We start from the raw sequence: 41,513 nt of genomic DNA on the forward strand, positions 1-41,513 counted from the left end.
TCCCCAGTAGCTCAGTTGGTTAGAGCGGTGGACTGTTAATCCATGTGTCGTTGGTTCGAATCCAACCTGGGGAGCCACTTGCTTAACACCCTCAAAATAAACGCTTTATCGCCTCAAGCGCAGCAGCGTAAAACGATTCCCCAGTAGCTCAGTTGGTTAGAGCGGTGGACTGTTAATCCATGTGTCGTTGGTTCGAATCCAACCTGGGGAGCCATCTTTTCGGCTCCATCTCCCATTTTTTCGTGCCCAACGCACCGCGTTGGTGTCAGCCCTAGGTGCTCTAATCAAACTCCAACCAACGCTATGCGCCGGCTACGGATGCCTCGCGTACGAACTTTAGGTTTGTGGGATAAAGGAAGTTCGCTTCCAACGCGCTGCGGTGGCTACAGGATCGCGACCACCAGAGCGGCGATGGCGGTGCCGAGAATGGCGCCTGCTATCACATCACTCGGATAATGAACCCCTAACGCAACACGAGAAATGGCCACGAGCGCAGCCCAACCGTAAAACAAAGGAGCCCACACAGGGAAACTGGCAATCACTAACGCTGCAAACAAGAATGCGGCAGTCGCATGACCAGAAGGAAAGGAAAATCGATCAGCAGGTTTTATGACGGGTTTAACTTTGCGACGCAACCAGGGACGATCTCGCCGCAATAAGTTTTTCAATCCCATAAACAGCGGAATTTCGATAGCAAAAGCAAGCAATGCGCGCTGAATAAACAGCAGACTACCCTCCACCGCGGCAATCGCAGCAAAGAGTGCAAACAAGGCATAATAAGGGCCATCACCACTGCGGGATAACCAAAATGCCAAGCGGCTTTTGCGAAGGCTGCGAGTCGATCGAAACAACCAATCAAAGGTTAATTCATCAAGCGCGCGCAACCGCGAAAAAAACTGAGTCACACAAACATCCTCGTAACTAAACTAACGCTCCCGCTAGCGCGTGAACCCATCAGTTTACTTGAAACCGCCCCACCTGCCTATGGATTCTCGGTTTTTCCAGAAAAAACCTACGTTCTGTAAGTTGTTTCCGAGCGCCTAAAAACGGATAATAGCTAAAATTTCTTAGAATTCTCCTAACTATCGGTGCAGCACTGACATGACCGAAATCGTATTACTCCTGGTCGCGACCGTACTAGTGAACAACTTTGTGTTGGTCCAGTTCCTCGGCCTGTGCCCATTTATGGGGGTTTCCAATAAACTGGAAACCGCCATTGGTATGTCGTTGGCAACCACATTTGTGCTCACATTGGCCTCAGTGAGCAGCTACCTCGTGAATCAATATATCTTGCAGCCACTGGACTTAATGTCACTACGCACCTTAAGTTTTATCTTAGTGATTGCGGTGGTTGTGCAATTCACTGAAATGGTCGTGCATAAAACCAGCCCCACCCTGTACCGATTACTTGGCATATTCTTACCGCTAATAACGTCGAACTGTGCCGTACTTGGGGTAGCCCTATTAAATGTGAACGAACAACACAACTTTATCGAATCTATTGTGTACGGTTTTGGAGCCGCGGTTGGTTTCTCTCTGGTACTCATTCTTTTCTCTGCCCTACGCGAACGTATTGCTGCCGCCGACGTGCCCCTGCCCTTTAAGGGTGCTGCCATTGGCATGATTACCGCAGGCTTAATGTCGCTTGCCTTTATGGGCTTCGCCGGTCTGGTGAGCTTCTCATGAGTTGGGTTCTTGGCATCATTGCCTTATCCGTGCTCGCTCTGGTGGCAGGCCTGATCTTAGGGTTTGCCGCCATCCGTTTTCGGGTAGAAGGGGATCCCATTGTCGAACAGATCGACCAGATTCTGCCGCAAACTCAATGCGGCCAATGCGGATACCCAGGTTGTCGTCCATACGCTCAAGCGATTGCCGATGGCGATGAAATCAATAAGTGCCCACCCGGCGGACAAGCCACTATTGATCGCCTAGCGGATTTACTCGGCCGCGAGGCCAAGCCTCTCGATGCTGCCCACGGCGCGGAAGACGTGAAAAAGGTCGCGGTTATTCGTGAAGATGAATGTATCGGTTGCACCAAATGTATTCAGGCATGTCCGGTGGATGCCATTATTGGCGCCACCCGACAAATGCATACCGTGATTGCCGATGAATGCACCGGCTGTGATTTATGCGTAGAACCCTGCCCGGTCGATTGTATTGATATGCTGCCGTTGCCGACTAAACCCGAGCGCTGGACGTGGAATTTAGAACAAATTCCGGTACAAAATATCACCGATGCAGCTGCCACAACCGAAACCTCTGAGCGAGGTCCAGCATGAGTCAGGTGCAAAAATACAACGGCCAAGATGCAGACATCCAACTGTGGACCTTCCCAGGGGGAATTCATCCACCGGAACGCAAAGCCCCTGCTAACCAGGAGCCCATTCGCCGCTTTCCCTTGGCAGATGAATTTATAATTCCTTTGCGCCAGCATATTGGCGCCCTTAGCGAAGTGCAGGTCTCTGTAGGCGATCACGTTCGTAAAGGCGATTTATTAAGCGCACCGGGTATTGAACACGGGCTCCCCGTGCACGCACCTACCTCCGGAGAGATTATCGAGATTGGCGAGTTTCCGCTAAATCATCCGTCTGGGCTATCCGGCCCTGGCATTCGCTTACGCAGCGATCATGAGGACACTTGGGGTCAACGGCATCCTCTTCCTGATTACCGTAATCAGAGTCATCTCACCGTACTCGAACATTTGCAGCGCATGGGTATTGCCGGGCTCGGCGGCGCTGGATTCCCCACCGCACGGAAAGTCGCCGGCGCTCGCGGTATTGATTGTTTAATTATTAATGGCGCAGAGTGCGAGCCTTATATTGCTGCCGATGACCGCCTCATGCGCGAACACGCCGCCGAAATTGTTCGTGGCAGCCTGATATTGCAATGGATGACGCACGCGAGTTCCATTCTTATTGCCATTGAAGACAATAAACCGGAAGCCATTGCCGCCATGCGTGAGGCCGTGGCCCAAACACGTGAGCAACTTTCGGCAGAGCAACAGTCTGATTTTGTACTGAAAGTGGTGGTGATTCCGACGAAATACCCCTCTGGTGGCGAACGCCAGCTCATTCAAATTCTGACTGGAAAACAAGTGCCCGCCCATGGTCTACCCGCGGATATCGGCATTTTAATGCATAACACGGGCACCGCTTGGGCCATTTGCCGCGCGATCGAACATGGCGAGCCGCTGCTAGAGCGTGTTGTGACTCTGACCGGCGAATCAATTGGCAGCCCCTGCACCGCGTGGGTTCCCTTAGGCACCCCAGTGCAACATGTGCTCGCACACGTTGACTTCACACCCGAAGCACAGCAACGGGTGATTATCGGTGGTCCGATGATGGGCTTTACCCTGCCCCATTTACAGGTGCCGGTGATCAAAACGACTAACTGTATCCTTGCCCCAACCCGCAAAGAGCTCCCACCCGCAGGCCAGGAAATGCCCTGCATTCGGTGTGGCGCCTGTGCGGATGTATGCCCTGCAAGCTTATTACCTCAGCAACTGTATTGGCTTGCCAACGCCCAAGACTACGACGGATTGAAAGCACATCACCTTGCCGATTGCATTGAATGCGGTGCCTGTGCTTACGTATGCCCAAGCGAAATTCCATTGGTTCAATATTACCGCCAAGCCAAAGCCGAAATGCGCGAACAAGCCATTGAACATCATAAAGCAGAGATTGCACGGCAGCGCTTTGAGGCACGCCAGGCACGGCTTGAGCGGGAGAAAGAAGAGCGCTTAGAACGCCACGCACAAGCGGCAAAAGCCCGCGAAGAAGCATTGGCCGCGCGCAAACAACAAGCCGAACAGCGCTCGGCAAGTGGCACAACTGACGATGCCATGCCAGACGCCAACTCGGACCCTGTCGCTTCAGCAGTCGCCCGCGCCAAGGCACGCAAAGCCGAGCGTGAGGCCGCCCGTAACGAAGAAAGTTCGGCGGTGACAGGCACTGATACTGTTCAAGCTCAGGATCCGAAGAAGGCTGCCGTCGCTGCGGCAGTCGCGAGAGCGAAAGCTCGCAAAGAAGCGCAAGCTGCAGCTCAGAAAGATACAGAAACAAACACCGAGGCGTCTACCCCCGAAGATAAGAAAAAAGCCGCCGTAGCCGCCGCTGTTGCTCGGGCCAAAGCTCGCAAAGCAGCGAAACAGAAGGACGAGGATTCATGAGTTTCTTTATCGCCTCATCACCACACCATCACATGCGCCGCAATACGGCTGACTTAATGCGCTTGGTACTGCTTGCGATGGTCCCCGGTGTACTCGCCCAATGGTATTTTTTTGGTTGGGGCGTCATTCTCCAGATCGCGCTCGCCATTAGTGTTGCCCTTGCCGCCGAAGCGTTGTGTTTGCTTGCCCGTAATCGCGAGGCCAGTAGCGGCCTGCGCGACTATACCGCAGTGGTCACAGCTGCCCTATTAGCGATCAGTATTCCGCCACTCGCGCCATGGTGGGTGATTGTCATAGGTACCCTATTCTCCATCGTGATCGTCAAACACCTCTTTGGTGGCGTAGGCCATAATATTTTTAACCCCGCTATGGCGGGTTATGTGTTGCTGCTAATATCGTTTCCAGCACAAATGACCAGTTGGCTTCCCCCAGTGACCATTGCCCATGAATTACCGGGGTTTTGGGATAGTGTGCGTTTACTGTTGTTTGGATTCACCGGTGATGGTTACAGTTTAGAGCAGATTCGACACGTGGATACGGGCGCAATGCTTGATGCGGTTGTCATGGCCACACCTCTTGACCACATCAAAACCGAATTGGCACAAGGTTTTACTTTGTCGGAAGCCAAGGGCGCCGTTATTTTCCAAGGCGTCGCAGGTTCCGGCTGGCAATGGGTGAACCTTGCTTACCTCGCGGGTGGTTTATATCTGTTGAAACAGCGTGTGATTAGCTGGCACATTCCCGGGGCGTTATTGGGCACCTTAGCGGTGTTTGCCCTCTTAGGTGCCGTATTTGCCCCAGATCAACTGCCTAACGTGGATATTCATCTGTTTAGTGGCGCCACCATGCTGGCTGCTTTCTTTATCGCGACCGATCCCGTATCAGCGGCAACCTCCACGCGGGGGAAGTTGATATACGCAGCGCTCATCGGCCTTCTCATTTATGTGATTCGGACGTGGGGCGGTTACCCAGACGCTGTTGCCTTTGCGGTGCTGTTAGCTAATCTCTGCGTGCCGGTCATTGACCAGTACACTAAACCCACCGCCTACGGTCACCACGAGGAGCGCAGCTGATGCTAAAAACCATGCAGAAAAACGGCGTTATTCTCGGTACCTTTGCGGTGCTCGCCACCACCTTAATTATCATTGCCCAATTGCTTACAGCAGATCGCATCGAAGCCCAACAACGTCAGGAACTGATGCGTACGTTAAATACGTTAATTCCTGCAACACTGCACGATAACGATTTATACAGCGATTGCGTGTTACTTCAGCGACCCGACATTTTAGGGCTCGCAGAGCAACCCGTATATCGTGCACGCATCGAGGGTGTGCCTAGCGCATTGGCAATTCGAACCACAGCCCCCGATGGCTACAGCGGTCAAATTCATATGTTAGTGGCCCTCACGCCACAAGGTGTGGTGAAAGGCGTTCGCGTACTCCAGCACCGTGAGACTCCGGGCCTAGGCGATAAAATTGAAGTGGAACGACATCCTTGGATTCTTAGTTTCGACGGTCAGCGTATGCGCAGCGAGAACGATGCGCGTTGGACAGTCCGCCGCGACGGAGGGATGTTCGATCAGTTTACTGGGGCCACCATTACGCCGCGGGCAGTGGTCAATGCCGTGGCTCGCACGACCTGGTTTGCACAATCGGAAATGGATGCGTTATTTTCTGCGCCATCAAACTGTTTGGGCGACCCAGAACAATGGTTTGAGGATCAATCATGAGTAGCGAATACCAAACCTTAACCAAAAACGGCTTATGGGAAAATAACCCCGCATTGGTGCAATTGCTTGGATTGTGCCCATTGCTCGCCGTCACCGGTACCGTGACCAATGCGTTAGGCTTGGGCATCGCCACCATGTTGGTCTTAATCGGTTCCAATGTAACCGTCTCTTTGGTGCGCAATTTTGTCCCAAAAGAAATCCGAATTCCGGTGTTCGTGATTGTGATTGCCACTTTTGTTACCTTGGTAGAGCTACTGATGAACGCCTTCACCTATGGCCTCTATATGGCCTTAGGTATTTTTATCCCACTGATTGTAACCAACTGTGCCATTATCGGTCGCGCGGAAGCTTATGCGTCTAAAAATCCATGGCCTCAAGCCGCTTTCGATGGCTTTATGATGGGATTAGGCTTTGCTTGCGTGCTCGTCGCCCTTGGCGCGATGCGCGAGCTGCTCGGTCAAGGAACGCTCTTTGATGGTGCGGAGATGCTTTTAGGGGAATGGGCACGGGAACTGCGCATTCAGATTGTCCAGTTTGATTATCCGCTATTACTGGCCATTCTTCCGCCCGGGGCCTTTATTGGCATGGGCTTTTTAATTGCAGGTAAAAACTGGCTCGACGGACGACGCCTCCAGAAAGCGCAACAATCGCCGGTCGTGAAAGCGCAACGCGCGCGGGTCACCACCGTAAACTAATAAAAAGACGCTATTTGAATCGCTTATGAATCAACAAAAACGGATTGAAATACTCACGCGGCTGCGCGATGCCAATCCCAATCCCACAACGGAACTGAATTTTAGTAATCCCTTTGAGCTGTTGATCGCCGTATTGCTCTCGGCGCAAGCCACCGATGTTGGGGTCAACAAAGCCACGGGCCCTTTGTTTCAGGTCGCCAACAACCCTGCAGATATGCTTGCACTTGGGGTGGCCGGGGTAAAAGACTATATAAAAACCATCGGTTTGTTTAATACCAAAGCCGAAAATGTGATTAAAACCTGTCGCATCTTAGTGGAGCAACATCAAGGTGTGGTGCCTGAAGATAGAGCCGCCCTCGAAGCTTTACCCGGGGTCGGCCGTAAAACCGCCAACGTTGTGCTGAATACGGCCTTTGGCTGGCCCACAATCGCAGTGGATACGCATATCTACCGCGTGAGTAACCGCACCAAATTTGCTCCCGGTAAAACCGTAGAGGCCGTGGAGCAGAAATTATTAAAAGTGGTGCCTGCTGAATTTAAAGTGGATGTACACCACTGGCTTATTTTACATGGCCGCTATACCTGTATTGCACGCAAACCTCGCTGCGGATCATGTATCATCGAAGATCTGTGTGAATTTAAAGACAAAATTGATATTTAAGGATAGAAATGACGACCACAAAACCGCTGATCAAAGATCGCTTTCGCGGCTATCTCCCCGTCGTCATTGACGTAGAAACCGCCGGCTTTCATGCCAGCACCGATGCGCTATTAGAAATCGCGGCCGTGATTGTCGATTTTAACGACGACGGCGATCTCGTGCCTGTCGCTACCCACCATGCCCATGTGGAGCCTTTCGAGGGTGCCAATATTGAGCAAGCTGCAATAGAGTTTAACGGCATCGACCCGTTTAATCCGCTCCGTGGCGCAGTGCCCGAGCGAGATGCCTTACATGGGATGTTTAAGGCCATTCGCAAAGCCCAGAAAGACGCAGGGTGTCAACGGTGTGTGTTGGTAGGTCACAATGCCACCTTCGATTTAGGCTTTGTGATGGCAGCCGCAGAGCGTGCAGGATTAAAGCGCAATCCGTTCCATCCCTTTGTTACCTTCGATACCTCAGCAATGGCGGCCCTCACCCTCGGGCAAACCGTTCTTGTGAAAGCGTGTCAGGCCGCAGGCATTCCATTCGATGGAAAAGCCGCACATAGCGCGCTGTACGACACCGAGCGCACCGCTGAGCTATTCTGCTGGATGGTGAACCGTTATCGCGCATTGGGTGGCTGGCCGGTGCATACAGAGACAGATGCCGACACGGACGATGACTCGGATCGCGACCGCTGATGGCAATGGCCCCGTGCCGGTACCTAACACCTGTCTTGGCAACAGCTCGAATCTTGCCCAGTATTCAACGCATCGCGTTATCTACTTAGCGAGCCACATAAAAAAAACCGCGCCGAAAGCGCGGTTTTTTATTCGGTAGTCAACGCATCGCGTTGGCCACAATCATCGGTTCAAGGCTTACAGCTTGCCGCTGTTTTTGCTCAGGTATGCAGCAACGCCTTCTGCGTCTGCTTTCATACCTTCGTCGCCTTTGTTCCAACCGGCAGGGCACACTTCACCGTGCTCTTGGTGGAAGGCCAACGCATCAACCATACGCAGCATTTCGTCTACGTTACGGCCAAGTGGCAGATCGTTGATCACTTGATGACGCACCATACCGTCTTCGTCGATTAAGAACGAACCACGGAAGGCAACGCCCGCTTCTGGATGCTCTACATCGTACGCTTTACAGATTTCATGCTTCACGTCAGCAACAAGTGGGTATTTCACTTCACCGATACCACCCTTGTCTACTGGCGTGTTACGCCATGCGTGATGCGAGAATTGTGAGTCGATAGACACACCAATCACCTGCACGCCACGGCTTTCAAACTCAGCCAAACGCTTGTCGAATGCGATAAGCTCAGAAGGACATACGAAAGTGAAGTCCAACGGATAGAAGAAAAGCACTGCTTTTTTACCGCGGATATGGTCGCTTAAAGTGAAGTTATCAACAATTTCACCGGTACCCAATACTGCAGCAGCAGTAAAGTCAGGGGCCTGGCGGCCAACTAATACAGCCATGTAGATCTCCGTTTTTTAATGAAAAAATAGTTATAAAGCTACGCTTTCGATCATCGAAAGCAACGAGTTACTTAAATACTTATTCAGCCGACGGTTCATCATCAACGGCCGGCGCCGCTTCTTCAATGAGCGGTTGTAGTTCGTTTTGCTGGAACATTTCTAAAATAATGTCGCAGCCACCAATAAGCTCACCCTTTACCCACAATTGTGGGAACGTAGGCCAATTGGCAATGCGCGGTAATTCCGCACGGATGTCAGGATTCTGCAAGATATCCACATACGCGAACGGCTTACCACAGGCCATTAACGCCTGCGAGGCCTGAGCGGAGAAACCACAGCTCGGAAGCTTTGGTGAGCCTTTCATATACAGCAGCACGGGGTTTTCTTCGATTTGCTGACGAATACGAGCTTCGGTATCTTGCGCTTGTTCTGGTTGCATATCTTGCATAATGACTCCTTCACGCAGTCTAATTGAATGTGACACATCGAACACAAATTGCCCGAGATTGTCACTCAAAACCTCTCAAAATCGGCGCCGAATTATAACACAAATCCACCCCAAGGATGAAGTCGCCGACACCACGGAAAACAAAATTATTACCCTTGAAAACCATCGGAGGTAACTCCATGTATATAGAATGGTGAGGGAAAGTGTTTCTTTTAAGAAGCGCTCCGCTATACTTACATCATTCACCGACATCGGTATTCTTTTTGTCCCGAACCCGATGTCAGCTTTTTGCACACAGAAATGGAGAAGCACATCATGGCTTTCGAATTACCCGCGTTGCCTTATGAGAAAAACGCATTGGAACCGCATATCTCTGCAGAGACCCTTGAGTATCATTACGGCAAGCACCACCAAACCTACGTCGACAAACTAAATGGTCTGGTTAAAGATTCAGAGTTTGCGGGTAAATCTCTTGAAGAGATCGTGAAAACCTCCAGCGGCGGTGTTTTTAATAACGCAGCGCAAGTATGGAATCACACCTTCTACTGGCATTGCCTGAGCCCAAATGGTGGCGGCAAACCTACTGGTGCCTTAGCTGATGCCATTAACGCCAAATGGGGATCATTTGAGAAGTTCCAAGAAGCCTTTAACAACAGCGCAGTGAACAACTTTGGTTCAAGCTGGACATGGTTAGTAAAAACCGCTGATGGCGGCTTGGATATCGTCAACACCAGCAATGCAGCGACCCCGTTAACCGATGATAACCTTACCCCAGTACTCACTGTAGACTTGTGGGAACATGCGTATTACATCGATTACCGTAACGCACGTCCAAAATATTTGGATGGTTTCTGGGCGTTGGTCAACTGGGAATTCGCCAGCAAGAACTTTGGTTAAGCCAAACTATTCTTCGGCAAATAGCCAACAAAAAACCGCAGCACCTGCTGCGGTTTTTTTATTATTCGAATCGCAAGCTCACAACGTGCACCAGAGCACGTCACGATATCGGATTATTCCACCAAGTTCTCTGGAATTGTATCCCGCAACTCTTTCCAAATCGCTGCCGAATCGTAACCATACTGACGCACTAAATTCGTTGATCCGTTGTAATCTTTTGCCTCAACCAATTTAGTTAATTCTTTATAGTATTGGCGGGCCAGTTCGCGACCTTTAGCATTGGAGAAATAAAACTGACCAATACGTGCATACAAACCTTTAAAGCCGTTCAGTACCAATACATAAATGGGGTTACCTGAAGCATGAGCAAGCTCATGATTCAGGTGATAATCAAATTCTGCAAAAGCTTTCGCGGTATCTTCAAGAGTCTCAGAGTCCTTCAATACCCCTAAGGCTTTTTCGCTGTCGTTACGAATAGCCTGACGGATATAAATGGCACTGATATTGGTTCGCGCAGATAACAAATGATCGACGAGATCCGGCATCCCTTCTTCGTCTAAGCGCGCTAGGGTCTCGAGAATATTCAGGCCCGAGGTTTCCCAAAAATTATTCACCCGTGTCGGTTTACCATGCTGAATGGTCAACCAACCATCACGTGCCAAGCGCTGGAGAACTTCTCGCAGAGTTGTACGTGTCACACCGATTAGTTCCGACAGCTCACGTTCCGCTGGGAGAATAGAACCAGGCGCAAAATCGCCCTTCCAAATCGATTTTACAATGAACTCTTCCGCAAACCCCGCAGGGCTCTTCGCTTTGATAAACATAAATGCCTTTTTTCCATCTAATGGAGTCACGCTAGCGTATTCCAATACGAGTTATTTCCGCTTATGATGCGCTAAGTATCAGCAACGTCATTACCTTGCTATGTCTGCCCGCTCACGTCTTAGACGGATTTGGCAGTAGCATCGTAGAGCAGATGCGTTAAGATGCAGACAGAAAATGATTGTAACGTGCCGGTAATGGTCGGACAAGTTTTATCACACTTCTTCCTACACTTAGAGCACAGTAACTAAACATAGAGACAATTGTGAGTTTATTGAACCTTCATTCCGTGGCCCATTGGCCTGCACAACGCACCCCTTGGTTGATCTTGGCGACATCAGCGACTCTTCTGGTTTTCGCTGCGCTATGGTTTCAACATGTTCAAGGCTTGGTGCCCTGTGTGCAATGCGTGTATCAGCGCACAGCGATGATGGGAGTTGCGCTTTTGGGCTGGATTGGTTTTACCGCTCCCCACCTCCTAGGCGTGCGCTTGATCGCGCTCCTTGGCTGGATAGGCAGCGCTGGTGCAGGACTTTATTCTGCGCACCATCATATTTATCTGCAAACCCGTGCCAATCCGCTGTTTACCAGCTGTAGTCCATTCCCTGATTTCCCGCAGTGGGCACCACTGCACGAGTGGTTTCCGAGCTTATTTGCCGCCGGTGGATTGTGTACCGACATCGATTGGTCATTTTTGGGCCTAAGTATGCCCGGCTGGCTGCGAATTATTTTTGCGGTGTATCTGGTAATCGCAGTGAGCGTGGTCACGATTCGGTTACTGCGTTTGCGCCGTCTGTAACAAGTTCCACGCCTGTCTCCTCAAACGAAATAATCCATTAAGGCACAAGTTTGAGGGGCCAGCGCACGATCACGCCGTCTTCCGGATCCATTTCCGTATCATGCACTAAGGTATGACCCACAATAGACATCCCCGCCCGCTGCATAGGTTCCTGACTGCCGTTGTGGCGCAAAGGGTGCCAACTTGGCAAATCATGCCCTTCATAGAGTCGCCGATAAGCGCATGAAGGCGGCATAAAGTGAATAGACTCTAAGTTATCCGGGGTGAGTACGACACAATCAGGCACGGTGTTTAAACGATCCGGATAATCACTGCAACGCCCAGTTTGATGATCCAATAATTGACAGGTTACTTGGGTGAAGTGCGCAATCTCATCGGCGCTCATGGGCCTTTCCTGATCCCCATCATCAGCATCAATTAACTTATGCAAACAGCATTTGCCGCAGCCATCGCACAAGGATTCCCATTCTGCGCGGGTCATCTGCGCTAATGGGATCCGCTGCCAAAATGGCACTGATGTATCACTCATACGTTTGCCGCTGCCACACGAACATGCCATTGCAGACATTGCTTACTGCCCGTCACCAACTCCAGAGTAAGCTCATCCCCTGGTTGCAGCGGACCCACCCCTGCTGGCGTGCCGGTAAGCACCACGTCACCGGGTTGTAGAGAGAACACTTGAGCTATCTCACGCAGCAAGGCCGCCAAGGAGAATATCATTTGCGTGGCGTCGCCTTCTTGTTGCACATTCCCATTACGTAACAAGCGCAACCGCATTGCATCGAGCGGCCCCATGTCAGCCACAGGTACAAAATCTGTCAGTGGGCAGCTGCCATGAAATGCTTTCGCGCGTTCCCATGGATGCCCCGCTTGTTTGAGCTGATCTTGCACATCACGCAACGTCAGGTCTAAGGCTAAACCCACTCCGCTAATGGTCGCAAGGATGGCCGCATCGCTTTGTTCAGGGAGGTGAGCAAGCAGCTCCGCAGTTACCGGCTTTCCGATCAACAATGCGATTTCAAGCTCATGGTGACACGCCCCCTGTCCAGTCGGTATGACAATAGTTGATGGCTGACCATAGCGCACCGCTTGTACCGCACCCGCAGGCTTGCTAAACAATAAAGGGGCCTCAGGCACGGCATTCCCTAGCTCTGCCGCATGCTCGGCGTAATTGCGGCCCACACAGAAAATACTGCCTAAAGAAAACGGCGCCACAGCACCGTTTGTAAACACGAGAGTACGGTTCACTGCTTAGCGCCCCATTTGGATGCGATCAGCAAGATGTCCAACCGCAACAACGAAGTAATTCGAGCGGTTCCAGCGCATCAGCACATCCCAGTTATGATAAGCCAAGAAAATTCGCCCAGTTTTGTCATCAGGAATAATCAAAGATGCCTCAATGTCACGGATTGGTAGATCGCTGCCATCATAGCGACGTACACCTAGTGCTTGCCATTCTGAGAGTTTCTTCTTGGTAGTTAAGCCTGCAACGCTGGTATCAAAATCGGCGGGTAAACGCACCTGGCGTCCCCAGGTTTTGCTGTCATCCCATCCCACTTGAGACAGGTAGTTCGCTGCGGAAGCAAATACATCAGGAAAACTGTTCCAAATATCAATTTTGCCGTCACCATCGTAGTCAATGGCATAACTCAAAAATGAGCTCGGCATAAACTGGGTTTGGCCCATGGCTCCCGCCCAAGAACCGCGCATCTGTTCAGGCTCAATGTGGCCCGCATCGATAATCTCCAAAGCCTGCATCAACTGTCGCTTAAAGAATGCTTCACGGCGTCCTTCGTAGGCTAAGGTCGCGAGCGCCGAAATCACGCGAAAATTGCCGGTATAGCCACCATAGTTGGTTTCGATTCCCCATAGAGCGACAATAAAGCGCGGCTGTACACCATATTTTTCACCAATCTCTTCAAGCAGCTCGCGATGTTCTTCGTACTTGCGAATACCTTGCTGAACTTTCCAATCCGGTACCGCACGAGGTAGGTAAGTATCGAGGGTAATGGTAAATTCTGGCTGGTTACGATCGGCGCTAACCGCCCGTGCGTAGAACTGCGGGTCGGCAAACGCACGTTCGATAGCATCTTCAGAAATGCCATGCTCCCGCGCCGCGTCTTTTAAGGTTTCAATATAGGCCGGAAATCCATCCGGATCGACCGCATGCGCTGAGGGCACCGCCAACATGAGTGCAGACGCCAAGGCGATTATGGGTAAATAGGTAAAACGAGCAAGCCATACAGTACGCATCAGGAACACTCCTTTCTGACGGGTCGATGAATCAATCTTTTAATGTCGCCAGCATATTCACGGGTGGAGGCGGTATCTGTAGATAGTACCCCTCTGTGTTGAGGTGTTCCAGCAGCTTTACACCGTCTATACGCGCAAATTTTCGCTCGGGGGTGACCATTAAGCGTGTAACTTCCTGCTCGGGGGTAAACAGGGTTTGTAATGTTTCCGGTAATTCAGCCACTAACGCCGTGGCGGGAATAAACAGATAGGTATCTGCTTTTCGCGGCGAACGCAGCACGCGACATAACATAATCAACTCCAAAAATACGTAAGACGATCGAAACCATCACGGCAAAATACTACGCAGCGCTTCTTTAAGTAACGCGCCACGCCACCCTGAGTATAAATCAGGCGGTTCAATCTGTGAGCGGGTGCTGTCTGGGGTGAAGTTTTCCCACACATAAACATCGTTAATTTGCTTGCGCGAGCCTAGCATACTGGCAGGAATAGCTTCAGCTGCAGCAATCTCTTTTAACACAGCCTTGGCTTCACGAAAATAACGCTTATAAGCACCATCTTGGTCAAAACGAGGAATCGCTTCTGGATACTCTGATTCTGGTACGGCTAAGCCTTTTTCCACACAGGCAAGTATGTCCTTGCTGTAGCGACGCAACGATATTGGATGTAATTCTTCAATTTGCGACAACCCATAGCGACTCCGTGCTTCGGTACGCGCAATTTCAATCAATGCATGATCTTTGGCAATAAAGGGCAACGCAATATTATGCTCGCGAGCAAGCGCTAAACGCCAAATGGTCAGTTCCCGCAAAATCGCCCGTTGTTGGCCATTGAGTAAGGAAATGCCCCCAACATCGCGCCATGCGAACTGCGCGTTAGGCTCACGACCGCGTTTGATCACTTGCTCTTTGCACTCCGCTAAGATCAGCGCTTCTTTCCCAGAATCAACCGCTTGCGCACGCATGCGCGGATAGATTTCCGATAAGTATTCAACATCTGCGGCCGCATAATCAAGCTGGTGTTTGGTGAGCGGCCGTTGCAACCAATCGGTACGCGATTGGCTTTTATCGAGCTCCACATTGAGCATCAACTCAACCAAACCGGCGTAGCCAATTTGCTTACCGTCGGTCAAAAAGGCATGGGCAATCTGAGTATCAAATAAGTCTGCCGGCGCCCCTTTTGCGCGGTGAAAAATCTCGAGATCTTCTCCCGCCGCATGCACCACGGTCACCATATTGGGATCTCGCAACAGCGCCCATAAGGGTGATAAATCAATATCAAGCAGTGGGTCCACTAGAATAAGCTGGTCCCCTGCTTTTGCCTGCAATAATCCGAGCTCGGCGTATAGGGTACGAGTGCGCACAAATTCCGTATCCACCACGAGCCAGCCATGTTGCTTTGCCTGATCGCAAAACGCCACCAGTTCCCCGGTGGCGTTAATCAGCGTGTAATTTACTGATTCTGTCATTCGTCTCGAAGCTCGCGACGAAGGATTTTACCGACATTGGTTTTCGGTAATTCATCGCGGAATTCCACCAGCTTCGGTACTTTATATGCAGTGAGGTTTTCGCGACAGTAATCAATGATTTCTTTCTCACTGAGCGAACTGTCTTTTTTCACAACAACAATTTTCACCACTTCGCCCGACGCTTCGTGCGCAACACCTACCGCGGCCACTTCCAGTACCTTCGGATGGCTTGCCACCACATCTTCGATTTCGTTCGGATACACATTAAATCCAGACACCAAAATCATGTCTTTCTTACGGTCCACAATTTTGAAGAAACCGTCTTCGTCGACCGTTCCCATATCGCCGGTGGCAAACCAGCCATCTTTAATGGATTCCGCAGTAGCTTCAGGACGGCCGAGGTAGCCAGCCATCACTTGCGGGCCTTTCACCATAATTTCGCCCGGTTCACCCATGGGCACTTCATTGCCATCTTCGTCGACCACTTTTACGTCGGTAGATGGCAACGGAATACCGATAGAACCGGTGTAGTGTTCGATATCAAATGGGTTTGCAGTCACAACTGGCGAACATTCGGTTAAACCATAGCCTTCCAGCAATGCCGAACCGGTCACTTTCTCCCAGTTTTCAGCGACCGCGCGCTGCACCGCCATACCACCACCCAGTGCGATTTTTAGTTCACTAAAGTCGAGATCTTTAAATCCTGGGGTGTTCAGTAATCCGTTAAACAGGGTGTTTACACCAGAAATCATGGTGAATTTATGCTTGCTCAGCTCTTTGACAAACGCCGGCATATCACGAGGGTTGGTAATTAAGATGTTTTTGCCACCAAACTTCAAGAACGCGAGGCAGTTCGCGGTTAGCGCGAAGATATGATAGAGCGGCAGCGCGGTAATTACGACTTCCTGACCATCGCTCAAACGCGGCAAAATAAAGGCAGAAATTTGATCAAGATTGGCCACCATATTGCGGTGAGTCAACATGGCACCTTTTGAAACGCCAGTGGTACCGCCGGTATACTGCAAGAACGCCAAATCATCGCCCGTCATTTTTTCTGGACGGGTATAGGTGGCTTTTGCACCAATAGCCAAGCTATCGTTAAATTCAATGGTGTTGCTCAAGCTGTATGCAGGCACCATTTTCTTCACATACTTCACCACGCCGTTCACGATCCAGCGCTTAGGTACAGGCATCATATCGCCGATGCCGGTGAGTACTACCTTCTCGAGCTGTACATCTTTGATGATTTTCTCAAGGGTGTGGGCGAAGTTCTTCAGGATCACAATCACCTTCGTGCCCGAATCCGTAAGCTGATGCTTGAGTTCACGCGCGGTGTAGAGAGGGTTTACATTCACCACCACCATGCCTGCACGAAGAATACCAAACAGAGCAACCGGATATTGCAACAAGTTCGGCATCATCACTGCCACTGGGTCACCTTTTTTCAGGCCCAAGCTCTGCAAGTATGCAGCGAACTGTTCCGTTAGCTGATCAAGCTCTTTGTAGGTGATGTCTTTATCCATGTTTTGGAAAGCAACTTGGTCGGCGTATTTCTTTACGCTTTCCTCAAATATTTCCACCAACGAAGGATAATGATCCGGGTCAATTTCTGTGGGTACGCCATTCGGATAGCGCTTTAGCCAAATCTTTTCCACCTTGATTGCTCCTAGTATTTTTTACTTTTGTTCGATGAGACAACACTTCATGTTCTCATATCGGACCAGTTGATCCTAGTATTGATCGCGACTTTTCCGCAACACCGCTCATTATTTGCGCAACCTGTTCCGGTTGCTCCATATGAACGTGATGCCCGCCCGGCAAACGATGCACCTGTAGCTGAGGGACACAGGCGCCCCATAAGGCTAACCCTTGGGAAATCTCTGTTGTGCCTTGTTCGCCTAGGATTAAATCCACTGGGCATTGGATATTTTTCAACATATCGGTCGCTTGTTCCGCTGTAAAGCGAAACGGTGATGCTAAACGCACTCGAGCATCTACTGTCCACGTGTAGCCGCGTTCGACCGGCATCAAATTTCGCTCAACAATAAAACGTGCCAATTCTGGATTCAGATTGCTTTTGTCCGCCCTTAATCGCACCAAGCGTTCCTTATCGGAATAGACCGGAGCACGTTTTCCTGCAAGGTTTCTGCGGTCAGTTATCGCCTTTTTCAGTTGATCAACAAAGTGACTATCTGGGTTCACCCAGAGACCAAATGCTTCAATTAGGGTAAGACGTGAAATGCGTTCAGGGCAAACTGCGGCAACCACTTGCGCCACAAAACCACCCATACTGTGCCCGACCAAATGAATATCATGCCAATTCTCGGATTCCAGCAAAGCCACAATATCGGCGACATATTCGGTAAAATAATACCAGGCACCGGGGGCTCGATGATCGGATAAACCATGCCCCGCAAAATCCAGCGCTAACGCCTGTTGGTTCTGCCAATAGTCAAACAAGGGCAGAAAGCTAGCGGCATTATCTAGCCAACCATGCAGGGCAAGCAGCGATGGAGACGCAAACTCGCCAGTGGCAACACCGGCGAGTTCAAAGGGGATGTCTCTATTAGGTTGAAAACGAACGTTTATCACTGTTGTTGGCGAATATCCGTACGCGAGCGAGGGCTCTCAGTTTCTTGCCGACGCGGGCGTTGCTGCTCCGGTGGCGAAGAACGTTCTGGCGCACGCTGAATTGGACGGGTGCCATAAGGGAAATAATATGGATGATAACGATATGGTCCGGTGCCATAGAGATAATGACGATACCAAGGCGACATCGGATCCCGATGCCATACTTCAATACGCTGCGGATCTTCACGCCATAACTGCACCCCCCGGGCGGTCATCACCGGAAAGCTAAACTCATACTCACCAATTAAATCGGTTTCAAAGCCCCGTAAATCACCAAGCACTGTCACTTCACGCCCTAACCGATACACTTCGGGATCGGCAAAACCGTCTACAACAAAGCGAAAACGCCCTGGCGTTTCATTGGTCACCCACGGCCGTCCTGTGCCACGCAACGTAAAATACACGACCTCAATTTCCGAGTGGTCTTTGCGATTATGTACCGCGGCAATCACCCCACCCCAACGAAGTGCAGTTCCCGTGGCATCATCACCCCGTTCCACGACAGGACGATAACTGGTGGTTTCAGTGCCATCACCGCGAATAGGCTCAGGTAAGCGCGTGGCACAACCACTTAAAAGCAATGCAGCCGCGGCTGCAACGCTGATCGCTTGTAACAATTTCATTGCCTTCATATCGGTTTACCTCAACTGCTCTATGGCGCCTATTCGCGCCCTGGCAACTTCTGCCAGGTCACCTCGTTACGCACATATTCCACATCAAATTGGTCTGCGTTCACAACGTTACCTTTTTGCCATGCGCTGCGGGCAAGTACTAACATGTCCTCAGCGTGGGGGAAGCGAACGTCCTGCAAATGCATCACGCGCGCCGGCGCCAGTGCTTCAGTGAGCGCCTGTAAGTAGGTTTCAAATCCGGTACCTACCCCAAACCACTGTATATCGGTATCTTGCACAGGAAGGCTCACCTGTTCCGGTGGGCATACCCGAGGGGGCGCTTGCATAACCATCAGACCGTTCTCTAAGGTACAGGTTCCCCAATACACTTCACCCATCCGCGCATCAATGGCTGCAGCCACATGGGTTACACCGTATTTACGATAGGCCTGTTGGGCCATGGCCAATAAACTCGACACCCCGATGAGCGGAATCTGTTGACTAAAAGCAAGCCCTTGGGCAATCCCTGCGGCAATACGCACACCGGTAAAACTCCCCGGCCCGCTTCCCACAGCAATGGCGCCCACATCGGCAAGGGAAACGCCAGCGTCCGCGAGTACCTCTTGCACATAGGGCAATAATAAATTGGCATGTTGCCGGGGTGCTTCTTGCCCCCGTATACACACACGATCGTCGCTTTGCAGGGCCACGGAGCAATACTCCGTGGCGCTATCGATAGCTAATAAGGTCGTGCGCTCTGTCGTGCTTTTCATGGCTGTCATACCTACATAATTACTTACGTCAATTTGCTTTATTTAGATGTCACGGGTTGCGCCGGATGCTCCTCCGCTGCGCCGAGTTCGCTCACGTCGCCGGATTCTGGGGGCGGCGCTTGGTGTAAAAAATCCAACGCCTGTTGCAAACTTCGGGTGCGTTTCATTGCCGGTAAGCTGGCCAAAAAGGTAGCGCCATACTGACGCGTTACTAATCGGTTATCACAAATGATGAGTACGCCGCGGTCGGTAACATCGCGCACCAAACGTCCGGCGCCCTGTTTCATGGTGATCACCGCCTGGGGTATTTGAATGGTGGCAAACGGATCCAAACCACGCAATTTAGCATCTTCTACCCGTGCCTGCAGCAACGGCTCATCCGGCGAGCTAAAGGGGAGTTTATCAATCATTACACAGCGCAGTGCATCGCCACGCACATCTACCCCTTCCCAAAACGAACTAGTTCCAAGTAGAACGCCATTGCCCGCTTCCACAAATTGATTGAGAAGTTCGCGCTTGCTGGTTTGCCCTTGAATCAATACAGGGCGCGATAGAGTGTCTTGAACCAAAGCCGCCACCAACTGCAGCATGCGGTGACTGGTAAAGAGCACAAAGGTACCGCCACTGTTGTGCGCCACGATTTGTCGCACAATATCCGCCAAGGCTTGCGGCATACTCCGCTCATGAGGCTCAGGTAGATAGCGCGGTAAACAGAGCATTGCCTGTTTCTGAAAATCAAAGGGGCTATCTAAAATCATGGTGTTCTTATTCGACACCCCTAGACGTTCACAGAAATAATCGAAGGAGCCATTCACCGTTAATGTCGCCGACGTAAACACCCAGCGCGCATCTTGCTCGGCCAATTGCTTGCCGAAGGGTTCCGCCACCGATAAAGGTGTGCGATGCATACTCACATGGCGGGGCGTACTTTCATACCAATAGCTATACCCCGTAACTGCTGTGTTATGCAGCAATTCCCAGCGCTTATGGATGAGCTCTAAACGCTCATAACAATTATCCAAGTCTTTGTCGCGGCCGAGCAGCTGTTTACAGATTGCCCGAGCCCGACTTAACAATTCACCTAAGCGCGTACTCGACTGGCTCAAATCGTCTTTGTTTAAGGCATCGCGCCAATTCCCGCGCTCCGGATCAATGGGGAAACACAAACGTAAATCCCGTGCCCCTCGCTCAAGTTGTTCGGCAATTTGCGACAAGCTGCGCGCATCGCGCACCACGGTTTTGTATAGCAATTGCACATCGCGGCACCACTCCACAATTTGCCGTGTCGATACAGTATCACTGAAGTACTGGCTGGCAATGTCGGGTAACTGATGGGCTTCATCAAATACGATCAAATCAGCGGCGGGAATTAACTCCCCAAAGCCGGTATCTTTGAGCACTAAATCGGCGCAAAACAAATGGTGATTCACCACGACAATGTCCGCTTCAAGGGCTTCTTTGCGGGCTTTCACTAAGTAGCAGTCTTCGTAATGAGGGCAGTCGCGACCTAAGCAGTTATCGATGGTACTGGTCACCCGAGGCAATACCGGCGCATCTTCGGGTAAGCTTGTTAGTTCACTTAAATCACCGCTTTTACTGCGGTTCGCCCAATCCCTTACGGTTTGCAATTGATCCAGTACCAGTTCATCGGCATCCACCGGATGTCGGATATTCTGTTCCAAGCGCTGAATGCACAGGTAATTCGAACGACCTTTGAGCAACGCCGCCACCGAACGTGGGGCCAAGGCTTCTCGCAAGCGAGGTAAATCTCGGTGAAACAGCTGTTCTTGCAGGTTGCGCGTTCCCGTCGACAGAATCACCTTGCCGCCTTTTAATAAGGCCGGTGCCAAATACGCAAAAGTCTTCCCAGTGCCGGTTTCCGCTTCAACCACCAATTGCGCGCCAGGCTTCTCCAGGGCAGCAATCGCTGCAGCCATCGCCTGCTGGGCAGGACGCGGCTGAAATCCCGGGAGTGACTTACTTAGTGCACCTTTTGGTGCAAAAACTGCGCGAACCTCTGACATCCATTCGTCCTTTGCGATATGCTGTAGGTTATTATTTCATAAGTCGTGTGGGAAACCGAATGTTATGACCTGTCGGTTCATGCTTAAATTATCGTTTTTAGCGCGAGCAGTGACGCTTAGCGTCGTATTTTTTGCCGTCAGTCTGACGTCCGTAAGCTATGCGCAAAGTCGCGACAGTTTCTCCGCCGAGGAATTGCGAGCCGCCTATCTGATCAGCGTGGTTCAATATGTCACCTGGCCCGACGAAGCGAATCGCTCCGAACTCACTGTGGGTATTCTTGGTCATCCTAGCGTTTACGCAGAAATGATCTCCGCCCCCATCGCCCCGGTACGCGGTATGACCCTCAATATTCGCGAACTCACTCGTGCCTCGCAGCTCACCGGAATTGATATGGTGTATGTCGGCCCAAGCGCAAGCAATCAACTCAATGCCGTATTTAATACGGCACGTTTACGTCCCCTGCTCGTCATTTCAGAGCATACGCAAGTACGTGAAGATATGATGGTGAACTTAATCCCCGCTTCCCAGAATCGACTGGCTTTCCAAGTGAATATGGACCGCATCAACGACACCGGGCTGCGCGCGTCTGGTGATTTATTAATGCTCCGGGGAAATGAGTTAGAGGCGGCGGTGAATTTACGCCGCGCCCAAAGTGCACTGCGCGACATGACTACTGAGCGCCGGCAACTGCGCACTGAATTAGAACAAGTGAACCAACAAAACGCACAATTGCTAAATCGCATCGACGTGTTGGAACAAACCGTGCGCGAACGTGATTCCGTATTACGTGCCCAACAAGGTACCCTCGAAGACAAGCAACAAGTGATGGAAAGTCAGCAGTCAGTGCTGCAAGAGTTGCTTGAGGAACTCGACGAACAGCGCCAAATTTTGTTTGAACGGGAAACACAGCTGCAAGATATTCAGCGGGCCCTGAGCGAAAGTGAACAAGCCCTTGATGAACAGCAGCAACAGCTACGCCAAAAAGAGTTTCAATTACGGCAAAAGCAGGTAGAAAGTGACGATTTAGCCGAACGCATTGCGACCAACCGTACGGTCTTGGCAGCACAGCAACAACAACTCCGCGATCAACGTACGGCGTTAGCCGAACAACTGGCTTTACTCGAATCGCGAGAGCGTACTATTGACCGCCAACGTCTGTATCTATGGGCCATCGGCGTCGTGTTCTTATTTGTGCTGCTGTTCTTGTTAACCACAGTGATTCTCTTTATGAAGAGTCGCAAACAAGCCAATCAACTTCGCCTCACCTTAGATGATCTCCATGAGGCACAAGATAAGCTGATTGAGTCAGAGAAAATGGCGGCCTTGGGGAACCTAGTCGCGGGCGTCGCCCACGAGGTCAATACGCCGCTTGGGGTCGCCATTACCGGCACCTCCATGGTGCATGACCGCCTGAATGTACTAAATGAACAGCTTGAACAAGGCAGCTTAACTCGGGATAACTTGCAGGGCTTTATTAGTCGTGCGACCGAATCCCTATCACTGACCCAGAAAAACCTTACCCGAGTGGGCGCGCTCATTACCAACTTCAAGCAGATTGCCGTCGACCAAATGGTGGCAGAGCAACGAGAAATAGACCTCAAAGTGTATCTCGAGGAAGTGATGTCGACCTTATCTATCGAATTGCGTCGAGCCGGCATTCAATACGAAATTGATATTCCAGAAGATCTGCGTATGACCACTATCCCTGGGGCGATGGCACAGATTATTACCAATTTAGTCACCAATGCCATCCGACATGCCTTTGTGCAGCCTGGTGGTCAGTTGCAGCTCACCGCTGAATCCGTGGCCGGTAATCAAGTCAAACTCATGTTTAGCGATAACGGCCAAGGCATGACACCGGATATTCTCAACCGGATTTTCGATCCGTTCTTCACCACCAAGCGTAATGAAGGTGGAACGGGATTGGGAATGCCTATTGTGTACAACTTAGTGCGGCAGAAGTTGAAAGGTGATATTTCAGTGCACAGTACCCCTGAGCAAGGCACCACCTTTACCCTAACTCTCCCAAGGCGTCTGTAACAGACGCCTAATTTGGATTTCAAAAAACAGTGCTTGCTTTTTTATGTTTGACTGTTAGAATTCATACAACTTTTTCAATAAGTACTTAAAATCAAGGCCTAGATGATGAATTATCTATACAACTTAGCACAAAGCAGCATCGTCGCATCATTGCGTTCGGGCGTTGTATTGCATCATCATCACCATCCCCACTGACCGGCCTTTCCACAGTGAGGAAGGACCGTTCCTATCAGGTACCTTCCAGAATCAATCGAAAAAAGCCCCGGAAGCGTACCTTACCGGGGCTTTTTTAATGAATTCGCACGACCAACACAGGATCTACACCATGAGCAACGAACGTTTAACCATCGCGGTACAGAAATCAGGACGTCTGAGCAAAGAGTCGATGAAGCTACTCGAAGCCTGCGGGGTGAAATTTAATCTGCATGAAGCCCGTCTCATGGCGCACAGTACGAGCCACCCTGTCGACCTATTACGGGTGCGCGACGACGATATTCCTGGCTTGGTGATGGACGGCGTGGTCGACCTCGGCTTAGTGGGCGAAAACGTTCTAGAAGAAGAGCGTTTGGAACGTGCCATTAAACAACAAGCAAATGGCTTTACCCAGTTGCGTCGGCTTGATTTTGGTTTTTGTCGCTTGAGTGTGGCCGTGCCTAAAGAAGAAAACTATCAAGGTTTGCAGGATCTCAATGGCAAGAAGATTGCGACGACCTACCCGCGAATACTTGAGAGCTATCTTAAAAAACAGGGGGTGAATGCTCGCACAGTCATGTTGACTGGCTCCGTTGAAGTGGCGCCGCGAGCGGGCCTCGCCGACGCCATCTGTGACCTCGTATCGACTGGCGCTACCTTGGAAGCCAATGGTCTGGTGGAACAAGAAGTTATCTTCCGTTCCCAGGTACAGATTATTCAGCGGGCAGAAGCCTTGAGCGAATCAAAACAAGCGTTAGTTGATAAACTCCTTACCCGTTTAGATGGGGTTCAGCTTGCCAAAGAAAGCAAATATATCATGCTGCATGCCCCCAAAGATCGTCTCGAAGAAGTCGAAGCGATTCTCCCCGGCGCTGAGCGTCCCACGGTACTCGCCTTAAGCCACACCGATGAGCAAGTGGCCGTGCACGTGGTCAGCACAGAAAACCTATTTTGGGAAACCATGGAGCAGTTGAAAGCCCTCGGCTGTAGTTCCATTCTGGTGATGCCCATTGAAAAAATGATGGGGTAAACCATGCAACAGATTCTAAATTGGCAACGCTTAAGCGCAGAGCAACAGGCACAAGCCCTGCGTCGCCCCGTGCAAGAAACGAGCACCGCTCTGCGCGAGCAGGTAGCCGCCATTATTGAAGCTATCCGTGAGCGCGGCGACGCGGCTCTTTTGGAACTCACTGCGCGCTTCGATAAGGTGGCGTTATCGCAAACAGAATTACCCATGACCCGCGTACGCGCATTAGCCGCGCAAGCACCAGAAAAAGTGCGAGCAGCGATTGATACGGCGTATGGCAATATCCGGCGCTTTCACGAAGCCCAGCAACCAAGCCCTATTAGCATTGATACCATGCCTGGGGTACGCTGCGAACAGCGCTTCGCGCCCATGGGTTCGGTGGGATTGTATATTCCTGGCGGAAGCGCGAGTTTGCCGAGCACTGTATTAATGTTGGGGGTTCCCGCACAAATTGCCAACTGCCCGACGCGGGTGTTAATGAGTCCACCCAACCAAGCAGGCGAACTCACGCCGGCGATTTGTTATGCCGCCATCAAATGTGGCGTTACGTCTGTGTATTTAGGCGGCGGTGCTCAGGCGGTTGCGGCATTGGCCATGGGCACAAAAAGCATTCCTGCTGTGGATAAGATTTTCGGCCCCGGCAACAGTTATGTGACCGAAGCGAAACAACAAGTGAGTCAACGTGCCGGCGGTCCAGCCATTGATTTACCGGCAGGACCTTCCGAGTTGTTGGTGATTGCTGATGATTCTGCGGAGCCTGCTTTTGTCGCCGCTGATTTGCTATCGCAAGCCGAGCACGGCCCTGATTCACAAGTAATTTGTTTAAGCCCATCGGTTGCGTTGTTAGAGGCAGTGCAAAAAGAACTCGAGCAACAACTCAATGCCCTGCCTCGGCGCGACATCGCTGCGCAAGCCATGGCTTCAAGCAGCCTGATCGCCACTCGCGATTTAGCGGAAGCGGTGGCTATCAGTGAAGCCTACGCACCGGAGCATTTGAGCATTCAATTATCCGATCCAGCGCAATGGTTACATCAGTTAACCCGTGCTGGCTCGGTGTTCGTGGGCCACTACACACCGGAATCCGGTGGCGATTACGCAACCGGGACTAACCACGTGTTGCCCACTTACGGCTTTGCGCGCAATTACAGTAGCCTAGGCTTACTTGATTTCTACCGCCGCTACACAGTGCAAACAGTCACCCCAGCAGGGCTTGAAGCCTTAGGCAGTGCTATCATTAATTTGGCCGAAGAAGAATCTCTCGATGCGCACTCGCGCGCAGTGTCACTCCGTTTAGACAGTGAACGCTTTCAACGGGATCGCGCCCAAGAGGAGTCGCCCGAATGAACCAGATGTCTTGGATTCAATCCATGTTGCGCCCGCACTTACGCAGCTTTACGCCCTATGCATCGGCTCGTCGCAGTATGTCCGGCGGATCCATTTGGCTCAATGCCAATGAATCGCCATTTGGTCGGGCTTACAGCGTCTCCACCGCAGATTTGAACCGCTACCCAGACTTTCAAAATCAGGCGCTGAATCAAGCCTATGCCGATTATGCGGGCGTGCAACTCAAGCAAGTGATGAGTCACCGAGGGAGTGATGAGAGTATCGAATTACTTATTCGTACCTTTTGCGAGCCTGGGCGCGATCAGATCCTTATTTGCCCGCCAACTTACGGCATGTACGCGATTTCAGCAGCCATTAATCACAACGAAACCATAACCATACCGCTGCAACAGAAAAATTGGCAGCTTGATCTTGCGGGGATTGAAGCAGCATTAGCCGATCCAAACAACTCGGTAAAAGTCGTGTTTATTTGCAACCCCTCCAATCCGCTGGGGAATCAATTACGCCAACAAGACATAGAGCGCGTGGTAGCCCTCTGTGCCGGCAAAGCCTTAGTGGTGGTAGATGAAGCCTATATCGAGTTTGTCGATGCGCCAGCCACGACCACCATGGCGCGCTATCTTGATCAGTACGATAATCTCGTGGTCATGCGCACCTTGTCTAAAGCCTTTGGTTTAGCGGGTATTCGGGTCGGTTTTACCTTGGCCAATCAGGCCATTGTCGACGCTCTATTGCCAGTGCTTGCGCCTTATCCGCTGCCCGATGTGAGTGTGCAAATTGCACGCCAAGCCCTTACCCTTGATGAGCGTTTGGTGACGCGGCAAAACACCATTGAAATTGTGGCTGAGCGCGAAGCCCTGCTCATTGCGTTACCGACCTTCCCATGGGTACGTAGTGTGGTGCCCAGTGTGACTAACTTTATTCTATTGCAGGTCGAGAACGCGAACGCGCTTATGCAACACTGCCAGGATGCGGGTATTTTGCTGCGCAACCAATCTGCCCAACTCGGATTGAGCGATTGTGTTCGCATTACCGTCGGCAGTCCTGAAGAAAACGAACGATTATTAGAGGTGCTGGCGAGCTTTTCGTCGGCTGCCTAATCCCGGAGGAATACATGGCACAGCAAAAGATTTTATTTATCGACCGGGACGGCACCCTGGTAGAAGAACCGCCCATCGACAAGCAGTTGGATCGGCTCGATAAGTTAGTATACGAGCCCAATGTAGTGAACGCCCTGCAAGATTTGCAGGCCGCGGGCTACCGGTTAGTAATGGTGAGTAACCAAGACGGTCTTGGGACCGATAGCTTCCCACAAGCAGATTTTGACGCGCCCCATAACGCCATGATGGCCCTGTTTTCCGCGCACGACATTCGCTTCGATGAGGTGCTGATTTGCCCACACTTTGACGACGATAACTGCACCTGTCGCAAACCCAAGTTAGGCTTGGTACAGCGTTATTTGCAGGAAGGCTTGGTCGATTTTACCCAATCTGCCGTGATTGGGGACCGCGATACGGATTTGCAGCTGGCCGCCAACATGGGCATTCGCGGGATTCGTTATGATCGCAAGAACAACGGTTGGAAGCAGATTGTGGCGAGTCTGACCACAGCGCCTCGCACTGCCAAAGTAACACGCACCACGAAAGAAACCGATATTCACATCGATGTAAACCTCGATGCACCTGGCCCCATTTCCATTCACACGGGCCTGGGATTTTTTGACCACATGCTAGAACAAATTGCTACCCACGGCGGCTTTTCGCTACAAGTGTCGGTAGAGGGTGATTTGCACATTGATGATCACCACACAGTTGAAGATACCGCCTTGGCGCTGGGCGAAGCCTTGCACAAAGCCTTGGGCGACAAACGCGGTATCGGCCGCTTTGGTTTTGTATTGCCCATGGATGAGTGCCGTGCAGAATGCGTGCTGGATATTTCTGGGCGTCCGTTCTTGGTGTTCGACGCAGATTTTAGTGCAGAAACCGTCGGCCAGTTAGGCACGCAAATGGTACCCCACTTTTTCCGGAGCTTGTGCGATACCATGAAAATCTCTTTGCACTTGAGCACCACGGAAGGCAATGCCCACCACCAGGTGGAAAGCTTGTTTAAGGTGTTCGGCCGTGGGTTACGCCAAGCCATTCGCAAACAAGGGAGCGAAATGCCATCGAGTAAGGGAGTCTTGGCATGAGTCTGGTAATCGTGAATACCCGCGTGGCGAATCTTGCCTCGGTGGATTTTGCCTTTCGCCGTTTAGGGATTACCCCGGTAATCAGCGCAGATCCCCAAGTGATTCGCAATGCTGAGCGTGTGGTATTACCCGGTGTAGGCACCGCTGCTGCCGCCATGCGTTCGTTGCGCACTTTGGCGCTAGTCGATACCCTGCAAGGCTTATCCCAGCCAGTGCTCGGCGTTTGCTTGGGCATGCAAATGTTAACCGAAGTCTCGGCAGAATCCGCCGATGGTGCGATTGAATGTTTGGGGGTGATCCCCGGACGCATTGAGCGTATGGCAAATGCCCGTAATAAGCCGTTGCCGCACATGGGCTGGAACCAAACCCAAGTAAGTGATCACCCACTCTTTGCAGGCTTGCACGACCCTTGGTTTTACTATGTACACAGTTATGCCGCACCGGTGTCGGAGTTTAGCATCGCTCAGTGTGAGTACACACAGGCGTTCTCCGGGGCCATTGCCCGCGATAATTTTATGGGGGTGCAATTTCACCCTGAGCGTTCGGGCACAGATGGTGCTCGCGTACTGAAGAATTTTTTGGAGCTGTCATGTTAATCCCTGCCCTAGATTTGATTCGTGGCGAAGTGGTGCGCTTGTACCAAGGTGACTTTAACCAACAAACCACTTATCACGCCGATCCGGTCGCAGTAGCAACTGCTTATCGTGATGCCGGCGCTGAGTTTATTCACTTGGTCGATCTCGACGGTGCGCGGGATGTGCAGCAACGGCAATTAGCCCTGCTACGAGCCATTACCCAGGCCACCGGGCTCCCGGTGCAGACGGGCGGAGGGATCCGTAGCCGCGACGATGTGGTCGACTTGCTTGAAGCCGGTGTAACCCGGGCGGTCATTGGCTCAAAAGCGGTGAAAGATCCAGATACAGTGTTGGCCTGGCTGGACGAGTTTGGACCTGAGGCCATTGTACTCGCGCTGGATATCAACATTGACGAAAACGGCGAACGCTGGCTGGCCACCGAAGGCTGGCAAGAAAAAAGTAGCGTGACCTTAGACAACTTACTCACTCAGTACATAGAGCGCGGCTTGCGCCATGTACTCTGTACGGATATCAGCCGCGATGGCACCTTACAAGGCTCGAATGTCGCCTTATATGCCGATCTGAAAAAAACCTATCCAAGCATTGTTTGGCAAGCCTCCGGCGGCGTAGCTAGCCTTGATGATTTGCGACAATTACGAGCAGTACATTGTGATAGCGTGATTCTTGGTAAGGCGCTACTGACCGGTAAGTTCACCCTTGAGGAGGCATTGGAATGCTGGCAAAACGCATAATTCCGTGTCTGGATGTTCGGGCCGGGCAAGTAGTGAAAGGTGTGCAGTTCCGCAATCATGAAGTGGTTGGTGATATCGTGCCCTTGGCAACCCGGTACGCCGCTGAAGGTGCCGATGAACTCGTGTTTTACGATATTACCGCCAGCTCCGATAATCGCGTCGTCGATAAATCCTGGGTGAGCCGGGTCGCGGAAGTGATTAATATCCCGTTTGCCGTCGCTGGTGGTATTCAAAGCGTTGAACAAGCCCGAGATATCCTGGCCATGGGCGCCGATAAGATTTCCGTGAACTCGCCAGCGCTGCGCCGCCCTGAACTCATTAACGAATTAGTGGATGAGTTTGGCCAGCAGTGCGTGGTGATTGGTATTGATAGCTTTTTTAACGCTGAATCTGGCGAATATGAAGTGTATCAATTTACCGGCGATGAGACCCGCACCTTAAAAACCCAATGGCAAACCGCCGATTGGGTGCAGGAAGTAATCGCGCGCGGGGCCGGTGAAATCGTGCTTAACTGTATGAATCAAGATGGCGTGCGCCAGGGTTACGATGTGAAACAGCTTGCTGCTGTTCGTGCCCAGTGCAGTGTTCCGTTAATCGCATCAGGTGGTGCTGGGGAGATTTCCCATTTTATCGATGTGTTTCGTGATGCCAACGTCGACGGCGCCCTCGCCGCTTCCGTGTTCCACAAAGGCATCATTGCCATGGATGAACTTAAACAGCAGTTACGCCGCGCCGGCATCACCATACGCGCATAAACAATTCCGCCCCAGGGGTGGAATTCGGGTTTCACGCCGTAGTTAGGTACCCAACGCACCGCGTTGGCAACCGGGCAATAGACCAAACGGTCACTAAGGACGATGGTTATGAACATTAACGCAGACAACGTAAATAAGCTTGCTTGGGAAAAGATGCAAGGGTTAATCCCATGCATGGTGCAAGACGCAGAAAGTGGCCGCTTACTTATGCAAGGCTATATGAATCCAGAAGCGCTTCAGCGCACTTTAGACAGCGGCAAAATCACCTTCTACAGCCGTAGCAAAGAACGCCAATGGACCAAAGGTGAAACCACCGGCCACACCCTGCAACTGGTGTCGTTAACCGCCGACTGCGACCAAGATGCCATTCTTGCGTTAGCCCATCCCCAAGGACCAACCTGCCACTTAGGCAACGAATGCTGCTGGGAGCCTGAGCAACAGCCTATCGCGAGCGAGTTGATTGAGCTGGAGCGCACCATTGCCGCCCGCAAAGCTGCGCTCGCAGAAGGAAACCCAGGCGCGAGCTACACCGCCACGCTATTAAGTGATGGCATCCGTCGTTGCGCGCAAAAAGTCGGTGAAGAAGGTGTTGAAGTCGCTTTGGCCGCCGTCGCCCAAGACGACAACGCATTGCTTAATGAAAGTGCCGACCTGCTCTACCATTTGCTTGTCGTACTCCACGCCCGCGACCTCACCCTCACCGACGTCGTCAACACCCTGCGCGAACGCCGCTAACAATTCCTACAACAATTCCGCCCCAGGGGTGGAATTGTTGTTTTTAGGCATCTTCAGATGTAAGGAAAATTGGATATAAGTAGCGCCAGTACTGAAAAGATGGCGTTTCACCCCTGGGGCGAAACTGTTGTTTTTACGCAAGTTCGTGAGTTCTACCCCTGGGGCGGAATTGTGTTTTCCCAGCGGCGGTGAACGCGGAAGAGGCGGATCGTAAGAAGGACGGCAGCGACGCTGAGGCCGGATATAAAGCCAATCCAGAAGCCGGCGGCGCCCATGCGCGGTACAACCCAGTCGGTGAGACCGAGCACAACTCCAACACTCAGCCCGAAGGGCCAGTAAGCGATAAGGGTTACAATCATAGAGGCGCGGGTATCTTTATAGCCACGCAATGCACCGATAGAGATGGCTTGAAAGGTATCAGAAACCGTGAAGATCGCGGCCAGGGCCAATAACGTGCCTGCAAGTTCAATAATTTCGCGGTTGTCGGTGTACAAGCTAGCTAGCCATTGCCCACCAAGCCACATCCCCAAGCCGTTTATCGCGGCAAAAGTAACGCCCATAAACATGGCTATTTTGTAGGCGTTCATGGCATCTTCCGGCTTCTGCGCACCTAAGGCGAAGCCCACCCGCAAAGTCACTGCCATACTCAAGCTTAGCGGCACCATATACACCAACGAGGATACGTTTAGCGCAATTTGGTGTCCCGACACCATAATAGTTCCTAAAGGTGCGATGAGAATTGCCACGGCGGCGAACAGGCTGGTTTCAAAAAATAACGCCATGGAAATAGGAAAGCCAAGCCGCACAAAATGCCAAATATCATCCCAGTTCGGCAAATGCCAGACTTGTAGCAGCTTCAATCGACGGTAGCGTTTGGAGAATAATACGTACAGTAATAGGCTCGCAGCCATGCCCCACAGCACGATCGCAGACGCCACACCAGCCCCGGCACCACCGAGTGCTGGCATACCGAACTTTCCATAAATAAAGATATAGTTGGCAGGAATATTGATAATGAGGCCAATCACGCCAATCACTAGCGATGGCATGGTATGCGACAAGCCTTCACAGAAGTTTCGCAGCACCACATACACAACGAATGCTGGCAAGCCCCAGAGAATATAGCGGAGGTAGTCCATGGTCATGGTGCGAAACGCGGGTTCTACATCCATCACCACTAAAAAGTATGGGGCCAATAACAGGAGCAACCCAGTGAGTACCGCCGCAATCACACAGGTGTAAAAACTTTGCTGAACATGACGCCCAAGCTCACTGCGCTCGCCGGCACCATCGCAATGGGAAATCACCGGCGCCAACGCCAAGCCCATTCCAAACACGAGCAGTGTTAACGGAATCCAAATCGCGCTACCAACCGCCACCGCCGCCAAGTCGGTGGCACCGACACGCCCTGCCATCAGAGTATCGACCACCCCCATCAGCATTTGCGTTAGCTGGGCAATCAAGATCGGCCCCGTGAGCAGTGCGAGTTTTTTAGTTTCTGGCCATAGGTGACGCATTACGCTTCTCCGCAGCCCTATCGACGAGGGCTCAACAACTGCTCAAGAGCGGCAATAATATGAGGATTCACGAGGCTTGGATCGGTAAGCGGGGCCATGTGGCCGGCGTCGACTGTAATTGACTGGCACTTCGGCAGTACCGATGCCAACAGTGACGCCACCGTGCGACTCGATAAGGGGGATTTGCTGCCGTGAAGCAAATACACCGGACAGCTCACCGTCTGATAATCTGCTAAGCTAGCTGGCTCGTCCAACAAGGCATGAAAATCCGCCTGCACTTTACGTTGCTGAGCAATCATCATGGACTTCACTCGTCCCGGCAAGCGCGCAAAAAAGCCTGGGTGATTCCAGTAATCAACAAAGGCCTCAGTCGCCTCGGTGTCACTATAGGCATCCATTTTTTGCGCTACGGCGACGATTTCATGGCGCGCAGGCTCATCCGCAGGCAGCACATGAAAAGCCACTGGTTCATACAAAATAACGCCCTGAACCCGTGCGCCCAATTGCCGAGCCAAGCGCAGCGCTAACGCGCCACCATAAGAATGACCAAGCAAGATCAAAGGTTGATCATCGGTCAAAGTGCCGTCGCTTTCCAATGCCTGAATCTCATCGTCAAAACGAAATTCCTGAGGCATTTTCATCAGCGCAGGGCCTTGCCCATAGCCAATTAAATCAACGGCCTGCAAACGCGCATCGGGATTTGCGGCATGCAAGGCTTGTTGCACGCTCCGCCATTGGCCGCTGTGACTTTGCGAGCTATGTAACGCAAGAATTCTCACATCGTTCATAAAGCGAAGTATCCTTTTTACAACTGAGTTCCTAGTACATAACCAATCAAGTAGGCTGCACTCACCAATAACATGGCGAAAGTGCCCAACACACCGATCGTGCGGTAAATAGTTGGTCCTACAGAACGCGTTAATCCAATTGCATGGTTAATCCGGGCCACAAACAGCAGGCCGCCTAACCCGTAAAGCAACATGGCATTGGCGCCAGTAAATTCAATCAAAGCCAATAAGATCAGCGCCAGAGGCACATACTCAACAAAGTTGCCGTGAATGCGCACAGCGACTTCCAAATCTTTACTCTCACCCCACCCAATCCCGACGCGGTTACTCCAACGTAAACGAATAATTCGGATCGACAATACGATGAAGAGAAGGGTTAATAGTGCTGCAAATAAACTCGTAATAGGTAACAACATAGCTGTGAGCCTCGTTTCGGTATTTTTTCATTATGATTGTTGTTTCGACCGCTGCGCCGACAATGTAACGGCGCCCCAAAGTATACGAGAAATTGACACAAATAACTGCCCGAACGCGTACAATCGGCAAAAAAGTAGACGCAAAATAAAAAGGCTGCCCTTAGGCAGCCTCATGTGATTCATTGCCGAAGTTAACCCAATAACTTTTTCAGCTCGGTGGTCACTTCTTCCACTTTGCGGGTGCCGTCCACTTTGTGATATTTCACAACACCTTGCTCAGCAAGACTTTGATAATAAGAAACCAGCGGCTTGGTTTGCTCGTGATAAATGGCTAAGCGCTTGCGCACCGTCGCTTCTTTATCGTCTTCACGAATGACCAAATCATCGCCAGTGACATCATCTTTGCCTTCCACTTTCGGTGGATTATGGTCTACATGATATACTCGACCTGATCCCGGATGAACCCGACGCCCTGCCATACGCTTTACAATTACGTCGTCGGCCACATCAAATTCTAAAACCACATCGACGTCGATACCTGCTTCTTGCATGGCATCTGCTTGTGGAATGGTGCGCGGAAAGCCGTCTAGCAAAAAACCATTTTCACAATCGCTTTCGCTCACGCGCTCTTGCACTAAGCCAATCATAATATCGTCGGAAACTAACTGGCCTGCATCCATCACTTCCTTGGCTTTTTTACCCAGCTCAGTGCCCGCTTTAATCGCAGCCCGTAGCATATCTCCAGTGGAAATCTGCGGAATATTGAATCGTTTCATCAGAAATTGGGCTTGCGTGCCCTTCCCTGCGCCTGGCGCACCCAGCAGGATGATCCGCATGGTTAGTCCCCTAAAATTAAATCATCGGAAGTATCAAAAAATTATGCGCCCAACTTTACCTTTCAATGCCACAAATAACAAGGCCGACCATCGTCGACCTTGTTTCCTGTAACACTTTTGTGAGAGGCTATTTCGTTGCGTTCGAACGCGCTTAAATCGCCAGTAGAAGTTTGTTCAAGCGACGGATAAAACTCGCCGGATCCTTTAAGCTTCCACGCTCTGCCAAGGTGGCTTGCTCAAGCAACACTTCCGCCCATTCTGCGAACTGGCTATCGTCTTGCTCATTGGCAATGCGCTGTACCAAGGCATGCTCCGGATTCACCTCAAATATATACTTGGTTTCAGGCACTTTTTGGCCCGCCGCTTCCATCAATTTGGCCATTTGCGTCGACATATCGTGATCGTCAGTAACGATGCACGCCGGTGAATCGGTTAAACGATGGGTGACCCGCACCTTCTTCACTTTTTCGCCGAGCACTTTGGCAAAGCGATCGCGCGTCGTTTCAAAGTCTTTTTCCAACTTCTCTTGGGCTTCTTTGTCGGCTTCGTCTTCGAGCTGACCTAAATCCAGGTCACCGCGAGTGACCGACTGGAATTTCTTCTCTTTGTATTCATCGATATGGCTCATCAACCATTCGTCGATGCGATCAGACAACAACAAGACTTCCACGCCTTTCTTGCGGAACACTTCCAGTGCCGGGTTGTTCTTCGCCGCATCATGGCTATCAGCCACGATGTAATAAATCGCCTCCTGGCCTTCCTTCATTCGCTCGATATAGGCATCCAACGACACTCGCTGCTCTGCAACATCATCGTGGGTTGAGGCAAAGCGCAACAACTCCGCGATTCGCTCGATATTCCCCTGATCTTCTGCTGGGCCTTCTTTGAGCACGTTACCAAAGTTGTCCCAGAAGTCGTTATACTTCTCAGCATCATCTTTTGCCAAGCGTGCAAGCGCCTGCAGCACTTTCTTAGTGCTTGCGCTGCGCATAGCACGGGTGACCTTGTTGTCTTGTAAGATTTCCCGCGACACATTCAATGGTAAATCGTTTGAATCGACCAAACCACGCACAAAACGCAGATAAGTCGGCATAAACTGTTCCGCGTCGTCCATAATGAACACGCGCTGAACATAGAGTTTAATGCCCTTCTGATTTTCACGATTCCATAAATCCCACGGTGCCCGTTTCGGGATATACATCAGGCTGGTGTATTCGTGTTTGCCTTCTACCTTGCTGTGGGTCCACAACAGCGGCTCATCAAAATCATGGGCAACGGTTTTATAGAATTCTTTGTACTCGTCGTCGCTAATCTCGCTCTTTTCGCGCAACCACAACGCCTTACCTGCGTTCACCGTTTCCCAATGACCTGGTACCGCTTCGATTTTCTCACCATCCGGCCCTTCTCGCTCTTCCTCGGCCTCTTTCCACATTTGCACCGGAATGCTCAGGTGATCAGAGTAGGTTTTAACGATGGAGCGTAAGCGCCATGCATCGGCAAATTCTTTCGAGTCGTCACGTAAATGCAGGGTAATTTCGGTGCCGCGATCAGTTTTCGTGATCGGCATAATGGTGAACTCGCCGTCGCCCGCTGACTCCCATTGCACCGCGTCTGACTCACCGGCAGCACGGGTACGAACGGTCACCCGGTCCGCCACTATAAAGGCGGAATAGAAGCCCACACCAAACTGACCGATTAACTGAGAGTCTTTGGCTTGATCACCAGATAATTGGCTAAAAAATTCTTTCGTGCCGGATTTGGCAATGGTTCCAAGATTCGACATCACTTCGTCTTTGGTCATGCCAATGCCGTTATCCGACACCGTTAACGTATTCTGCTCAGGATCAACGCTAATGCGCACGCGCAGGTCGCCATCCCCTTCCATCAAGTCATTATTTTGCAGCGCCTTAAAGCGCAACTTGTCGGAGGCATCCGACGCATTCGAAATCAGCTCTCGAAGAAAAATTTCTTTGTTGGAATACAACGAATGAATCATCAGATGTAAAAGCTGCTTTACTTCTGTCTGAAATCCGTGCTTTTCAGCGTGCTGACTCTCAGCCATGGTGCGTGTTCTCCATTCAATATCAAAGTCATTCAATGAGATGCAACATGATGCACGAAAGGTGCCTTTTCACGTTGCCAAATAAGGAGATGGGGATAAGGGTTTAGAAATTCAACTGTGAATTGATACGGAATAGTTAAATTTGCCAGCGCAGGGAACGCTAGAGAACGGTTTTACGCCCAGAAAAGGCATGACCTAAGGTAGTGTGGTCGACATATTCAAGTTCGCCGCCGACAGGCACACCATGGGCAATGCGCGAGGCTTGAATTTGGTAACGGCGAGCCATATCGGCAATAAAATGTGCGGTCGTATCGCCTTCCAAGGTAGGGTTAGTCGCCAAAATAACTTCTTTCACCTGACCTTGCTGAAAGCGCTCTTCTAGACGATCGAGACCGATATCCGCAGGGCCAATCCCATCAAGGGGTGATAAGCGTCCCATCAATACAAAATACTGCCCCTGGAACTGCCCAGTTTGCTCCACCGCAATGACATCCGCAGGTGACTCCACAATACAGAGCAATCCCGCTGACGCGCGTTCTGGATCTGCACAGACGGGGCATTCCGGTGTTTCACTGAGGGTACGGCAGGTGTTGCAGCGACCGACCCGCTCAAGAGCGGATTCAAGCGCGACCGCGAGGTGGGCCGCGCCATCCCGTTGCCGGTCCAACAATTGAAATGCCATTCGCTGTGCGGTTTTCTGACCAACGCCAGGAAGCACCCGCAGGGCGTCAATTAAAGCACTAATCGCTGGACTAAACTTCTTCATGCAACAGGCAACTCGACTTTAGAAAGGAAGTTTCATACCTGGCGGTAAACCCATACCACCAGCAACCTTGCTCATTTTTTCCTTGGTGGTTTCTTCCACCCGACGCACCGCGTCATTGGTTGCTGCAGCGATAAGATCTTCCAGCATCTCGCGGTCGTCTTCGTCACCAAACAGGCTTGGATCAATGGTCACGCGCTTCACATTGTGGTTGCCATACATGGTCACTTTCACCATGCCTGCACCGGCTTCGCCCGTAACTTCCATGCTTGCGATTTCTTGTTGCGCACGCTGCATTTGCTCTTGCATTTGCTGCGCTTGCTTCATCATGTTACCCATTCCGCCTTTGAACATGTTCTCGTCTCTCTTTCGTTTACTACGTCTATATAAGACGTCTATCTTATCATGAAATGAATAGCCATCGCCCCTATTCTGGCGTGACTGATTTAACCTCTGCCGCAAATGCACTTAGCAATTCGCGTACTTGTGGGTGCGCAATAACCTTCTCTTCTGCCGCTCGCTGACGGGCTTGATCAATGGCTTGCTGAATTTGAAACGGCGTGTTCTCCGGTTTTCCAAACACCACCCTTAATGCACGCTCTTGCAATGGCTCACGCAACAGTTGCGCAAGGGCCTCATGCATCGAGTCACCGAGCAATGCCTTCTGTTCTTCGTCCACCAATAATTCACCGTCCGCTTCATTCCAAAGCGAATGCAACAACACCTGACGGGTTAAGCCGGTAACATTGAACTGATCAATTTGCGCACTCCACGCATCCACCTGACGTGCGAAACGCACCTCTTCCGAGGCCGCGACTAAGGTATGCTCCGATGCCGGCTGTGCCGCATCGGTCACAGAAGCCTTTGGCTCTTTAGCAGCACTGATTGCTGAAGCAGGTTCCGGGGTTGGTTCTTGTACTTGTTCTGGGGTTGCATCAGAAGTTCTTTCTGATTTATCTGCTGGTGCTGCCGTCGCTTGCTCACTGACCGGTTCTGCTTGCACCGCAACTGAGGAGGCCGCTTCTGGTTGCGCCATAGTCACTTTGGGTTCCGGCGCTTCCACTGCCGCATCTGTTTTGATTGTCGTTTCTTTGCCTTTACCTCGACGCAACTGGGCTAAACGCGCACGCGTTGCCATCAACGCATTAAGATCAGCCGAGTCCGCTTCCGTGCCCGTTTGTGTGGCTGGTTGGGCTGAAGGCTCTTGCTTGGCTGAGGGCTCTTGCTTGGCTGAGAGCGCATCACCCGACGCATGTTCTGCAGCAGCTTGATGTTCTAACTGAGCTTGTTGGTCATAGAGATCCGCGAGGTCATCCTCGTTCTCATCAAGCCATGCAGGCACATTAGCGTCTTCATAAGTAAACTCACCATGGCCCGGATCAGCACCCTGACTATCCGCCAACGCCGAGGTCGGCGACGGGCGTTTTGCCGCTGCTTGAGCCGTATCCTTTCCAACAGGCGTCGATTCAGACACCGCTGAAGCCTGTTCTGCTACGGGTTTATTTTTTTTTTCGCCGCTCGACGGCGAATTGATGTTTTTTGCAAGTGGCTCAATCGCGGGAAGAGCATCGGGTTCCAAATTTGGACGGAACGCCAACAGCCGTAGAACCGTCATTTCCACGCCTGTCAGTGCGTCAGGCGCATAAGCCAGCTCTTTGCGCCCTTCGACCACAAGTCGATAATACAAATGCCACACCGACGACGGCACCACGGCATTAAGTTGTTCAATTAGTGCACGGTGGTCGCCAAACTCAATATCCAGATCAGCCGGCAACGCTTGAGCCAACGCCAGTTGATGCAAGGTGTTTTGTAGTTCTGGCAGCACATGGCTGATATCTGCCATTTTGTCGACCAAACCTCGTACTTGCGCCAATACATCCGCTTGCTGTCCAGCAACAATCGCCGCCAATAAACGCAAAATATTATGGGGGTCAATCCGTCCAAGCATCCGCGCCACCTGATCTTCGCGAATTTCTTGATTGCCTTGTGCAATGGCTTGGTCGGTAAGACTAAGGGCATCTCGCATTGACCCTTGAGCTGAACGGGCTAATAACTGCACCGCTGCAGGATCAAAAGGGATCGATTCCGCATTTAAGATATGCGTCAGCTGCCCGTTGATTTCGTCTCGAGTAAGCGCTCGTAAATGGAACTGCAAACAACGCGACAACACGGTAATAGGAAGCTTATCCGGATCCGTGGTAGCAAGCAGAAAAATAACATGAGGAGGCGGCTCTTCAAGCGTTTTCAATAATGCATTAAAGCTGTGCCGCGAGAGCATATGCACTTCATCAATTAAGTACACTTTGTAACGCCCTGCCGTCGGGCGATATTGTACGTTCTCAAGGATCTCGCGAGTATCTTCTACTTTCGTGCGTGAGGCCGCATCGATTTCCATCAAATCAACAAAGCGACCTGCATCAATATCGACGCAAGCAGAACACTCACCACAAGGCGTGGCAGTAATCCCGGTGGTACAGTTGAGCGAGCGCGAGAGAATACGAGCAATAGTGGTTTTTCCTACACCCCGCGTACCCGTCAGCAAGTAAGCATGATGCAGTCGCTGGTGCGTGAGCGCATTCGTAAGAGCCTCGAGCACATGTTGCTGCCCGACAACCTCAGAAAAATTACGCGGCCGCCATTTCCGGGCCAGCACCTGATAACTCATCGCGACTCCATTATTATTGTTATGAATAGAGCACTGAGTGCCCTACTTCGACACTGATGTTATAACGTGTCTGCTTTAGCAATGCACTCAGCTTCTCAATTATTCATCAAAAGCGCAAATAGCGTAGCTGTTAACTCCGATCTTATCTAATGCTTTACGGCCGTTTAGATACAGAAGCTCGCACACAAAGGCCGTTTCATAAATCGTTGCCGGTGTCTTTCGTACCAGTTCCACCGCCGCACCCATTGTACCGCCTGTGGCTAGCATGTCGTCCATGATGATCACTTTATCGCGCGCTTTAAGGGCATCTTTATGCAACTCAAGCACATCATCACCGTATTCCAACATATAGCTTGTGGAAAACACATCTCGGGGCAACTTACCTGGCTTCCGAATCAACGTAAGGCCAATACCCAAGCGATCCGCCAGTGCCGCTGAGAAAATAAACCCGCGTGCTTCAATGGCCACAATCTGAGTTAGACCAGCGTTTTCATAACGCTCCGCAAACAAATCAATGCTGTTGCGTAAGGCGCGAGGATCTTGCAGAGCAGGTGTGATATCACGAAAACGAATACCGGGCTGCGGAAAATTTTCTACCGGCATAATCCGCCGGGCAATGTGGTTGCTGCGCATATCCGCAGCGACATAATGTGTCATTAGGCTACATCACGAGGTGAAAGTTGGCGTAATTTCCCAAGTAATTCGTCAGAGTCTAGTGGTTTCCCGAGTACAATATCTGCACCCATACGCTCTGCTTTTTCACGAATTTGCTCGGGCTCCGAGGTCGTCATAAACAGAATCGGTGTTTGTGTATAGTCTGCACTATCGCGCAGGTTCTTTACCAATAAAAGGCCATCCATTAACGGCATTTTATGATCAACCAAGACTACATCAAAACACGCTTTTCTGGCGCGGTTCAAGCCGTCGAGTCCATCAACTGCAATTTCAACCTGATAAGGGGTTTGCGCAAGCATTCCCAAAATCTGGTCGCGCGTCCGTGCGTTATCTTCAACCAGTAACAGCGATAATGCCATGTCTTCCTCGTTTTCAAAAGTCTGAATGTTACTTCCGCGCGTTCACGCAGGAGATAACGAGCGTTCACGATGTGAACAGGGGGTATTCTGTTGTTTACGCGCTTGTCGCTAATTCTATAACTCGCAGCACCACAGGTAATAGCGCAATACCTACAAAAGTGATCACAGCCAGCAATAAGTGTTTTACGCGCGTTTTTTCTTTAAATTCGCCATGTTCGGCCATGGGGCAATTCCTCGTACAACTTTATCGAAGGGTCGCGATCATATCTGATCCTGAATCCTTTGGAAAGTTCCCTACTTTTTGGTCCGATGATGCGTACAAACTTGTTCCGTTTTATTGGACCAACGCGTTGCGTTGAGTACGATCGAGGTAGAGCTGGC

The 41,513-nt window shown here is 51.2% G+C and carries 44 protein-coding genes and 2 tRNA genes; 21 read left to right on the forward strand and 25 right to left on the reverse strand.

The features are described from left to right. Positions 1–77: transfer RNA gene (locus FM042_RS04385), tRNA-Asn, on the forward strand. A gap of 60 nt (positions 78–137) precedes the next feature. Then, positions 138–214, forward strand: a tRNA-Asn gene (locus FM042_RS04390). Positions 215–383: 169 nt separating this feature from the next. Here FM042_RS04390 and FM042_RS11970 read toward each other — a convergent pair. After that, positions 384–905: a phosphatase PAP2 family protein gene (locus tag FM042_RS11970; protein ID WP_143234694.1), complete on the reverse strand. Its 522-nt coding sequence runs from the start codon at positions 903–905 to the stop codon at positions 384–386. A gap of 196 nt (positions 906–1,101) precedes the next feature. Here FM042_RS11970 and rsxA point away from each other — a divergent pair, with 196 nt between their 5' ends. From rsxA to rnt, 8 genes are read left to right on the forward strand one after another with little or no spacing between them, the layout of a single operon-like run. Continuing rightward, entirely contained in the window at positions 1,102–1,686 is a 585-nt protein-coding gene (gene rsxA / locus FM042_RS04400) for an electron transport complex subunit RsxA (protein ID WP_143234696.1), read from the forward strand. Further along, on the forward strand, positions 1,683–2,279 hold the full coding sequence (rsxB, locus tag FM042_RS04405; protein WP_143234698.1) for an electron transport complex subunit RsxB: 597 nt from the start codon (positions 1,683–1,685) through the stop codon (positions 2,277–2,279). The genes rsxA and rsxB overlap by 4 nt, the downstream gene beginning before the upstream one ends. After that, positions 2,276–4,168, forward strand: a complete 1,893-nt coding sequence (gene rsxC / locus FM042_RS04410) for an electron transport complex subunit RsxC (RefSeq protein WP_143234700.1) — start codon at positions 2,276–2,278, stop codon at positions 4,166–4,168. Before rsxB ends, rsxC begins: the two co-directional genes overlap by 4 nt. After that, complete coding sequence (gene rsxD / locus FM042_RS04415; protein ID WP_143234702.1) at positions 4,165–5,241, forward strand: electron transport complex subunit RsxD; 1,077 nt, start codon at positions 4,165–4,167, stop codon at positions 5,239–5,241. The genes rsxC and rsxD overlap by 4 nt, the downstream gene beginning before the upstream one ends. Then, positions 5,241–5,897, forward strand: a complete 657-nt coding sequence (rsxG, locus tag FM042_RS04420) for an electron transport complex subunit RsxG (RefSeq protein WP_185960698.1) — start codon at positions 5,241–5,243, stop codon at positions 5,895–5,897. Before rsxD ends, rsxG begins: the two co-directional genes overlap by 1 nt. After that, on the forward strand, positions 5,894–6,592 hold the full coding sequence (locus FM042_RS04425; RefSeq protein WP_143234706.1) for an electron transport complex subunit E: 699 nt from the start codon (positions 5,894–5,896) through the stop codon (positions 6,590–6,592). Before rsxG ends, FM042_RS04425 begins: the two co-directional genes overlap by 4 nt. A 25-nt stretch (positions 6,593–6,617) precedes the next feature. Beyond that, positions 6,618–7,253 carry an endonuclease III gene (gene nth, locus FM042_RS04430; protein WP_143234708.1) on the forward strand — a complete coding sequence of 212 codons (636 nt, stop codon included), beginning with the start codon at positions 6,618–6,620 and terminating at the stop codon, positions 7,251–7,253. Between the two features lie 8 nt (positions 7,254–7,261). Then, positions 7,262–7,933, forward strand: a complete 672-nt coding sequence (gene rnt / locus FM042_RS04435; RefSeq protein ID WP_143234710.1) for a ribonuclease T — start codon at positions 7,262–7,264, stop codon at positions 7,931–7,933. Between the two features lie 177 nt (positions 7,934–8,110). Here rnt and FM042_RS04440 read toward each other — a convergent pair whose 3' ends face one another. Further along, complete coding sequence (locus tag FM042_RS04440; protein ID WP_143234712.1) at positions 8,111–8,716, reverse strand: peroxiredoxin; 606 nt, start codon at positions 8,714–8,716, stop codon at positions 8,111–8,113. Between the two features lie 79 nt (positions 8,717–8,795). Continuing rightward, positions 8,796–9,164 carry a Grx4 family monothiol glutaredoxin gene (gene grxD / locus FM042_RS04445; RefSeq protein WP_143234714.1) on the reverse strand — a complete coding sequence of 123 codons (369 nt, stop codon included), beginning with the start codon at positions 9,162–9,164 and terminating at the stop codon, positions 8,796–8,798. A gap of 315 nt (positions 9,165–9,479) precedes the next feature. Here grxD and sodB point away from each other — a divergent pair, with 315 nt between their 5' ends. Then, positions 9,480–10,061, forward strand: a complete 582-nt coding sequence (gene sodB, locus FM042_RS04450) for a superoxide dismutase [Fe] (RefSeq protein WP_143234716.1) — start codon at positions 9,480–9,482, stop codon at positions 10,059–10,061. A gap of 113 nt (positions 10,062–10,174) precedes the next feature. Here the strand turns inward: sodB and fadR are convergent, their stop codons facing one another. Further along, complete coding sequence (gene fadR, locus FM042_RS04455; protein WP_143235609.1) at positions 10,175–10,885, reverse strand: fatty acid metabolism transcriptional regulator FadR; 711 nt, start codon at positions 10,883–10,885, stop codon at positions 10,175–10,177. Positions 10,886–11,148: 263 nt separating this feature from the next. Here fadR and dsbB point away from each other — a divergent pair, with 263 nt between their 5' ends. Further along, complete coding sequence (gene dsbB / locus FM042_RS04460; protein WP_232366360.1) at positions 11,149–11,682, forward strand: disulfide bond formation protein DsbB; 534 nt, start codon at positions 11,149–11,151, stop codon at positions 11,680–11,682. A 37-nt stretch (positions 11,683–11,719) separates the two neighbouring features. Here dsbB and FM042_RS04465 read toward each other — a convergent pair whose 3' ends face one another. From FM042_RS04465 to FM042_RS04510, 10 genes are read right to left on the reverse strand one after another with little or no spacing between them, the layout of a single operon-like run. Continuing rightward, the gene (locus tag FM042_RS04465; protein WP_143234718.1) at positions 11,720–12,211 is read right to left on the reverse strand and encodes a YcgN family cysteine cluster protein; all 492 of its coding nucleotides are present in this window, start codon (positions 12,209–12,211) and stop codon (positions 11,720–11,722) included. Beyond that, on the reverse strand, positions 12,208–12,930 hold the full coding sequence (locus FM042_RS04470; RefSeq protein ID WP_185960699.1) for a fumarylacetoacetate hydrolase family protein: 723 nt from the start codon (positions 12,928–12,930) through the stop codon (positions 12,208–12,210). Before FM042_RS04470 ends, FM042_RS04465 begins: the two co-directional genes overlap by 4 nt. A 3-nt stretch (positions 12,931–12,933) precedes the next feature. Continuing rightward, entirely contained in the window at positions 12,934–13,935 is a 1,002-nt protein-coding gene (locus tag FM042_RS04475) for a lytic murein transglycosylase (protein ID WP_143234720.1), read from the reverse strand. Between the two features lie 31 nt (positions 13,936–13,966). Further along, positions 13,967–14,227, reverse strand: coding sequence for a YcgL domain-containing protein (locus FM042_RS04480; protein WP_143234722.1), 261 nt, complete (start codon positions 14,225–14,227; stop codon positions 13,967–13,969). Between the two features lie 36 nt (positions 14,228–14,263). Next, a complete protein-coding gene (rnd, locus tag FM042_RS04485; protein ID WP_143234724.1) occupies positions 14,264–15,403 on the reverse strand; it encodes a ribonuclease D in 1,140 nt (379 codons plus the stop codon). Further along, complete coding sequence (gene fadD, locus FM042_RS04490; RefSeq protein WP_143234726.1) at positions 15,400–17,058, reverse strand: long-chain-fatty-acid--CoA ligase FadD; 1,659 nt, start codon at positions 17,056–17,058, stop codon at positions 15,400–15,402. Before fadD ends, rnd begins: the two co-directional genes overlap by 4 nt. 55 nt (positions 17,059–17,113) lie before the next feature. Further along, entirely contained in the window at positions 17,114–17,995 is an 882-nt protein-coding gene (locus FM042_RS04495; protein ID WP_143234728.1) for an alpha/beta fold hydrolase, read from the reverse strand. Continuing rightward, positions 17,992–18,666: a Slp family lipoprotein gene (locus FM042_RS04500; protein WP_143234730.1), complete on the reverse strand. Its 675-nt coding sequence runs from the start codon at positions 18,664–18,666 to the stop codon at positions 17,992–17,994. The genes FM042_RS04495 and FM042_RS04500 overlap by 4 nt, the downstream gene beginning before the upstream one ends. Positions 18,667–18,695: 29 nt before the next feature. Continuing rightward, positions 18,696–19,418, reverse strand: a complete 723-nt coding sequence (gene tsaB / locus FM042_RS04505) for a tRNA (adenosine(37)-N6)-threonylcarbamoyltransferase complex dimerization subunit type 1 TsaB (protein WP_143234732.1) — start codon at positions 19,416–19,418, stop codon at positions 18,696–18,698. Positions 19,419–19,456: 38 nt separating this feature from the next. Then, positions 19,457–21,442: an ATP-dependent DNA helicase gene (locus FM042_RS04510; RefSeq protein ID WP_143234734.1), complete on the reverse strand. Its 1,986-nt coding sequence runs from the start codon at positions 21,440–21,442 to the stop codon at positions 19,457–19,459. 64 nt (positions 21,443–21,506) lie between these two features. Here FM042_RS04510 and FM042_RS04515 point away from each other — a divergent pair, with 64 nt between their 5' ends. From FM042_RS04515 to hisIE, 9 genes are all read left to right on the forward strand, one after another. Further along, a complete protein-coding gene (locus FM042_RS04515) occupies positions 21,507–23,483 on the forward strand; it encodes a YfiR/HmsC family protein (RefSeq protein ID WP_143234736.1) in 1,977 nt (658 codons plus the stop codon). Positions 23,484–23,808: 325 nt separating this feature from the next. Beyond that, positions 23,809–24,705 carry an ATP phosphoribosyltransferase gene (gene hisG / locus FM042_RS04520; RefSeq protein WP_143234738.1) on the forward strand — a complete coding sequence of 299 codons (897 nt, stop codon included), beginning with the start codon at positions 23,809–23,811 and terminating at the stop codon, positions 24,703–24,705. 3 nt (positions 24,706–24,708) lie between these two features. Continuing rightward, entirely contained in the window at positions 24,709–26,046 is a 1,338-nt protein-coding gene (hisD, locus tag FM042_RS04525) for a histidinol dehydrogenase (protein WP_143234740.1), read from the forward strand. Positions 26,047–26,051: 5 nt separating this feature from the next. After that, positions 26,052–27,146 carry a histidinol-phosphate transaminase gene (gene hisC / locus FM042_RS04530; RefSeq protein WP_143235612.1) on the forward strand — a complete coding sequence of 365 codons (1,095 nt, stop codon included), beginning with the start codon at positions 26,052–26,054 and terminating at the stop codon, positions 27,144–27,146. Between the two features lie 14 nt (positions 27,147–27,160). Continuing rightward, positions 27,161–28,234 carry a bifunctional histidinol-phosphatase/imidazoleglycerol-phosphate dehydratase HisB gene (gene hisB / locus FM042_RS04535; protein WP_143234742.1) on the forward strand — a complete coding sequence of 358 codons (1,074 nt, stop codon included), beginning with the start codon at positions 27,161–27,163 and terminating at the stop codon, positions 28,232–28,234. After that, positions 28,231–28,830, forward strand: coding sequence for an imidazole glycerol phosphate synthase subunit HisH (gene hisH / locus FM042_RS04540; protein WP_143234744.1), 600 nt, complete (start codon positions 28,231–28,233; stop codon positions 28,828–28,830). Before hisB ends, hisH begins: the two co-directional genes overlap by 4 nt. Beyond that, a complete protein-coding gene (gene hisA / locus FM042_RS04545; protein WP_143234746.1) occupies positions 28,824–29,561 on the forward strand; it encodes a 1-(5-phosphoribosyl)-5-[(5-phosphoribosylamino)methylideneamino]imidazole-4-carboxamide isomerase in 738 nt (245 codons plus the stop codon). The genes hisH and hisA overlap by 7 nt, the downstream gene beginning before the upstream one ends. Further along, positions 29,543–30,316 (forward strand): imidazole glycerol phosphate synthase subunit HisF, encoded by a 774-nt coding sequence (hisF, locus tag FM042_RS04550; RefSeq protein ID WP_143234748.1) that lies wholly within the window; start codon positions 29,543–29,545, stop codon positions 30,314–30,316. The genes hisA and hisF overlap by 19 nt, the downstream gene beginning before the upstream one ends. Before the next feature lie 108 nt (positions 30,317–30,424). Next, positions 30,425–31,051: a bifunctional phosphoribosyl-AMP cyclohydrolase/phosphoribosyl-ATP diphosphatase HisIE gene (gene hisIE / locus FM042_RS04555; RefSeq protein ID WP_143234751.1), complete on the forward strand. Its 627-nt coding sequence runs from the start codon at positions 30,425–30,427 to the stop codon at positions 31,049–31,051. Positions 31,052–31,203: 152 nt separating this feature from the next. Here the strand turns inward: hisIE and FM042_RS04560 are convergent, their stop codons facing one another. From FM042_RS04560 to FM042_RS11975, 11 genes are all read right to left on the reverse strand, one after another. After that, positions 31,204–32,568: an MATE family efflux transporter gene (locus FM042_RS04560; protein ID WP_143234753.1), complete on the reverse strand. Its 1,365-nt coding sequence runs from the start codon at positions 32,566–32,568 to the stop codon at positions 31,204–31,206. Between the two features lie 17 nt (positions 32,569–32,585). Next, on the reverse strand, positions 32,586–33,356 hold the full coding sequence (locus FM042_RS04565) for an alpha/beta fold hydrolase (RefSeq protein ID WP_143234755.1): 771 nt from the start codon (positions 33,354–33,356) through the stop codon (positions 32,586–32,588). A gap of 17 nt (positions 33,357–33,373) precedes the next feature. Then, the gene (locus tag FM042_RS04570) at positions 33,374–33,772 is read right to left on the reverse strand and encodes an MAPEG family protein (RefSeq protein WP_143234757.1); all 399 of its coding nucleotides are present in this window, start codon (positions 33,770–33,772) and stop codon (positions 33,374–33,376) included. Between the two features lie 191 nt (positions 33,773–33,963). Continuing rightward, positions 33,964–34,608, reverse strand: a complete 645-nt coding sequence (gene adk, locus FM042_RS04575) for an adenylate kinase (RefSeq protein ID WP_143234759.1) — start codon at positions 34,606–34,608, stop codon at positions 33,964–33,966. Positions 34,609–34,759: 151 nt separating this feature from the next. Then, positions 34,760–36,670 carry a molecular chaperone HtpG gene (gene htpG, locus FM042_RS04580; protein WP_143234761.1) on the reverse strand — a complete coding sequence of 637 codons (1,911 nt, stop codon included), beginning with the start codon at positions 36,668–36,670 and terminating at the stop codon, positions 34,760–34,762. A 160-nt stretch (positions 36,671–36,830) separates the two neighbouring features. Further along, a complete protein-coding gene (recR, locus tag FM042_RS04585) occupies positions 36,831–37,436 on the reverse strand; it encodes a recombination mediator RecR (RefSeq protein WP_143234763.1) in 606 nt (201 codons plus the stop codon). A gap of 18 nt (positions 37,437–37,454) precedes the next feature. Then, positions 37,455–37,787 carry a YbaB/EbfC family nucleoid-associated protein gene (locus FM042_RS04590; RefSeq protein ID WP_143234765.1) on the reverse strand — a complete coding sequence of 111 codons (333 nt, stop codon included), beginning with the start codon at positions 37,785–37,787 and terminating at the stop codon, positions 37,455–37,457. 73 nt (positions 37,788–37,860) lie between these two features. Then, a complete protein-coding gene (gene dnaX / locus FM042_RS04595; protein ID WP_143234768.1) occupies positions 37,861–40,098 on the reverse strand; it encodes a DNA polymerase III subunit gamma/tau in 2,238 nt (745 codons plus the stop codon). Positions 40,099–40,197: 99 nt separating this feature from the next. Further along, a complete protein-coding gene (locus tag FM042_RS04600) occupies positions 40,198–40,755 on the reverse strand; it encodes an adenine phosphoribosyltransferase (RefSeq protein WP_143234770.1) in 558 nt (185 codons plus the stop codon). Then, positions 40,755–41,132: a response regulator gene (locus FM042_RS04605; RefSeq protein WP_143234772.1), complete on the reverse strand. Its 378-nt coding sequence runs from the start codon at positions 41,130–41,132 to the stop codon at positions 40,755–40,757. Before FM042_RS04605 ends, FM042_RS04600 begins: the two co-directional genes overlap by 1 nt. A gap of 94 nt (positions 41,133–41,226) precedes the next feature. After that, on the reverse strand, positions 41,227–41,355 hold the full coding sequence (locus FM042_RS11975) for a hypothetical protein (RefSeq protein ID WP_269902486.1): 129 nt from the start codon (positions 41,353–41,355) through the stop codon (positions 41,227–41,229). Between the last annotated feature and the right edge of the window lie 158 nt (positions 41,356–41,513).

The sequence above is a fragment of the Aliidiomarina halalkaliphila genome (assembly GCF_007096385.1).
GTDB classification, from domain to species: Bacteria; Pseudomonadota; Gammaproteobacteria; order Enterobacterales; family Alteromonadaceae; genus Aliidiomarina; species Aliidiomarina halalkaliphila.

Bases quoted from the DNA above. Each gene is read 5' to 3' on its own strand.
- rsxA (WP_143234696.1), top strand. From the start codon at position 1,102: ATGACCGAAATCGTATTACTCCTGGTCGCGACCGTACTAGTGAACAAC.
- rsxB (WP_143234698.1), top strand. From the start codon at position 1,683: ATGAGTTGGGTTCTTGGCATCATTGCCTTATCCGTGCTCGCTCTGGTG.
- rsxC (WP_143234700.1), top strand. From the start codon at position 2,276: ATGAGTCAGGTGCAAAAATACAACGGCCAAGATGCAGACATCCAACTG.
- rsxD (WP_143234702.1), top strand. From the start codon at position 4,165: ATGAGTTTCTTTATCGCCTCATCACCACACCATCACATGCGCCGCAAT.
- rsxG (WP_185960698.1), top strand. From the start codon at position 5,241: ATGCTAAAAACCATGCAGAAAAACGGCGTTATTCTCGGTACCTTTGCG.
- FM042_RS04425 (WP_143234706.1), top strand. From the start codon at position 5,894: ATGAGTAGCGAATACCAAACCTTAACCAAAAACGGCTTATGGGAAAAT.
- nth (WP_143234708.1), top strand. From the start codon at position 6,618: ATGAATCAACAAAAACGGATTGAAATACTCACGCGGCTGCGCGATGCC.
- rnt (WP_143234710.1), top strand. From the start codon at position 7,262: ATGACGACCACAAAACCGCTGATCAAAGATCGCTTTCGCGGCTATCTC.
- FM042_RS04440 (WP_143234712.1), bottom strand. From the start codon at position 8,716: ATGGCTGTATTAGTTGGCCGCCAGGCCCCTGACTTTACTGCTGCTGCA.
- grxD (WP_143234714.1), bottom strand. From the start codon at position 9,164: ATGCAAGATATGCAACCAGAACAAGCGCAAGATACCGAAGCTCGTATT.
- sodB (WP_143234716.1), top strand. From the start codon at position 9,480: ATGGCTTTCGAATTACCCGCGTTGCCTTATGAGAAAAACGCATTGGAA.
- fadR (WP_143235609.1), bottom strand. From the start codon at position 10,885: ATGTTTATCAAAGCGAAGAGCCCTGCGGGGTTTGCGGAAGAGTTCATT.
- FM042_RS04465 (WP_143234718.1), bottom strand. From the start codon at position 12,211: ATGAGTGATACATCAGTGCCATTTTGGCAGCGGATCCCATTAGCGCAG.
- FM042_RS04475 (WP_143234720.1), bottom strand. From the start codon at position 13,935: ATGCGTACTGTATGGCTTGCTCGTTTTACCTATTTACCCATAATCGCC.
- FM042_RS04480 (WP_143234722.1), bottom strand. From the start codon at position 14,227: ATGTTATGTCGCGTGCTGCGTTCGCCGCGAAAAGCAGATACCTATCTG.
- rnd (WP_143234724.1), bottom strand. From the start codon at position 15,403: ATGACAGAATCAGTAAATTACACGCTGATTAACGCCACCGGGGAACTG.
- FM042_RS04500 (WP_143234730.1), bottom strand. From the start codon at position 18,666: ATGAAGGCAATGAAATTGTTACAAGCGATCAGCGTTGCAGCCGCGGCT.
- tsaB (WP_143234732.1), bottom strand. From the start codon at position 19,418: ATGAAAAGCACGACAGAGCGCACGACCTTATTAGCTATCGATAGCGCC.
- FM042_RS04510 (WP_143234734.1), bottom strand. From the start codon at position 21,442: ATGTCAGAGGTTCGCGCAGTTTTTGCACCAAAAGGTGCACTAAGTAAG.
- FM042_RS04515 (WP_143234736.1), top strand. From the start codon at position 21,507: ATGACCTGTCGGTTCATGCTTAAATTATCGTTTTTAGCGCGAGCAGTG.
- hisG (WP_143234738.1), top strand. From the start codon at position 23,809: ATGAGCAACGAACGTTTAACCATCGCGGTACAGAAATCAGGACGTCTG.
- hisD (WP_143234740.1), top strand. From the start codon at position 24,709: ATGCAACAGATTCTAAATTGGCAACGCTTAAGCGCAGAGCAACAGGCA.
- hisC (WP_143235612.1), top strand. From the start codon at position 26,052: ATGTCTTGGATTCAATCCATGTTGCGCCCGCACTTACGCAGCTTTACG.
- hisB (WP_143234742.1), top strand. From the start codon at position 27,161: ATGGCACAGCAAAAGATTTTATTTATCGACCGGGACGGCACCCTGGTA.
- hisH (WP_143234744.1), top strand. From the start codon at position 28,231: ATGAGTCTGGTAATCGTGAATACCCGCGTGGCGAATCTTGCCTCGGTG.
- hisA (WP_143234746.1), top strand. From the start codon at position 28,824: ATGTTAATCCCTGCCCTAGATTTGATTCGTGGCGAAGTGGTGCGCTTG.
- hisF (WP_143234748.1), top strand. From the start codon at position 29,543: ATGCTGGCAAAACGCATAATTCCGTGTCTGGATGTTCGGGCCGGGCAA.
- hisIE (WP_143234751.1), top strand. From the start codon at position 30,425: ATGAACATTAACGCAGACAACGTAAATAAGCTTGCTTGGGAAAAGATG.
- FM042_RS04560 (WP_143234753.1), bottom strand. From the start codon at position 32,568: ATGCGTCACCTATGGCCAGAAACTAAAAAACTCGCACTGCTCACGGGG.
- FM042_RS04565 (WP_143234755.1), bottom strand. From the start codon at position 33,356: ATGAACGATGTGAGAATTCTTGCGTTACATAGCTCGCAAAGTCACAGC.
- FM042_RS04570 (WP_143234757.1), bottom strand. From the start codon at position 33,772: ATGTTGTTACCTATTACGAGTTTATTTGCAGCACTATTAACCCTTCTC.
- adk (WP_143234759.1), bottom strand. From the start codon at position 34,608: ATGCGGATCATCCTGCTGGGTGCGCCAGGCGCAGGGAAGGGCACGCAA.
- htpG (WP_143234761.1), bottom strand. From the start codon at position 36,670: ATGGCTGAGAGTCAGCACGCTGAAAAGCACGGATTTCAGACAGAAGTA.
- recR (WP_143234763.1), bottom strand. From the start codon at position 37,436: ATGAAGAAGTTTAGTCCAGCGATTAGTGCTTTAATTGACGCCCTGCGG.
- FM042_RS04590 (WP_143234765.1), bottom strand. From the start codon at position 37,787: ATGTTCAAAGGCGGAATGGGTAACATGATGAAGCAAGCGCAGCAAATG.
- dnaX (WP_143234768.1), bottom strand. From the start codon at position 40,098: ATGAGTTATCAGGTGCTGGCCCGGAAATGGCGGCCGCGTAATTTTTCT.
- FM042_RS04600 (WP_143234770.1), bottom strand. From the start codon at position 40,755: ATGACACATTATGTCGCTGCGGATATGCGCAGCAACCACATTGCCCGG.
- FM042_RS04605 (WP_143234772.1), bottom strand. From the start codon at position 41,132: ATGGCATTATCGCTGTTACTGGTTGAAGATAACGCACGGACGCGCGAC.
- FM042_RS11975 (WP_269902486.1), bottom strand. From the start codon at position 41,355: ATGGCCGAACATGGCGAATTTAAAGAAAAAACGCGCGTAAAACACTTA.